The 56,546-nt window shown below is 42.0% G+C and carries 64 protein-coding genes, 4 riboswitches and 1 other annotated feature (2 of these 69 only partly in view); of the genes, 49 read left to right on the top strand and 15 right to left on the bottom strand.

Annotated elements, in window-relative coordinates; translation table 11 throughout:
- From C6347_RS07750 to C6347_RS07735, 4 genes are all read left to right on the top strand, one after another.
- On the top strand, positions 1-571 hold the 3' portion of the coding sequence (locus C6347_RS07750) for an SDR family NAD(P)-dependent oxidoreductase (protein ID WP_223250447.1). 131 nt of this gene lie to the left of the window's left edge; the window shows 571 of its 702 coding nt (coding positions 132-702); its start codon lies off the left edge, out of view; the stop codon is at positions 569-571.
- On the top strand, positions 549-1,334 hold the full coding sequence (locus C6347_RS07745) for an SDR family NAD(P)-dependent oxidoreductase (RefSeq protein ID WP_066031001.1): 786 nt from the start codon (positions 549-551) through the stop codon (positions 1,332-1,334). Before C6347_RS07750 ends, C6347_RS07745 begins: the two co-directional genes overlap by 23 nt.
- A gap of 93 nt (positions 1,335-1,427) precedes the next feature.
- The gene (locus C6347_RS07740; RefSeq protein ID WP_034663059.1) at positions 1,428-2,384 is read left to right on the top strand and encodes a sugar-binding transcriptional regulator; all 957 of its coding nucleotides are present in this window, start codon (positions 1,428-1,430) and stop codon (positions 2,382-2,384) included.
- Positions 2,385-2,447: 63 nt separating this feature from the next.
- Positions 2,448-2,777 (top strand): hypothetical protein, encoded by a 330-nt coding sequence (locus C6347_RS07735; RefSeq protein ID WP_008358910.1) that lies wholly within the window; start codon positions 2,448-2,450, stop codon positions 2,775-2,777.
- 11 nt (positions 2,778-2,788) lie between these two features.
- On the opposite strand, the gene C6347_RS07730 is transcribed toward C6347_RS07735, so the two are convergent.
- The gene (locus tag C6347_RS07730; RefSeq protein ID WP_060596076.1) at positions 2,789-4,114 is read right to left on the bottom strand and encodes an APC family permease; all 1,326 of its coding nucleotides are present in this window, start codon (positions 4,112-4,114) and stop codon (positions 2,789-2,791) included.
- A 318-nt stretch (positions 4,115-4,432) separates the two neighbouring features.
- Here C6347_RS07730 and C6347_RS07725 point away from each other — a divergent pair, with 318 nt between their 5' ends.
- Positions 4,433-5,389 carry a ring-cleaving dioxygenase gene (locus tag C6347_RS07725; protein ID WP_106071547.1) on the top strand — a complete coding sequence of 319 codons (957 nt, stop codon included), beginning with the start codon at positions 4,433-4,435 and terminating at the stop codon, positions 5,387-5,389.
- A gap of 32 nt (positions 5,390-5,421) precedes the next feature.
- On the opposite strand, the gene C6347_RS07720 is transcribed toward C6347_RS07725, so the two are convergent.
- Positions 5,422-6,738, bottom strand: a complete 1,317-nt coding sequence (locus C6347_RS07720) for a S1C family serine protease (protein ID WP_106071546.1) — start codon at positions 6,736-6,738, stop codon at positions 5,422-5,424.
- A gap of 167 nt (positions 6,739-6,905) precedes the next feature.
- Here C6347_RS07720 and proG point away from each other — a divergent pair, with 167 nt between their 5' ends.
- From proG to C6347_RS07670, 10 genes are all read left to right on the top strand, one after another.
- Positions 6,906-7,730 carry a pyrroline-5-carboxylate reductase ProG gene (gene proG, locus C6347_RS07715; protein WP_106071545.1) on the top strand — a complete coding sequence of 275 codons (825 nt, stop codon included), beginning with the start codon at positions 6,906-6,908 and terminating at the stop codon, positions 7,728-7,730.
- Positions 7,731-7,919: 189 nt separating this feature from the next.
- Positions 7,920-8,744 (top strand): M55 family metallopeptidase, encoded by an 825-nt coding sequence (locus C6347_RS07710; RefSeq protein ID WP_066030997.1) that lies wholly within the window; start codon positions 7,920-7,922, stop codon positions 8,742-8,744.
- An 18-nt stretch (positions 8,745-8,762) separates the two neighbouring features.
- A complete protein-coding gene (locus C6347_RS07705; RefSeq protein WP_034663045.1) occupies positions 8,763-9,698 on the top strand; it encodes an ABC transporter permease in 936 nt (311 codons plus the stop codon).
- Entirely contained in the window at positions 9,695-10,657 is a 963-nt protein-coding gene (locus C6347_RS07700; protein ID WP_044138912.1) for an ABC transporter permease, read from the top strand. The genes C6347_RS07705 and C6347_RS07700 overlap by 4 nt, the downstream gene beginning before the upstream one ends.
- Positions 10,658-10,664: 7 nt before the next feature.
- Positions 10,665-11,675 carry an ABC transporter ATP-binding protein gene (locus tag C6347_RS07695; RefSeq protein ID WP_034663040.1) on the top strand — a complete coding sequence of 337 codons (1,011 nt, stop codon included), beginning with the start codon at positions 10,665-10,667 and terminating at the stop codon, positions 11,673-11,675.
- Positions 11,675-13,297 (top strand): peptide ABC transporter substrate-binding protein, encoded by a 1,623-nt coding sequence (locus tag C6347_RS07690; protein ID WP_066030996.1) that lies wholly within the window; start codon positions 11,675-11,677, stop codon positions 13,295-13,297. The genes C6347_RS07695 and C6347_RS07690 overlap by 1 nt, the downstream gene beginning before the upstream one ends.
- A gap of 111 nt (positions 13,298-13,408) precedes the next feature.
- A complete protein-coding gene (locus C6347_RS07685; protein WP_060596080.1) occupies positions 13,409-14,350 on the top strand; it encodes a S66 peptidase family protein in 942 nt (313 codons plus the stop codon).
- Entirely contained in the window at positions 14,347-15,426 is a 1,080-nt protein-coding gene (locus tag C6347_RS07680) for a mandelate racemase/muconate lactonizing enzyme family protein (protein WP_034663034.1), read from the top strand. The genes C6347_RS07685 and C6347_RS07680 overlap by 4 nt, the downstream gene beginning before the upstream one ends.
- A complete protein-coding gene (locus tag C6347_RS07675; protein WP_106071544.1) occupies positions 15,426-16,343 on the top strand; it encodes a C40 family peptidase in 918 nt (305 codons plus the stop codon). The genes C6347_RS07680 and C6347_RS07675 overlap by 1 nt, the downstream gene beginning before the upstream one ends.
- Entirely contained in the window at positions 16,333-17,301 is a 969-nt protein-coding gene (locus C6347_RS07670; protein WP_060596082.1) for an ABC transporter ATP-binding protein, read from the top strand. Before C6347_RS07675 ends, C6347_RS07670 begins: the two co-directional genes overlap by 11 nt.
- Positions 17,302-17,340: 39 nt before the next feature.
- Here the strand turns inward: C6347_RS07670 and C6347_RS07665 are convergent, their stop codons facing one another.
- Positions 17,341-18,222, bottom strand: coding sequence for a dimethylarginine dimethylaminohydrolase family protein (locus tag C6347_RS07665; RefSeq protein ID WP_060596083.1), 882 nt, complete (start codon positions 18,220-18,222; stop codon positions 17,341-17,343).
- A 179-nt stretch (positions 18,223-18,401) separates the two neighbouring features.
- On the opposite strand from C6347_RS07665, the gene C6347_RS07660 reads away from it, so the two are divergent.
- The 5 genes from C6347_RS07660 to C6347_RS07640 all read left to right on the top strand — a co-directional run bounded on the left by C6347_RS07660 (position 18,402) and on the right by C6347_RS07640 (position 21,294).
- Entirely contained in the window at positions 18,402-18,923 is a 522-nt protein-coding gene (locus C6347_RS07660; protein ID WP_106071543.1) for an acyl-CoA thioesterase, read from the top strand.
- A gap of 114 nt (positions 18,924-19,037) precedes the next feature.
- Positions 19,038-19,364, top strand: a complete 327-nt coding sequence (locus C6347_RS07655; protein ID WP_106030745.1) for a PadR family transcriptional regulator — start codon at positions 19,038-19,040, stop codon at positions 19,362-19,364.
- A 4-nt stretch (positions 19,365-19,368) separates the two neighbouring features.
- Positions 19,369-20,121 (top strand): HAAS domain-containing protein, encoded by a 753-nt coding sequence (locus tag C6347_RS07650; protein WP_066030995.1) that lies wholly within the window; start codon positions 19,369-19,371, stop codon positions 20,119-20,121.
- Positions 20,122-20,241: 120 nt separating this feature from the next.
- The gene (locus C6347_RS07645) at positions 20,242-20,730 is read left to right on the top strand and encodes a small multi-drug export protein (RefSeq protein ID WP_106071542.1); all 489 of its coding nucleotides are present in this window, start codon (positions 20,242-20,244) and stop codon (positions 20,728-20,730) included.
- 18 nt (positions 20,731-20,748) lie between these two features.
- The gene (locus tag C6347_RS07640) at positions 20,749-21,294 is read left to right on the top strand and encodes a GNAT family N-acetyltransferase (RefSeq protein ID WP_060596088.1); all 546 of its coding nucleotides are present in this window, start codon (positions 20,749-20,751) and stop codon (positions 21,292-21,294) included.
- Between the two features lie 17 nt (positions 21,295-21,311).
- Here C6347_RS07640 and C6347_RS07635 read toward each other — a convergent pair whose 3' ends face one another.
- Positions 21,312-22,355, bottom strand: coding sequence for a bifunctional transcriptional activator/DNA repair enzyme AdaA (locus tag C6347_RS07635; protein ID WP_106071541.1), 1,044 nt, complete (start codon positions 22,353-22,355; stop codon positions 21,312-21,314).
- A 279-nt stretch (positions 22,356-22,634) separates the two neighbouring features.
- Positions 22,635-22,742: riboswitch (guanidine-I (ykkC/yxkD leader) on the top strand.
- A gap of 66 nt (positions 22,743-22,808) precedes the next feature.
- Here C6347_RS07635 and C6347_RS07630 point away from each other — a divergent pair.
- Positions 22,809-23,138, top strand: coding sequence for a DMT family transporter (locus C6347_RS07630; RefSeq protein ID WP_034663015.1), 330 nt, complete (start codon positions 22,809-22,811; stop codon positions 23,136-23,138).
- Positions 23,135-23,449 (top strand): DMT family transporter, encoded by a 315-nt coding sequence (locus C6347_RS07625; RefSeq protein ID WP_034663013.1) that lies wholly within the window; start codon positions 23,135-23,137, stop codon positions 23,447-23,449. Before C6347_RS07630 ends, C6347_RS07625 begins: the two co-directional genes overlap by 4 nt.
- Positions 23,450-23,481: 32 nt before the next feature.
- On the opposite strand, the gene C6347_RS07620 is transcribed toward C6347_RS07625, so the two are convergent.
- The gene (locus tag C6347_RS07620) at positions 23,482-23,667 is read right to left on the bottom strand and encodes a hypothetical protein (protein ID WP_060596091.1); all 186 of its coding nucleotides are present in this window, start codon (positions 23,665-23,667) and stop codon (positions 23,482-23,484) included.
- Between the two features lie 162 nt (positions 23,668-23,829).
- Between C6347_RS07620 and purU the strand changes: the two genes are divergently transcribed.
- The 6 genes from purU to C6347_RS07590 all read left to right on the top strand — a co-directional run bounded on the left by purU (position 23,830) and on the right by C6347_RS07590 (position 29,424).
- On the top strand, positions 23,830-24,732 hold the full coding sequence (purU, locus tag C6347_RS07615; RefSeq protein WP_034663009.1) for a formyltetrahydrofolate deformylase: 903 nt from the start codon (positions 23,830-23,832) through the stop codon (positions 24,730-24,732).
- A 43-nt stretch (positions 24,733-24,775) separates the two neighbouring features.
- Positions 24,776-24,994, top strand: a binding site (T-box leader).
- Positions 24,995-25,049: 55 nt separating this feature from the next.
- Positions 25,050-26,147, top strand: coding sequence for a glutamate 5-kinase (proB, locus tag C6347_RS07610; RefSeq protein WP_106030749.1), 1,098 nt, complete (start codon positions 25,050-25,052; stop codon positions 26,145-26,147).
- Positions 26,148-26,159: 12 nt separating this feature from the next.
- On the top strand, positions 26,160-27,407 hold the full coding sequence (locus C6347_RS07605; protein ID WP_106036731.1) for a glutamate-5-semialdehyde dehydrogenase: 1,248 nt from the start codon (positions 26,160-26,162) through the stop codon (positions 27,405-27,407).
- A gap of 129 nt (positions 27,408-27,536) precedes the next feature.
- Positions 27,537-28,673: a Rap family tetratricopeptide repeat protein gene (locus C6347_RS07600; RefSeq protein WP_060596094.1), complete on the top strand. Its 1,137-nt coding sequence runs from the start codon at positions 27,537-27,539 to the stop codon at positions 28,671-28,673.
- Complete coding sequence (locus tag C6347_RS07595; protein ID WP_034662996.1) at positions 28,663-28,797, top strand: hypothetical protein; 135 nt, start codon at positions 28,663-28,665, stop codon at positions 28,795-28,797. The genes C6347_RS07600 and C6347_RS07595 overlap by 11 nt, the downstream gene beginning before the upstream one ends.
- Positions 28,798-28,995: 198 nt before the next feature.
- Positions 28,996-29,424, top strand: coding sequence for an organic hydroperoxide resistance protein (locus C6347_RS07590; protein WP_106036732.1), 429 nt, complete (start codon positions 28,996-28,998; stop codon positions 29,422-29,424).
- A 32-nt stretch (positions 29,425-29,456) separates the two neighbouring features.
- On the opposite strand, the gene C6347_RS07585 is transcribed toward C6347_RS07590, so the two are convergent.
- Complete coding sequence (locus C6347_RS07585; RefSeq protein ID WP_034662988.1) at positions 29,457-29,903, bottom strand: MarR family winged helix-turn-helix transcriptional regulator; 447 nt, start codon at positions 29,901-29,903, stop codon at positions 29,457-29,459.
- Between the two features lie 161 nt (positions 29,904-30,064).
- On the opposite strand from C6347_RS07585, the gene ohrB reads away from it, so the two are divergent.
- Complete coding sequence (ohrB, locus tag C6347_RS07580) at positions 30,065-30,481, top strand: organic hydroperoxide resistance protein OhrB (protein WP_034662985.1); 417 nt, start codon at positions 30,065-30,067, stop codon at positions 30,479-30,481.
- 59 nt (positions 30,482-30,540) lie between these two features.
- On the opposite strand, the gene guaD is transcribed toward ohrB, so the two are convergent.
- The 3 genes from guaD to C6347_RS07565 all read right to left on the bottom strand — a co-directional run bounded on the left by guaD (position 30,541) and on the right by C6347_RS07565 (position 34,855).
- Complete coding sequence (gene guaD / locus C6347_RS07575; RefSeq protein WP_034662982.1) at positions 30,541-31,011, bottom strand: guanine deaminase; 471 nt, start codon at positions 31,009-31,011, stop codon at positions 30,541-30,543.
- A gap of 138 nt (positions 31,012-31,149) precedes the next feature.
- Complete coding sequence (gene metE / locus C6347_RS07570; RefSeq protein WP_106041686.1) at positions 31,150-33,438, bottom strand: 5-methyltetrahydropteroyltriglutamate--homocysteine S-methyltransferase; 2,289 nt, start codon at positions 33,436-33,438, stop codon at positions 31,150-31,152.
- Between the two features lie 153 nt (positions 33,439-33,591).
- A riboswitch (cobalamin riboswitch) is annotated at positions 33,592-33,783 on the bottom strand.
- 112 nt (positions 33,784-33,895) lie between these two features.
- Complete coding sequence (locus tag C6347_RS07565; protein WP_003210884.1) at positions 33,896-34,855, bottom strand: S8 family peptidase; 960 nt, start codon at positions 34,853-34,855, stop codon at positions 33,896-33,898.
- 445 nt (positions 34,856-35,300) lie between these two features.
- Here C6347_RS07565 and C6347_RS07560 point away from each other — a divergent pair, with 445 nt between their 5' ends.
- The 7 genes from C6347_RS07560 to C6347_RS07530 all read left to right on the top strand — a co-directional run bounded on the left by C6347_RS07560 (position 35,301) and on the right by C6347_RS07530 (position 41,289).
- The gene (locus C6347_RS07560) at positions 35,301-35,987 is read left to right on the top strand and encodes a response regulator transcription factor (protein ID WP_060596098.1); all 687 of its coding nucleotides are present in this window, start codon (positions 35,301-35,303) and stop codon (positions 35,985-35,987) included.
- Between the two features lie 3 nt (positions 35,988-35,990).
- The gene (locus tag C6347_RS07555; protein WP_060596099.1) at positions 35,991-37,340 is read left to right on the top strand and encodes a HAMP domain-containing sensor histidine kinase; all 1,350 of its coding nucleotides are present in this window, start codon (positions 35,991-35,993) and stop codon (positions 37,338-37,340) included.
- A gap of 67 nt (positions 37,341-37,407) precedes the next feature.
- Complete coding sequence (locus C6347_RS07550) at positions 37,408-38,097, top strand: PepSY domain-containing protein (protein WP_066030991.1); 690 nt, start codon at positions 37,408-37,410, stop codon at positions 38,095-38,097.
- A gap of 93 nt (positions 38,098-38,190) precedes the next feature.
- Positions 38,191-38,709, top strand: a complete 519-nt coding sequence (locus C6347_RS07545) for a PepSY domain-containing protein (protein ID WP_034662966.1) — start codon at positions 38,191-38,193, stop codon at positions 38,707-38,709.
- A gap of 76 nt (positions 38,710-38,785) precedes the next feature.
- Positions 38,786-38,926 carry a hypothetical protein gene (locus C6347_RS19230; protein ID WP_003212346.1) on the top strand — a complete coding sequence of 47 codons (141 nt, stop codon included), beginning with the start codon at positions 38,786-38,788 and terminating at the stop codon, positions 38,924-38,926.
- A 132-nt stretch (positions 38,927-39,058) separates the two neighbouring features.
- Positions 39,059-39,222: riboswitch (M-box (ykoK) riboswitch) on the top strand.
- Positions 39,223-39,430: 208 nt separating this feature from the next.
- Positions 39,431-40,789, top strand: a complete 1,359-nt coding sequence (gene mgtE / locus C6347_RS07535) for a magnesium transporter (RefSeq protein WP_034662959.1) — start codon at positions 39,431-39,433, stop codon at positions 40,787-40,789.
- 101 nt (positions 40,790-40,890) lie between these two features.
- Positions 40,891-41,289, top strand: a complete 399-nt coding sequence (locus tag C6347_RS07530) for a hypothetical protein (protein ID WP_060596101.1) — start codon at positions 40,891-40,893, stop codon at positions 41,287-41,289.
- Positions 41,290-41,399: 110 nt separating this feature from the next.
- On the opposite strand, the gene C6347_RS07525 is transcribed toward C6347_RS07530, so the two are convergent.
- On the bottom strand, positions 41,400-42,263 hold the full coding sequence (locus tag C6347_RS07525; protein ID WP_066030989.1) for a LysR family transcriptional regulator: 864 nt from the start codon (positions 42,261-42,263) through the stop codon (positions 41,400-41,402).
- A 188-nt stretch (positions 42,264-42,451) separates the two neighbouring features.
- Between C6347_RS07525 and C6347_RS07520 the strand changes: the two genes are divergently transcribed.
- Complete coding sequence (locus C6347_RS07520; protein ID WP_080869519.1) at positions 42,452-42,823, top strand: cupin domain-containing protein; 372 nt, start codon at positions 42,452-42,454, stop codon at positions 42,821-42,823.
- A 119-nt stretch (positions 42,824-42,942) separates the two neighbouring features.
- Here the strand turns inward: C6347_RS07520 and C6347_RS07515 are convergent, their stop codons facing one another.
- Positions 42,943-43,272: a MerR family transcriptional regulator gene (locus tag C6347_RS07515; RefSeq protein ID WP_012009715.1), complete on the bottom strand. Its 330-nt coding sequence runs from the start codon at positions 43,270-43,272 to the stop codon at positions 42,943-42,945.
- Between the two features lie 191 nt (positions 43,273-43,463).
- Here C6347_RS07515 and C6347_RS19225 point away from each other — a divergent pair, with 191 nt between their 5' ends.
- From C6347_RS19225 to C6347_RS07505, 3 genes are all read left to right on the top strand, one after another.
- A complete protein-coding gene (locus tag C6347_RS19225; RefSeq protein WP_164847173.1) occupies positions 43,464-43,619 on the top strand; it encodes a hypothetical protein in 156 nt (51 codons plus the stop codon).
- A 38-nt stretch (positions 43,620-43,657) separates the two neighbouring features.
- Positions 43,658-43,822, top strand: coding sequence for a hypothetical protein (locus tag C6347_RS07510; RefSeq protein ID WP_034662950.1), 165 nt, complete (start codon positions 43,658-43,660; stop codon positions 43,820-43,822).
- Positions 43,823-44,181: 359 nt separating this feature from the next.
- Positions 44,182-44,646 (top strand): MarR family winged helix-turn-helix transcriptional regulator, encoded by a 465-nt coding sequence (locus C6347_RS07505; RefSeq protein WP_088004396.1) that lies wholly within the window; start codon positions 44,182-44,184, stop codon positions 44,644-44,646.
- 230 nt (positions 44,647-44,876) lie between these two features.
- Here the strand turns inward: C6347_RS07505 and C6347_RS07495 are convergent, their stop codons facing one another.
- The gene (locus C6347_RS07495) at positions 44,877-47,300 is read right to left on the bottom strand and encodes a bifunctional diguanylate cyclase/phosphodiesterase (protein ID WP_106030755.1); all 2,424 of its coding nucleotides are present in this window, start codon (positions 47,298-47,300) and stop codon (positions 44,877-44,879) included.
- Between the two features lie 245 nt (positions 47,301-47,545).
- On the opposite strand from C6347_RS07495, the gene C6347_RS07490 reads away from it, so the two are divergent.
- The 4 genes from C6347_RS07490 (at position 47,546) to C6347_RS07475 (ending at position 51,372) form a co-directional block, all read left to right on the top strand.
- Entirely contained in the window at positions 47,546-48,160 is a 615-nt protein-coding gene (locus C6347_RS07490) for a DedA family protein (protein WP_106030756.1), read from the top strand.
- A gap of 68 nt (positions 48,161-48,228) precedes the next feature.
- Positions 48,229-48,400, top strand: a riboswitch (yybP-ykoY riboswitch).
- A gap of 31 nt (positions 48,401-48,431) precedes the next feature.
- Entirely contained in the window at positions 48,432-49,223 is a 792-nt protein-coding gene (locus tag C6347_RS07485; protein WP_060596105.1) for a TerC family protein, read from the top strand.
- 215 nt (positions 49,224-49,438) lie between these two features.
- Entirely contained in the window at positions 49,439-50,194 is a 756-nt protein-coding gene (sigI, locus tag C6347_RS07480; protein WP_034662939.1) for an RNA polymerase sigma factor SigI, read from the top strand.
- Entirely contained in the window at positions 50,191-51,372 is a 1,182-nt protein-coding gene (locus C6347_RS07475; RefSeq protein ID WP_106071540.1) for an anti-sigma factor domain-containing protein, read from the top strand. The genes sigI and C6347_RS07475 overlap by 4 nt, the downstream gene beginning before the upstream one ends.
- 39 nt (positions 51,373-51,411) lie before the next feature.
- On the opposite strand, the gene C6347_RS07470 is transcribed toward C6347_RS07475, so the two are convergent.
- Both C6347_RS07470 and C6347_RS07465 read right to left on the bottom strand, forming a co-directional pair.
- A complete protein-coding gene (locus C6347_RS07470; protein WP_003211343.1) occupies positions 51,412-51,606 on the bottom strand; it encodes an alpha/beta-type small acid-soluble spore protein in 195 nt (64 codons plus the stop codon).
- A 105-nt stretch (positions 51,607-51,711) separates the two neighbouring features.
- The gene (locus tag C6347_RS07465) at positions 51,712-52,440 is read right to left on the bottom strand and encodes a DUF1836 domain-containing protein (RefSeq protein WP_060596106.1); all 729 of its coding nucleotides are present in this window, start codon (positions 52,438-52,440) and stop codon (positions 51,712-51,714) included.
- 280 nt (positions 52,441-52,720) lie between these two features.
- Between C6347_RS07465 and htpX the strand changes: the two genes are divergently transcribed.
- The 5 genes from htpX (at position 52,721) to C6347_RS07445 (ending at position 56,072) form a co-directional block, all read left to right on the top strand.
- Positions 52,721-53,620, top strand: a complete 900-nt coding sequence (htpX, locus tag C6347_RS07460) for a protease HtpX (RefSeq protein ID WP_034662931.1) — start codon at positions 52,721-52,723, stop codon at positions 53,618-53,620.
- Between the two features lie 143 nt (positions 53,621-53,763).
- A complete protein-coding gene (locus tag C6347_RS07455; protein WP_081311421.1) occupies positions 53,764-55,110 on the top strand; it encodes a TrkH family potassium uptake protein in 1,347 nt (448 codons plus the stop codon).
- Between the two features lie 97 nt (positions 55,111-55,207).
- Positions 55,208-55,726 (top strand): DUF421 domain-containing protein, encoded by a 519-nt coding sequence (locus C6347_RS07450; protein WP_034662926.1) that lies wholly within the window; start codon positions 55,208-55,210, stop codon positions 55,724-55,726.
- Positions 55,727-55,732: 6 nt separating this feature from the next.
- On the top strand, positions 55,733-55,897 hold the full coding sequence (locus tag C6347_RS19220; RefSeq protein ID WP_012009727.1) for a hypothetical protein: 165 nt from the start codon (positions 55,733-55,735) through the stop codon (positions 55,895-55,897).
- Positions 55,890-56,072, top strand: a complete 183-nt coding sequence (locus tag C6347_RS07445; RefSeq protein WP_034662925.1) for a hypothetical protein — start codon at positions 55,890-55,892, stop codon at positions 56,070-56,072. Before C6347_RS19220 ends, C6347_RS07445 begins: the two co-directional genes overlap by 8 nt.
- Before the next feature lie 27 nt (positions 56,073-56,099).
- Here C6347_RS07445 and C6347_RS07440 read toward each other — a convergent pair whose 3' ends face one another.
- A protein-coding gene (locus C6347_RS07440; RefSeq protein ID WP_106036736.1) for an acyltransferase family protein crosses the window boundary here: on the bottom strand, positions 56,100-56,546 show its end. 573 nt of this gene lie beyond the right edge of the window; only the last 447 of its 1,020 coding nucleotides appear in the window; the start codon falls outside the window, past its right edge; the stop codon is at positions 56,100-56,102.

The raw sequence follows: 56,546 nt of genomic DNA, 5'->3' as shown, positions 1-56,546 counted from the left end.
ATCAAAGGCTAGATCCATTTATGAAGACATTCAAAAAATGGGCGGTCAGGCGAGTATCATCATGAACCCGCTAGAAACACCGCGTGATGCCACGCGTATGCTGAGGCAAGTGATCGATACATGCGGGAAACTAGATATTTTGGTCAATCAAGCAGCGCAAGGAGCGGAAGCGGAGCTTGATGCCGCTCACCCTGATAAATGGGTGGACGAAGTGGAATCAGCTGTGAATACTGTCTTTCTTTCCAGTCAAGCCGCCGTATGGCACATGGTGGACCAGAAGCAAGGCTGTATTATTAATATATCGTCATCAGGCAGTATTACAGGTGATGGCGGGATCTCACATGCTACATCGAATTCTATGCTGAATGCCATGACAAAAGGGCTGGCGCGAGAATTTAAAGACAAAGGTATCCGTGTGCTCGCCCTATTGCCGCCTCCTCTCCATTTGGTTTCTGACACAGAGCAAATCAAGGAGACTGTGGCCCATATGACGGTCTTTTTAAGTACATCATATGGCGCATTTACAGATGGTGCAGCGATTATGCTTGATGGGGGTGAGAGTGCTGGATAATGATCAAAAACCAGTTCTCATCGTTGGCGGTGCCCAAGGGATTGGAAAGGAAATTGCCGAGCGTTTTTTAAAAGAAGGATACAGAGTGGCTGTGTCCGATATAGATGAACAAGGACTTTCACTTTTAAAAAAACAGCACTCTGAGCTGCTGACATTTCAAGCTGACGTTTCATCGTGGGAAAGTGTTCAGCAGATGATCTCAGCAGCTGAAAGGGAGCTAGGCGGCATTGCTCATCTTGTGTATTCAGCAGGGATGACAAAATCACTTCCTTTTTTAGAAGTCGATTTTTCACTTTGGAAAAAGACACTGGCTGTGAACTTGTATGGTCTTTATTATTGCATCAAAGCGTCAGCACCTTATATATGTGAGCGGCAAGAAGGAAGCATTGTCATGATTGGATCAGGATCTGCTATAACTGGCTCAGGCGGCGGAATTCAGTATTACGCCTCAAAAGCAGGTGCTTTTGGCCTGATGCGTTCGCTTGTAAAGGAATTAGGGGCACACCAGGTGCGTATCAATGTGATTGCACCCCGTGTGATTGAATCTCAAATGCTTGATACGCTCTATCCTACTGAGGAGGAGAAAAAGCAGCTGCAATCGCTTATACCTGTTGGGAGATTAGGAAGACCTGAGGATATCGCAGGACTCACTTTATTTCTCACAAGTGACGAGGGAAGCTATTTGCACGGACAAATTATCCTGCTAGACGGCGGGAGAACGTATCAGCCAAAATATACGGAGGGAAAAAGAGCGAAGAGGTAATCGCTCTTTTTGTCATTTTCGTAACAATTGTTCCAATTAGAAACGAATGTTTGGTATACTGGGAATCATAGTATATTAAAAGGATGATGTCACATGCTGAATTGGGAAGAAAGACGACAGCTCGTCAAAGTTGCTCATCTTTATTATACAGACGGGTGGACGCAGCAGGAAATCGCAAAAAAGCTCAATGTCTCAAGACCAGTCATTTCAAAGCTCTTACAAAAAGCAAAAGATGTGGGAATCGTTGAGGTGTACATTAAGGACGAAAGTATTCATACGGTGGAGCTGGAAAAGCAGCTAGAAACAACATTTCAATTAACAGATGCTGTCGTTGTCCCAAGTGTCGGGACAATGTCTGAGATGGTGAAACGGGCAGTCGGTCAAGCAGGCGCCTATTATCTATCTAAAAACATGAAAGATGCGGAGAAAATCGGCATTTCATGGGGAACCACACTGGCTGAGCTTGTAAAGGAATACCCGTTTGAGCGAAGAAACGATGTGAAGGTCATTCCATTAGAGGGCGGAATGGGCAGGCAGGCAGTCGACATTCATGCCAATCAGCTGGCATATGAGCTGGCAAAGAAAATGAATGGCACGTGTTCCTATTTATATGCCCCGGCGATTTTAGAAACAGAAGAATTAAAAGAGCGGCTTATGGCAATGCAGGATATAGAAGCTGTGCTTGAAGAAGGTAGAAATGTAGATATTGCCCTCATCGGTATTGGCAACCCGCATAAAGGTTCAACGTTAAAAACAGTTGGTTACTTAAAGGAAGAGGATTTATCTGGTTTAAGGCAATCAGGGGCTGTTGGTGATATTGGCTTTCGTTTCTTTGACGGTCAAGGCAAACCTGTCCAAGATGAACTGAACCAAAAGGTCATTGGTTTATCACTGGAGCAGTTAAAGAGTGTCAAAACGGTCATCGCTGTTGTAGAAGGAACCCATAAAGCTGAAAGTATTTTAGGGGCTTTAAATGGCGGCTTCATACAAGTGCTGGTGACAGACGAACTAACGGCGGCAGCCATTTTAAAGGAAGCTTCCGTCCAATAAACGGCTGATAGCAATCGAATTGTATAAAAAGAGCAACATCAAACGAGAAAGGAGCTGTGTATCTTGAAGAAAACCGAAATGGAAGCAAACCTACATTGTACTCGGTGCCAAGAAGAGACCCTCCACAGCATCGTTTATGTGAATGATCAGATGAAAAGCGTTGAGTGTACAGAGTGTCATCAGAAGATCAGTGTGCAAGTCGACATCATGAAGGAATTTTACAAAGAAGTATACGAAAAAATTGCGACAAAGCCGAAGCGGATGACGCAGGAATATAAGGCGAATTTGAATGGATTTATCTCAAGACTCCCAATCCGCGTGCTTAGTAAGCCATACCGGCTCATGAGATATTTAAACGAATCATACAAAGTGATCAAGCAATATAAAAAATAGCAGAGCGCTGTTTAGCGCTCTGCTTTTTTTTGTGCTTTTTTCATATAATAATAAATAGGCAGTCCAGCAATCCCGATCAGCATGGAGATTAGACAGCTTTTCCAGTCGGTGATCATGGTGCTGATTAAAACGAATAAAGAACCGATAATCGCAACGATCGGTGTGAGCGGGTAAAGTGGTACGCTATAAGCACGCTCCATTCCGCTATTTTGTTTTCTCAGCTTAAAGACTGCGAAAAAGGCCATGACATAAAAGATGTAGATCATGAAGATCGAAACCTCTGACAGCTTTTCTGGATTACTGACGATCATAAACACAATGGCGATCAAAATTTGCACAAATACAGCAATCCAAGGTGTTTTGAAGGTAGGGTGAATACGCGAAATCGCGTTTGCGAAAGGAATTTGCTTTCGTTCAGCCATCGCGAAAATCACACGTGGGAATGAAAGAACCTTTCCGTTCAAACAGCCAAAGATACTAATGATGATTCCGATACTAATGACCTTACCGCCGATTGGTCCAAAGAGCATTGTCGCAGCAGTACTTGTCGCATTTTCACCTAGCTGGACGATTTGATCTGCTGGTAACACGTGCAAAAGAGCGACATTAATAAAGAGATAACAAGCCGTGACGATTAAAATCCCGCCTGCCATTGCACGAGGAAGCAGCTTCTCTGGGTTTTTCATTTCACCGCCAAGTGCTGCAAGCAATATCCAGCCATCATAGGCAAACAACGTAGCCAAAATCGCTGCACCGAAGTTCATTTGAGCGATACTATCGTTGACAGCCATAAAGATATTTTCGTTTCCTTTCCATAAGCCAAACACAATAATAGCGGCAATCGGGACAAGCTTTCCGATGGTGGTCAGCCCTTGTACAAAACCGCCGTATTTCGTTCCCATAATATTGATCAAACATAAAAATAAAACAGTGATAATGCCAATTGTTGTCGACCATAAAGAAGAAAGAGAAAATAAATTGGCTAATAATGAACCAAAATAAAGACCGAGCGCTCCAATGATGGCAGGTCCGTAAATGATAATCTGCACCCAGCCGCATAAGTAGCCCCAAAACTCACCGTACACTTCTTCAAGATAAGCGTACAATCCGCCAGTCCGAGGGATTTGTGTACCAATTTCAGCAACAGTTAGTCCGCCTGCAAGGGTTAAAATTCCACCTAGCAGCCAAGCAAATAAGGCGATGTCTGAGCTTCCTGAATAGGAAAGGACGTTGCCTGGCTTCATAAAGACGCCGGACCCGATAATGGTCCCGATGACAAGAGATAGGGCAAAAAATAAGCCGATGTCCTGTTTTAACGCTGGTTGTTCTTTGTTCATTACACACGACCTCCTGCATCACTTTCGTACGTTACTGTGACATGTATTTTGTTCATTGTAATACGATTTTAGGAAAACAAGAATTAAAAAAATTTTCTGATTTTCGCATTTGTATTTAAAAGTGTTCGTTTATTGGAGATATCAGGATGAACGTTGCTTTAAAAACGAACGATAAAAGATTATTTTTGATTTAATGTTAATTTTATCGTCAGAAACCGAACTTCTAGCCAAATGGTTGACTTTTCTTGAAAAATGACCTATTTTATTCATAAGGGTATTATCTTGAATTCGAGATATTTTGAAATAGGAGTGAACGTAATGAAAATCAATGGGATTCACCACGTATCTGCATTAACAGCCAATGCTCAAAAAAATGTTGATTTCTACCGCCAGATTCTTGGCTTAAAACTTGTAAAGAAAACTGTCAATCAGGATGACCCATCTATGTATCATTTGTTTTATGGAGATGAGGTTGCTTCACCGGGTACGGAGCTCACCTTCTTTGAAATTCCAATGCTTGCCCGTCGTTTGAAAGGAACAAACGCCATCACAAGCACAGGCCTTCTCGTTTCTTCTGAAGAAGCACTTTCATTTTGGGAAAAGCGGTTTGATGAGACAGGTGTGCAGCAAGAAACGGCTTCCTTGAGAGGCGGAAGACTTGCCTTGCGTTTTCAAGATCCAGAAGGGCAGCAGCTATTTTTAACAGTAGAACCGAACGCACAAGAAGCGGGCTCACCGCCAGTGCATGACGATATTCCGGCAGAGTTTGCAATTAGAGGCTTGGGTCCAGTTGAATTAACCGTTGCAGAAGCGGACAAAACGATCCGTGTTTTAACAGACATCCTTGGCTTCACTGAAAGAGCGCGTGAACAATCAAATGATGGTGAGATCGTGACCATTTTTGAGTCAGGAAATGGCGGTGCTGGAACAGAAATTCATGTGATCGAAAAAGCTGAAGGACCTTCTGAGCGTTCCGGCAGAGGAAGTGTGCATCACGTAGCTTTTCGCGTGGAAGATGCAGAGGAGCTGGAAAAATGGTATGACAAAATATCAAAAGCAGGCTTCACGAACTCTGGTGTTGTGGAACGTTTCTACTTTAAAGCCCTTTACTTTAGAGAGCCGAATGGTATCTTATTTGAAATTTCAACAGACGGCCCTGGGTTTACAGTCGATGAAGGGGTAGATGAGCTTGGTGATCAATTAGCCCTTCCGCCATTTCTAGAGCACAAACGAGCAGAAATAGAACAAAGATTAACGCCAATTCAGTCATCATAAAAAAGCAGCTCATTCATGAGCTGCTTTTTGCTTTAGGAACTTACCTGCTTAGATTCAGATTGTATTAATGTAACCTTCTTTGTTTCTTCTTTTTCGTTTCGAATGAGTGTGATGCTCACGGTGTCTCCTACTTTTGTATTCGTGTATAGCTCATGACGTAATTCACTTCCGGTTTTGATTTGTTTCCCATCGATGGCGGTAATGACATCCTCTGACTTAAAGCCAGCTTTGGCGGCAGGTGAGCCTGCGGCAATTTCTTTGACGTATACGCCTTTATCGAGCTGACTGCTTTTGAGCCCGAGTGTTTCTTTCTGATACACATCTGGGACTTGTTCGAGATCCAGCATGCTGATGCCGATATATGGACGTTCAATCTTTCCTTTTGCGAGAAGCTGATCGGCGATTGGTTTGACATCATTGATTGGAAGTGCGAATCCAATGCCTTCAACACCTGTTTCAGAGATTTTCATACTCGTGATCCCCACAACCTTTCCGTCTGTCGTAAGAAGCGGGCCGCCGCTATTACCTGGGTTAATGGCTGCATCTGTTTGAATGACATTAATGCTGCTTTCGCCAGCTGATGTATTCATAGAGACTGTTCGGTCGACACCGCTGACAATTCCTTGTGTCACCGTTCTTGATAGATCTTCACCAAGCGGGTTTCCGATCGCGATGACGGTTTCCCCAGCACGCAGCGAGGAGGAATCGCCTAATGCCGCGACCTTTGTCACATGACTGCTGCTAATTTCTACAACTGCTAGGTCAGTCAGGGGGTCAGCTCCGACCAGTTTTCCTTCAACAGTTTTGCCATCGTGCAAGGAAACCATTAGTTTATTTGCCCCTTCAATGACGTGGTTGTTTGTTAAGACATAGGCTTTACTTCCGGATTTTTTAAAAATCACCCCTGAGCCTGTACCTGTTTTTTCCTCTTGACTGTTTTTGTTTTGCTGTGATTCATCAAAAGGCGTATTGAAATCGCCAAAGCTCATGTCTGTTTGACTTTGCGCTTGGTAGTTTGTAATGCCGACAATGGCTGGTGATATATTTTCGACCATGCTTGAGATACTGCTCGATGAATGTGATGTTTGGACGGCGGTTGTTTTTGACGAATTGGCACTCGTATCATTTGTCGATACAGCTTCTGTTTTTGCTGCTGAATCGTTTGCTGTGTTGTCTGATGCGTGCTGGGCATATGGCGTAAGGACGTAGACACCTAATGCTAGCGTACCACCCACAATGCCGCTGACGAATGGCTTGAACCAGCCACTGGGCTTCTTCTTTTGTTTTTGTGGCTGTTCAATTGTTTGAAGTTCATGAGAAGGGTGTTTTTCATTTTTGTGATGTGTCATTCGAATCACTCTCTTTCTTCAATTTTTCATGTATGGTTCGAGGGATTTTACCTTATGTGGTGGATACTGACTATATCGTAAGAAAAAAGTGTGGGATAAAAATGAAAACATTGTGGGAAATTGTTAAAATAAGTAGTGAATCTAAGCAAAATAGAGGAGATTAAACTGTGGAGACAATTGGAATGATTGGATATGGAAGCATGGCTGATATGATGGTGCAAAAATGGCTGGAAAAAGAGGTACTCTATGCCCATCAAATCATGATCCATACAAGAAGTGAAACGGACCGCCTGCATCAGCTCAAAGACAAGCATCAAGAAATAAATATCTGCTCATTAGACGAACTTTCTGCCTCATGTGATGTACTTTTTGTCTGCGTGCCGCCGCTTGTTGTACTTGATGTGCTCGATCAACTGCCTTCAGCAGCCAAATCGGTACATATTGTGTCAGTAGCCGCGGCTGTGACGTTAGACAAGTTATCAAAGCATACGACTCAACCAGTTTCCAGATACATCCCAACGCTCACGTCAGCTGTTGGAACGGGCGTATCCCTCGTTGCGCATGGTGAAACCGCAGGTCAGGAAGAAAAGGCGCGTTTGCACCGTCTCCTTTCAGCTTTTAGCATCGTCCGTGAAGTAGAGGAAGACCGGTTTGATGCGGCGAGTAATTTGACGAGCTCTTCTCCTGGTTTTATCGCTGCTCTTTTTGAAGAAATGGCGAGAGCGGCTGTGAGAAATAGTGAGCTTTCCTTAGAGGAAGCGTATGAATTTTTAACGTATGCCCTCTTAGGCACAGGTCAAGTCCTTGTAGAACGCGGCCTCACCTTTGCTGAAACCGTCAATAGAGTGGCGACAAAAGGGGGCATTACAGGTGAAGGCGCTGAGGTCATTCAAAAGCAGGCACCTCAGATGTTTGATGATCTATTTACACAAACCATGAAGAAATATGAACAGCTGAAATCACAGATTAACGAAGCTGACAAACACCACTAAAGACATAGTTAGTGGTGTTTTATTTGTTAAAAAAATCCTTTGTCATACAGTCTTTTGACCTGTATTAACTGAGTCTAATTTCCTTATTTTCAGACATTGTATTGAAAAATCAATCAAGTAATCATATAATTTTTTAGAAAATTTAGAAAAATATACACAAATTTTAAGTTTAATTAAAGGGGGATGGGGATGAAACTCTATGTATCTGTTGATATGGAGGGGATTACTGGTCTAGCTGATCATACATTTGTCGATGCCCGTCAGCACAATTATGAACGGGGCAGAAAGATCATGACAGGTGAAGTGAATGCCTGTGTAGAGGCACTTCTTCAGCATGGCGCAACCGATATTTTGGTCAATGACAGTCATTCTAAAATGAATAATCTGTTGATCGAAGAGCTGCATGAAGAGGCTGCTCTTATATCTGGTGACGTCAAGCCTTATTCCATGGTGCAAGGATTAGATCAAACCTATGACGCTGCTGTTTTTTTAGGCTATCATGCGAGGGCATCTATGAAAGGCGTGATGTCTCACAGTATGATTTTTGGTGTCAGACATTTTTACATAAATGATCACCCAATTGGTGAAATGGGCTTTAATGCGTATGTTGCAGGCTACTATGGTGTGCCGGTGATTCTTGTTTGCGGAGATGACCAAGCAGCACTTGAAGCGGAAAAGCTGATGCCTGGTGTGAAAACAGTAGCAGTGAAAGAGACCATATCAAGGTCTGCTGTGAAATGTTTCACGCCTGCCAAAGTCAATCAACAAATCTCGCAGCAAGTGGAAGCCGCAATGAAACAGATTCATCACATCAAGCCGCTGACGCCTCCTGATCAGCCGCTGCTGAAGATTGAGTTTGCCAATTATGGACAAGCTGAATGGGCGAATTTAATGCCGGGTACTGCCATCATAGAAGGAACAACAACGGTGACGTATCAAGCAGAGAATATATTAGAAGCCTACCAAGCGATGCTTGTCATGACAGAGCTTGCCGCACGTACAACATTTTGTTAAGCGAGGGGGAGACGGCAGATGACCAGCTTTTTGCTCAAGCGTTTTATTGCGATGATTGCCACGATCTTAACGATTACGACTTTAACGTTTATTTTAATGAAGGTCATCCCAGGATCGCCCTTCAATGAAGAACGAAATACAAACGAAACCGTCCAGCGAAACCTCGAAAGCTACTATCACTTAGATGAACCACTGTATGTTCAATATGTCATCTATTTAAAATCCATCGTTACCTTTGATTTTGGTCCTTCCATTAAAAAGCCTTCAGAAAGTGTCAATGATCTATTGGCAAGAGGCTTCCCAGTCTCATTAGAACTTGGTCTTATCTCAATATTGATTGCTGTCATCTCCGGCATCCTGCTCGGGGTCATGGCTGCCCTCCGGCATAATGGCTTGATTGATTATATCGCCATGACCATTGCTGTTTTCGGTATATCCATTCCAAACTTTATCTTTGCTACCTTATTAATTCAGCAGCTTGCTGTGAATTTGAAACTCTTTCCTACAGCGATGTGGACAAGTCCGATGCACATGGTGCTGCCAACCATCGCTCTTGCTGTCGGTCCAATGGCCATTATTGCCCGGTTAACAAGATCGAGCATGATTGAAGTGCTGTCGCAGGACTATATTCGCACTGCCAAGGCAAAAGGACTTTCTCCCTTTAAAATTGTATTTAAACATGCGCTTCGAAATGCGCTTTTGCCCGTTGTGACCATTCTTGGGACACTTGTCGCAAGCATTTTAACAGGAAGTTTTGTCATTGAAAAAATATTTGCGATTCCTGGAATGGGAAAATACTTTGTCGAGAGTATTAACAACCGTGATTATCCTGTCATCATGGGGACCACTGTTTTTTACAGCATTATTTTAATCACACTTCTTTTCATTGTCGATGTGGCGTATCGCCTGCTTGATCCAAGGATTCAGCTGCATCAGAAAGGAGGAAAGGCATGAGTATACACCTACAGCAGGATCAACCGAATCCGCATCATGAAGTGCCAGACGAATGGTTTTCTCCGAGAGAGCAAAAGAAAACGGAGGCCCATGCCATTAAAAGACCCTCTCTTTCGTATTGGGCAGACACATGGAGACGGCTGAAGCAAAATAAGCTTGCGATGTTTAGTCTATCGGTACTGATTTTTCTTTTTATCATGGCGCTATTAGGCCCATTGCTTGCGCCTAATAGTGTGACAGAGCAACGTCTTTCGATGCAAAATCTGCCTCCATCAGCTGCTCACTGGTTCGGAACGGATGAGCTTGGACGAGATGTGTTTACGCGTACATGGTACGGGGCGCGTATTTCGTTATTCGTAGGCGTCATGGCAGCCCTTATTGATTTTGCCATCGGCGTGATTTATGGAGGAATTGCCGGTTATAAGGGCGGGAGATATGACCATGTCATGATGCGAATTGTCGAGGTGCTCTACGGTCTTCCTTATTTACTCGTTGTCATTTTATTAATGGTCCTGATGGGGCCAGGGCTTGTCACCATTATTGTAGCGCTCACTGTCACCGGATGGATTGGAATGGCAAGAATCGTAAGAGGTCAAGTTCTTCAGCTGAAAAGCCAGGAATATGTCCTTGCCTCAAAAACCTTTGGTGCAAAGAGCCTGCGTATCATTCGCCGCAACCTGCTGCCGAATACGATGGGGCCGATTATCGTTCAGATGACCTTGACTGTGCCGACCGCGATATTTGCTGAAGCGTTCTTAAGCTTTCTTGGTTTAGGCATTCAAGCACCGTTTGCAAGCTGGGGCGTGATGGCCAATGATGCGCTGCCGACAGTACTGTCAGATAACGGACATTGGTGGCGTTTATTTTTCCCTGCGTTTTTTATTTCACTCACGATGTTTTGCTTTAACAATTTAGGTGATGGCTTGCAAGATGCGCTTGATCCAAAGATGAAGAGGTGATGGCGCTTTGAAAAAAGTTCTACAAATCATCGATCTGCACGTCAGCTTTCGGACATATGGCGGCTCAGTTCGAGCGGTACGCGGAGTGAATGTGGATGTATATGAAAAAGAAACCCTTGCCATTGTGGGAGAATCAGGCTGCGGGAAAAGTGTGACTTCACAAAGCATTATGAGGCTGCTGCCAGCTTACAGCGCTCATGTCGATCAGGGAGAAATCTGGTTTGAAGACCGTAATTTGCTGTCATTATCTGAAAAAGAAATGCGCGCCATACGAGGTGTCGATATCTCGATGATCTTTCAAGATCCAATGACCGCACTGAACCCAACCTTGACAATAGGGGACCAGCTCATGGAGGCTGCAAAGGAGCATCAAAAGCTGACGAAAAAAGAAGTGAAAGAAGCCGCCATTCGGATGCTTGATTTGGTCGGCATTCCGCAGCCGAAGGAAAGGTTAAAGCAATACCCTCACCAGTTCAGCGGGGGAATGAGGCAGCGGCTCATGATTGCCATGGCACTGATTTGCGAGCCCAAAGTGCTGATTGCAGATGAACCGACGACCGCGCTGGATGTGACCATACAGGCACAAATATTAGAGCTGTTTAAAGAGATTCAGAGAAAAACAGGTGTCACCATTATTTTAATCACACATGATTTAGGGGTCGTAGCCCAAGTCGCAGACCGAGTGGCGGTCATGTACGGGGGGAAAATGGTGGAGGTCGGAACGAGGCGAGATATTTTTTACAGTCCGCAGCATCCTTATACAAAAGGACTTCTACAATCCGTTCCAAGACTTGATATGAAAGATGAACTCATTCCAATTGAAGGAAGCCCGCCTGATTTATTTGCTCCACCAAAGGGCTGTCCGTATACAGATCGCTGTCCGGCCGCCATGAAGGTGTGTGATCATATCATGCCGCATGAAACGCAGCGGTCACCTACCCATACAGTGCATTGCTGGCTCCAAGATGAGCGAGCGAATCAAACGGTTTTATCTTCAACACAAAGGGGGAGTTTTTGATGAGAAAAAAAGGGTGGATCATCAGTGTATGTTTGTTCACGATCATGCTGCTCGCAGGATGTACAGCCAATGAGCAAGCAGGGAAAGGATCATCAAGCAATAAAGGTGAAAAGAAAGTGTTAACCTTAAATAACGAAAATGAACCGACGTCGTTTGATCCGCCGATTGGTTTTAATAATGTATCGTGGCAAGGACTCAATAACTTAATGGAGGGATTAACAAGACTGAATGAAAAACACGAACCATCTCCTGCAATGGCGGAAAAATGGGAGATATCAGAGGATGGAAAAACGTACACGTTTCATTTAAGAGATGGCATCAAGTGGTCAAATGGTGATCCAGTGAAAGCGAGTGATTTTGAATATGCGTGGAAGCGGCTGCTTGATCCGAAAACAGGCTCTTCTGCATCGTTCTTAGCGTACATGATTGAAGGCGGAGAGGCATTTAACAGTGGAAAAGGCAAGAAAGAAGACGTGAAAGTCAGCGCTGTAAATGACAAAACGCTTAAGGTCACACTGGCTTATCCGCAGAAATCGTTCTTAAATATGACCGCAAACCCTGCCTTTTTCCCAGTCAATGAACAGGTAGCTAAGAAGGACCCAAATTGGGCAAAAGACGCCAAAACCTTTGTCGGAAATGGACCGTTCAAGCTGACAGAGTGGAAGCATGATGAGAGCTTCACAATGGAAAAAAGTGAGACGTATTGGGACAAAAAAACAGTCAAGCTGGATCAAGTGAAGTGGCTGATGATCAGTGATCGAAACACAGACTATCAAATGTATCAATCAGGAGATTTAGATACTGCCTTTGTTCCAGCAGAGCAAAGTGAAAATCTGCTGAAAAATAAAGATGTACAAATTGAAGACCAGGCTGGATTGTTCTTTTATCGTCTGAATGTGAACATAGAACCATTTCAAAATAAGAACATTCGCAAAGCTTTTCAAATGGCGATCAACCCGCAAGATATTGTGGATTATGTGACGAAAAATGAAGAGAAGCCAGCACGCGCTTTCGTCTCGCCAGGCATCCTAGATTCAAAGGGTGAGGATTTCAGAGAAGCTGGCGGTGATCTTGTGAAGAATGATAAGAGTGAAGCTGCGAAGCTATTAGAAAAAGGGCTGAAAGAAGAGAACTATTCGAAACTGCCAGCCGTCACATTAACATATAGTACAAAGCCTGAGAACAAGAAAAAAGCGGAAGCCATCCAGCAGCAGCTGAAAGAAGCGTTAGGTGTAGATGTGAAGCTTGCAAACATGGAAGCCAATGTATTTGCAGAAGATCAAAAGGCGCTGAAATTCCAATTCTCACAAAGTTCATTTTTAGCAGACTATGCAGATCCGATCAACTTCCTAGAGAGCTTCCAAACAGGGAATGCCATGAACCGGACAGGATGGTCTAATGATACCTATGATCAGCTGATCAAAAAAGCGAGCCAGGAAGCAGACGAACAAAAGAGAAACAGCTTCCTTCATGATGCAGAGGCACTTCTCATTGAAGAAGCACCGATCATTCCGATTCATTTTTATAACCAAGTCCATTTACAAAAAGAAGGCGTGAAGGGAATTGTCCGCCACCCCGTTGGGTATATCGATTTGAAATGGGCACAGGTAGATGGAGAGTGATATTAGGATCAAAAGACGCTTTTAGATAAAAGCGTCTGTTCCTTTATTCGTTCATGTTATGAAGCAGAAGCCCATAGATTGAAAGAAACAAAGAGAAAGAGGGGATATGGCATGAGCCAGCTGCCAGTGGCACTTCAAACAGGGGATACGGTGGGGATTATTGCACCAGCAAGCCCGCCTGATGAGCTGAAATTAGCAAAAGGGATTGCCTTTTTAGAAAGCCTCGGGCTAAAGGTGAAAAAAGGAAAGTATATCGACTGCCGGTATGGGTATTTAGCAGGCTATGATCATGAAAGAGTGGAGGATCTTCATCGCATGTTTCAAGATCCAGAAGTGAAGGCGGTTATTTGTGCTTGCGGAGGATATGGGACTGGAAGACTTGCGGAAGTCATTGACTATGACCTGATTCGCCGGAATCCAAAAATCTTTTGGGGCTATAGTGATATTACGTTTTTACATACGGCCATCCAGCAGCAGACTGGTCTTGTGACCTTTCATGGTCCAATGCTTTCCTCTGATGTGGGACTTGAGGAGGTTCATCCTTATACGAAAGATACCTTTTTACAGCTGTTTGCACCGAAAGCCTTTACGTATGCGCACCACTTGTCACCCCTTCATACTTTCTATCCGGGCACCGCTTCAGGTGAGATTGTAGGAGGAAATCTTGCCCTCATCGTGACAACACTTGGTACACCTTTTGAAATCGATACGAAGGGAAAGCTTTTGTTCATTGAAGATATTGACGAAGAGCCCTATAAAATTGATCGAATGATGCAGCACCTCACATCTGCTGGGAAATTGGATGATGCGGCTGGATTCATCATTGGAGATTTTCATCAATGTGAGCCAAAAAAGAAAGATCAGTCCCTTACATTGAATCAAGTATGGGGCACCTATATTGTCCCGCAAAAGAAACCTGCACTTGGGGGCTTCCGGATCGGTCATTCTTCGCCGAACTTTGCTATTCCAATGGGCACGCAGGCTACATTAGATGCGACAGGAAAAAAACTGCACATTTCTCCAGGCGTTGCAGCGAAAGAGGCGATCAAATGAAAATCGTCGATGTTCGTACATGCAGAATGAGTGTACCGCTAAAAAAGCCTTTCAAAACCGCTTTACGAACGGTGTATGACGCAGCATCTCTGATCGTTATCATCACATATGATCAAGGTGACGTCAGCTACGGAGAAGCAGTCCCGACAACGGTGATTACAGGTGAAACGCTGGAAAGCATCGACTATGCCATATGCGAAGTGATCAGACCGATTTTGCTTGGAGCTTCCTTGTCAGAATATGAACAAATTTTTTCTCATATGAACCGAGTGCTCGCTTGCAACACAAGCGCAAAGGCAGCGGTTGACATGGCCATTTATGATGGCTTAGCGAAGCAGGCAGGACTTCCGCTTTATCAATACCTTGGCGGATATCGCAGTCAGCTTGAAACCGATTATACGGTCAGTGTAAACCGTCCGCTTGAGATGGCGGAAGATGCGAAGCAATACGCAGCTGAAGGCTTTCAGACGTTAAAGATCAAGGTAGGAAAAGATGACATAGATACGGATATTCAGCGTATCAAGCGAATTCGAGAAAAGGTCGGGCCGGATATTCAGATCAGACTCGATGCGAACCAAGGATGGACGTGGAAGGAAGCGATCATAGCCATTCGGAAAATGGAGGCGCTGAATATCGAACTAGTAGAGCAGCCGGTTCCGAAAGAAGATATCGAAGGCCTGCGCCGTGTGACAGAAGCAACAGATACATTGATTATGGCAGACGAAAGCATTTTCAGTTTTCATGATGCGATCAAGGTGCTTGAAACGAGAAGCTGTGATCTGATCAATTTAAAATTAATGAAATCAGGCGGCATAAAAGAAGCCCTAAAAATCAATGCTCTAGCAGAAGCATATGGCGTAAAGTGCATGGTTGGCAGTATGATTGAGTCAAAACTTGGCATTACAGCAGCCGCTCATCTCGCCGCCAGCCAGCCGAATATCACCCGCTATGATTTTGATGCCCCGCTGATGCTAAAAGAGGACATGGTAGACGGAGGAATCGTGTACAAAGGAAAAGATATCTTTTTCCCGCCGCATCATGGGTTAGGCATTCAAGGGGTGAAAGGAGTCTCATGATGATATTTGAATCAAAGGTTGCAGTTGCGAACGTATGGACAGCGCCGCAGTCACCGAGAGAAATCGATCAAAAGGTACTTCAGGGCTCCTTCAAAATCAAAGAGTGGATTGACAAGCAAACATATGAAGAAAAACTGGCTTTATGTGAAGAAAATCTGATCCAATCGCAAGTACTGCTCGGCGAACGAGTCATTGGATTAGAAGAGACAGACGGCTGGATGAAAGTCGTCATTCCGCAGCAGGCCAGCCGGAAACATCCGCAAGGCTATCCTGGCTATATACCTACGAACCATCTAAAGCAAGTGACAGAAGGAAGTGCGCCAGCTATATCTCATATCGTTTGTCAGAAAAAAGCCATGCTCTATCGAAATGGGCAAGCGGACATGAAAATTAGTTTTTTAACAGAGCTCGCAGCTGTAGAAGAAACGAGTGATTGCTTTCGCGTTGTCACACCAGCAGGGACGAGAGAAATCAATAAAGTAGATGTGCAGTCAGTTTCATCCATTTCTTCTATGACCGGCAAAGATGTTGTAGAGAAGGGAAAACAATTTATTGGTCTTTCGTATTTATGGGGCGGCATGAGCAGCTTTGGCTATGACTGTTCAGGCTTTGCTTACAGCATGTATAAAGCGTGCGGATATCTTTTGCCGAGGGACGCAAGTGACCAAGCAGTGCAAGGAACACCGGTCGCATCAAGCCATTTAGAACAAGGCGACTTATTGTTTTTTGCCAATGACAACGGAAAGGGAGCTGTCCGCCATGTTGGGATCTACGCAGGTGACTGTATGATGCTTCATTCGCCTAAAACCGGCAGAGAAATTGAACTTCTTTCCCTTTCTGGCACTTCATATGAAAAAGAATGGGCAGGTGCAAGACGGTATTTGCCAAGCGAGAGGAGGAATGGTCATGGCAGTTGAACCACTTTTACAAGTAAACAATCTCAAAAAACATTTTCATCTATCGAAAGGAAGAACGCTTAAAGCGCTAGACGGTGTCTCCTTTCAGCTGAAACAAGGCGAAACGTTTGGCCTTGTTGGCGAGTCTGGCTGCGGAAAATCCACACTTGGAAAAGTGCTTATGCGTCTTTATGAACCGACAGATGGGGAAGCCTTATATGAAGGGAAAAGTCTTCATCACCTTTCTAAAAAAGAATCATTTGATTTTAATCGGCAAATTCAAATGGTGTTTCAAGATCCGTATTCCTCCTTAAATCCGCGGCTGTCTGTAAAAGATATTATGCTGGAGCCAATGGAGATTCACAACCTTTACGGGAGTCAAAAGAAAAGAGTTGCCCGGGTGAAAGAACTACTTGAAGCTGTTGGACTTAGCTATGACTTTGCGACTCGCTATCCTCATGAATTCAGCGGAGGGCAGAGGCAGAGAATCGGTATTGCAAGAGCCCTCGCCTTAGCGCCGAAATTTATTGTGGCAGATGAGCCAATTTCTGCACTAGATGTCTCCGTTCAAGCGCAGGTTGTGAATTTGCTGAAGAAACTGCAAAAGGAGGAAGGGCTGACATTTCTCTTTATTGCGCATGACTTGTCGATGGTCAAATATATCAGCGACCGAATCGGTGTCATGTATTTAGGTCATCTCGTCGAATTGACCAGCAGTGATATGTTATATCAAACACCGCTGCACCCATATACACAAGCCTTGCTGTCAGCGATCCCCATTCCAGATCCTGACGTGGAGGACAAGCGCAAAAGGTTCATTTTAAAAGGAGAAATTCCAAGTCCAGTGAACCCGCCAAGCGGCTGTGTATTTCGAACAAGGTGTCCTGCAGCGATGGATGTGTGTGCTGAAAAAAAGCCAACATTACAAGCAGTAGAAGAAGGACATGATGTCGCCTGTCATTTATACGATCGAACATAAAAATAGACAGAAAAAAAGCCAGCAAGTAGACAAGCTGTTCTACACGCTGGCTTTTTTAGTGGATGAACGCCGAATCGGCAATGTGCAGCATCTAAAAGAGCCGCCAGATTTAATGATTTCTGAAAAATCCACTTCAATGACAGTGTACCCGTGAGCGGTTAATGCAGCATTTGTTTGTTGATTGATGGGCAAACTGATCACTTTTTTCTGTCCAAGGGATAAAACGTTTGGTCCGAGTGTGAATTGCTCTTGTTCGCTTATTTCAATTAGATGATAATGCATTTGAAGCAGGTGAAGATCCTCTTTTTTGAACGCTTCAGGATAAATCAATATCTCATCATGAGAGAGAATATTCATCACACAATCGAGATGCAAAATGTGAGGAGGAAGATGAATGGGAATGATGTCATGATCAGGCAGTCCTTTTTTGAGCTCATGGATAGCGGCTGGGTTTGTTCTCTTGCTCGTTCCGACAAATACGCGTGTTTGATCCACAAGTACATCGCCGCCTTCAATCGTTCCATTTGTCAGTGTGACAGTTTTCCAGCCTTTTCCCTGTGCCCACTCTTTTAATAATTGTTCTTCTCCTTGCCGAACTGGAGCGGCCATGCTTGAAACAAAGAGTGTATGTCCAATCGTAAACCCAATATCCCGAGTAAAGACTTGCTCAGGAAAGCGGTCATTTGCAGGAAGCATAATGGGGCGTACTTGATGGTCTTTTAGTGTTTGGATCAATTGCTTATGCTGAGCAATGGCTTTCATTTGAGAAATATTTTCTCTTGCAAAATGTTTTTGGGTTTCGTTGATGATCTGTTTGATTTCCATATAGATGGGACTGCATAAAAGGACTTCTTGTAAATCGTCATATTCACTCATGCATTGCGGCATTTTGTGTATTTGTTCTGCTCTCATAGAATCCATCAAATGGCCTCCTTGTTTGTTCATAGTTCTATTATTCCTCGTTCTAGTCATAGTTGAAACATTTCCGAAAGAAAATCTCTCACAAGAGACTAAAGCAAAAAGTTTAGACAAACCTAAAAGAATAGTGTTTAATAAAAGTCGTTCCGCATTCACGAAAACAGCATGAAGGAGCTATGATGATGAGTGAAGAAAATTTCAAATACTGCAAGGAATCGAAAGTTGTCAAAACCAGCAGGGTATTCCCTCTCGATACGAATAACCACCAAACCTTATTTGGCGGGAAATTAATGAGTTATATAGATGACATTGCATCCATCTCGGCAGCAAGACACAGCCGCAGTGAAACGGTCACGGCGTCGATGGATTCTGTTGACTTTTTAGAGCCGATTGGACAAAAAGAGTCAGTATGCTTGGAATCCTATGTGACGTGGGTCGGCACGTCTTCCATGGAAGTGTTCGTCAAAGTCATGAAAGAAAACTTGATGTCTGGAGAGCGCAGACTTGCAGCGACTTCATTTCTGACTTTTGTCTCGCTAGATGAAAACGGAAAGCCAAAACGAGTTCTACAAGTCGTACCGGAAACAGAGGAAGAAATCATGCTGCATCAAACAGCGAAGCAGCGGGCAGAAGAAAGAAAAAGCCGCCGAAAGCATAGCAAGGCACTGGCTGACGCACTTGGAACAGATAAACCATGGGCGTAAAAATCACCCTTTCAGCGGTGATTTTTTTCTAGGATAGTATCTTGCATGACAAGATAGTGTGTGGTAAGATGATGCTATCTTGTGATGCAAGGTACTGGAATCGGAGGAACAAAGATGACAACATCCACACAAATGTTAAAAGGAATTTTGGAAGGCTGCCTGCTGTCGATTATTTCTGAGGGTGAGATTTATGGATATGAAATGACAAAGAAGCTCGCGCATTACGGGTTTGATCAAATTAGTGAAGGAAGTATCTACCCGATTTTGCTGCGTATGCAAAAGGAACAGCTGGTGACTACTGTCACAAAAACATCAGCGAGCGGACCGAAAAGGAAATACTATACGCTCACACAAGCTGGAGAACAAGCGCTCACAGAGTTTATGACCCGCTGGAGTGAGCTTTCAAAAAATGTAAACTGCTTATTACAAAAAGGGAAGTGAGATTATGGTATCAAAAGAAACAAGACACATCCTACTAGAGCTGAAATTATATCTCATATCAAAGGGAAAAAATGTGGACGAAATTGATGAGCTGATGGATGAATTGACGACACACGCGGTAGAGGCTGAAAAAGATGGTAAAACAGGGGAGGCTGTGTTTGGCGGAGATCCGCGGAGCTATGCTGATGAACTCGCAAAAGAGCTGTCAGGACACCATAAAGACTGGGTTCCATTCATCAGTGCCTTCTTAATCGGGTCTCTCTTCTACATGATTTTATCAGATGCGATCAGTCAAAGCTTATCCTATTCTTGGTATGCATTGATTGGCTATCCGCTCGTTTTAGTGGCCAATGTCATCATGATCATTGTGATGTTTAGAGCGTCTGCCTTTCAGACAAGCCGCCGGGCATTTCTTTACTTTTGGATCTTAGGAATCTTTCAGCTGACCGCGATGGTCACAATCAAACTATTGGATCAAAAACTCGGCACACCATTACTTGTCCTGACCTCAGGTCAAAGATGGGGCGTCATCCTGCTCATGCTGCTATGTATCATTGTCTTTAATGCGATCTTAAAGGCGAATGTCGTTTCATTGATTCCGATCATCTTTTTCGGACCGCAGCTCATATTCGAATGGATTGGCTGGACATCACCAAGCGTGCTTCTCTTGCAAAGTCTACTATCGGTTGTGATCTTAATAGGGCTTATGCTCATTGTCTTACGCCGGGCGAACAAGAAAAGTGAAAACACGATGTAAAAAACAGAGCACATCTATAATCCTATAAGATGTGCTTTTCTTTTTCTAAAAAAATGTAGAAATGGTATCATGTTTTTCATTACAATGGGAAGAGGACAAAAATGAAAAGGGGTTCTGTGCTTGGATATTTTATGGGGATATGTACTTGTGTTTGTATTGGCTGCTTTGCCTTTTTTTGAAGTGGTAGGGGTCGTTCCGTTGGCCATTTTAAGTGGCATGCATCCTGTACCGACTGCGGTCATTGGATTCATCGGCAATTTTTTTACCGTTTTACTTCTCATTGTTTTCGTAGACCGCTTCAAAGCATGGCGGTTGAAGAGAAAAGAGGACAAAAGTGATGAAAAAGGAGAGAAAAAGCAGCTGCGGGCCAGAAGAATTTGGGAACGATATGGTCTCCCGGGATTAGCGCTCGTCGGTCCTTTTATCATCGGCAGTCATTTAGCGGCGTTTATGTGCATGAGCTTCGGAACGAAAAGAAAGCAAGTCGCAGTGTGGATGACAGTCAGTTTAATGATGTGGACAGCGCTGGCAGCTAGTTTAACCGGTGCGGGAATCCATTACTTTGCCCCAGATTCAAATGGATTGTTCGGAGATATTTTTAGTAAGTAAGTGAGGGGAGGATCATAAATGAAACTTCAAACACGGACAGTGCTTGAAACAGAGCGGCTCAGGCTAAGAACGATGAATGAACATGATGCGCCATTTTTATATGATATGTTGTTCCAAGATGAAGAAGTGATGAAGTATTATCCTTCTTTGAAGGATGAGCAGCAGACGAAAGAGTGGATTGCATGGAATCAAAAGAATGACCGTATGTATCATACTTCCCTCTGGATCATTGAAGACAAAGAAACGAATGAACCACTTGGACAAAGCGGGATTGTTCTGCAAAACATTGAAGGACAAACCGAACTTGAAATCGGCTACATGCTAAAGAAAGAAGCGTGGGGAAATGGCTATGCTGCTGAAGCCGCAAAAGGCTGTCTCACCTATGGCTTTGATGAAATGAAAGTCAGACGAATGGTGAGCTTAATCCGCCCAGACAATGAAGCATCGGTAAAGGTCGCTTTAAAAATGGGCATGAAAAAAGAAAAAACCATTTCGAAATGGGACCAAATCATTGATGTCTACAGCATCACCCGCAACGAAGAAAACGGCTCGCTTACAAAATAAGCAGAGCCGTTTTTATTTTATATCCGCTGTTCTAGCTGAAGTAAATATTTCTTCCGTTCTATCCCGCCGCCGTAGCCGCCGAGCTCACCACTTGTTTGAATGACGCGGTGGCATGGAATGATGATCGCCAATTGATTGGCACCATTTGCATTCCCTACCGCCCGGACCAAATGCGGATCGCCCAGCATCACAGCAAGCTCGCGGTAAGAACTTGTTTTGCCTGATGGAATGCGTGTGAGCAGGTCCCACACCTTCATTTGAAAAGGGGTGCCATGTAAGGAAAGTGGTACCGAGAACTGCGTGAGTTTTTTCTCAAAATATAAGGTCAATTCCTTTGCTAATTGCTGATGGACGTTTGTTTCCCCGACTAAAATACGGGCTTGATGCTTTTTTCTCATGTTTTCAATTTCCTTTTCGAGTCCCCGCCTGTCCACAAATTCCAGTAAATACACATGCGTCGCATCTGTCACGCTGATCATCCGCCCGATCGGTGTAGAAATAAAATTAGCGTGGAGAATCTTGGTTTGCGTCTTTTTAGGGGGATTTCCCATAATTTTCGTAAATGCATCATTGAAGGCACTCGAAGATTCATAGCCCAAGGCGACCTGCTGATCAATCACTTTTTTTCCATTCAGAATTTCTTTAAAGGCAAGTCCCATTCGGCGTGATCTCGCATATTGAACAAAGGTCATACCATAGATTTCTTTGAATTTCCGCCGTGCCGTTGCAGAGTGAATCCCTAATTGATGAAAGTCTTCTTCTTTCCAGCGTTTTTCAGGATGTGTTTCAACTGCAGAAACGAGTGTTTTGACTTCTTCCGGAATGCTGTTAGGGTATGTTAATGGTGTGCAGCGCTTGCACGGACGATATCCTGCTAGCAGTGCTTCTTCTGCTGTAAAGAAAAACTCACAGTTCTCATATTTTGGTTTTCTAGCGGTACATGTGGCATGGCAGAAGATACCAGTGGTCTTAATGCCGGCAAAGAATGTGCCGTCATATTGCGGGTTCTTGTCAACCAGTGCTTGATAAAATTCATGTTTCTGTTCGTCGGTTATCATCATACGATCCACCTCTTGGTTTCCTATAAAATGTGATTCAGCGTACTTTGGGCTGGTAAACAAAGCGTCATCTTGGATCGTTCATCACATCAATCTTATTTCATTATATCAGCGATGTGATCATTTCTCTGTCTATCATTTAGTATACGCCGGTCTCATATCATTTCTTTCGAAAAATGAACAAGTATATTTGAAGAGGGAGAGCAAACTGGTAGACCGGCATATCGGGGTGTGATAAGATTTTTAATACAGAATCTGCTCTAAGTCAGGTCTGTATATCATGAATTGGTTTTCTAGGGTTCCGTGCGCTGGTGCAGTCTGGTCCGAGAGAAAACACATAGGGTCTTAGAAGAGGCCATATGGACACGGAGGGATAAAAGCCCGGGAGATTTGATCAAACGATCGATTTCCAGGCTTTTTTTGTTGGTTGGAATCGTTCAGAAAGGAGAAGATCAGATGAAATGGGGAAATGTCTTTATTGCGGCCATCTTTGAGGTCGGCTGGGTGATGGGGCTGAAATATGCCCACTCGCTCATAGAATGGGGCGCAACCATCGTTTGTATTATCGTGAGCTTTTATTTACTCATGAAAGCAACAAGTGTACTGCCAGTTGGCACACTTTATGCCGTTTTTACCGGGCTTGGGACAGCAGGTACCGTCCTCATAGGCATGGTGCTTGGTGAGCCGGTTCAGCTTGTCAAACTGCTTTTGATTGTCATGCTTTTGTGCGGTGTATTAGGACTGAAGCTGACAACAGGTGAAAAGAAGGGAGAGGCTGAATCATGAGCTGGCTTTTACTCATTGGAGCAGGCATCTTAGAAATGCTTTGTGTGACCATGATGAATCAATTCCAAAAAGACCGGCATGTCAAATGGATTTTATTCATTGCAGCTGGCTTTTCGATGTCCTTTCTGATGCTGTCTCTTGCGATGAATACGATTCCGATGGGAACGGCGTACGCTATTTGGACTGGAATCGGAGCTGCTGGAGGCGCCATGGTCGGTATGCTGTTTTACGGAGAGTCGAAAGACGCAAAACGTATTTTCTTCATCGCCCTGATTTTATCTGCGGCAGTAGGATTGAAAATCATTGAATAAGAAAAGGCTGGCAGATAGATGCCAGCCTTTTGTTACATTGAATGATGATTGGAATCGTTTTCATTTTTGCGGTAAAGCTGGCTCGCAAGCAGAAAACACACACCAAATGTGAGAAAAGGAATGAGTCTTTCACCGGCTATAAAAAGGGAAATACCTGTGATCAGACAAACGATGCCGAGCCAAAAGCTCACTTTACCAAACAAGGTCATACTTTTCATCTCCATCACTCCTTTTATGATAAAAGGTCTATTCACATTATATCATGCCAGGTGCAGAATTGAATGAATATTCAATAAAAAACAGGACTCTACATTGCTTTTTCTCTTTCCAGTCCAGTATAATATTTCATTAGAATGAAAACGTAAATGAGGTCATGATACATGAGAACTTTGATAACAGAGAAACTTGAATTACACAGACAAAAGCATGAGCAAAAAGGAAGGTTGCTTGTCAGCTGTCCGGATCAGCCTGGAATTGTATCAGCTGTTTCTTCCTTTTTATTTGAGCACGGAGCGAATATCATTGAATCCAGCCAATACACAACAGATCATGAAAGCGGCCGGTTCTTTTTAAGAATTGAATTTGATTGGAAAGACATCTCGGCAAATATGGATCAGCTGAAGCATCAGTTTGAGCCAATTGCAGCATCATTTCAAATGACGTGGAGCATGTCGCGTGCAAGTGAGCTTAAAAAGCTGGCGATCTTTGTGTCAAAAGAGCTTCATTGTTTACATGAGCTGCTATGGGAATGGCAAAGTGGAAATGTCATGGCTGAAATTGCGGTCGTGATCAGCAATCATGAAACGGCAAAAGATACAGTAGAATCGCTTGGAATCCCGTTCCATTTTGTGAAGGCGAACAAAGACATTCGCAAAGAAGCGGAAAAACAGCAGCTCGCATTATTAGAAGAGTATGATATTGATGCCATTGTGCTTGCTAGATACATGCAAATTTTAACGCCTGAATTTATTGAACAGCACCCGAACAAAATCATTAATATTCATCATTCTTTTCTGCCAGCGTTTATTGGTGCAAATCCATATAAGCGGGCATATGAACGGGGAGTCAAATTAATTGGCGCGACTTCTCATTATGTGACCAATGATTTAGACGAAGGACCGATCATTGAACAGGATATTGAGCGTGTAGATCACCGGGATGATGCAGAAGCATTAAAAAATATTGGCCGAACAATTGAGCGGAGTGTGCTAGCACGTGCCGTCAAATGGCATCTAGAAGATCGAATAATTGTGCATGAGAATAAAACGATTGTATTTAATTGACGGCTTGACTTTTCCTGAGCAATTGGTGATAATATAAAAAAATTAACGAGCGTTGAAAAGGAATAGTAAGCAGGAACTGATGCGTAAAGAGAGCAAATGACATGCTGAAACATTTGCCGCAGACAGCTGCTGAACCTGCCCTTTGAGCCTTAGAGGAAAAATCTAAGCGCGTGCCTGGCGTTACAGGAGTTGAGTGGAATAAGCTAGATGTATGCTTATTCAATGAAGGTGGTACCACGGAAAATCCCTTTTCGTCCTTTAAACAAGGAGAAAAAGGGATTTTTTTGTGCCTAAAGGTATAGCGGAGGGAATCAATAATGAAAAAGCAAAGGATCGTCATCAAAATTGGCAGCAGTTCATTAACAGAGCAAAAAGGAGCCATTGATGAACAAAAAATGCAGGATCATGTGAAAGCGATAGCAAAACTGAAAGAGGCTGGGCATGAAATCATTTTAATTTCATCAGGAGCCGTTGCAGCAGGGTTTGGCAGCTTAGGGTATCCATCAAGACCTGTGACCTTAAAGGGGAAACAGGCAGCAGCTGCCGTTGGTCAAGGCTTGTTAATGCAGAAATATACAGAGCTATTTTCACAGTTTCACATGACACCTGCACAAATGCTTTTAACCCGTAATGACTTTTCAGATCGAACAAGATATCGAAATGCTTACGCAACGATGATGGAGCTGCTGGAAAGAAAAATTTTACCAATTATCAATGAAAACGATTCAGTTTCGATCGAGGAGCTTACCTTTGGGGATAATGACATGCTGTCAGCTCTTGTCAGTGGATTAATTCATGCAGACCAATTGATCATCTTAACAGACATAAATGGAATTTATAATGCAAATCCAAATGAGCATCCTGAGGCGAAGCGTTTTGATGTACTAACACACATTTCAGAAGAATTGTTTTCATATGCGAAGAGCACAGGCTCAAAGGTGGGAACAGGCGGGATGAAATCAAAGCTGTCTGCTGCACAAACGGCACTTTCACTAGGCGTGAAAGTCTTCATTGGCACAGGTACTGGTGAAGATAAGCTGCTTCATATTCTAGCGGGTCAAGGAGACGGAACGTATATCGGAGAACAGGACTTATCAGCGATCAACAACCGCCGTCAATGGATTCAATTCCATTCACCCGTTTCTGGCAAAATCATGATAGATGCAGGAGCAGAAGCGGCGATTTTGCATCATGGCAGAAGTCTTCTTCCAGCTGGCGTCATTGATGTCGCTGGTGACTTTTCTAAAGGAGAGGTCGTTGAAGTCGTCGGTCCGAACGGACTAGTAGGTAAAGGACAAACCTTGTACGCATCCGATGAGCTTCTCGGCATTAAAGGGATGCGAAGTGATGAGCTTTCAAATGAGAAGCCTGAGGTTATACACAGAGATCACTGGGTACAGCATGTACAAAACTGAGGAGGGAATACGATGAATGAAGTTCTTGAAAAAGCAAAAAAAGCAAGTACAGCCAAAGATCAGCTGCTGCTAAAAACGACGGAGCAAAAAAATGCAGCTTTACATGCCATCGCAACTGCACTTAAAGCATCTTCCGCTTATTTATTGGGGGAGAATAAAAAGGATGTTCAGGCTGCTGAGGAAAATCAGTTCACGCCTTCTGTTATTGACCGGATTACACTCACAGAAGAGAGAATTGACGCCATTGCAGACGCTACTCTTCAGCTGATTCACTTAAAAGACCCAATTGGTGAAACATTAGAAACCATTCAAAAAGAAAACGGTCTGTTCATCGAAAAGGTGCGTGTGCCTCTCGGAACGGTTGGAATGATTTATGAAGCAAGGCCAAACGTGACAGTAGATGCTGCCACCCTTTGCCTCAAAACTGGGAATGCTGTTATTCTTCGCGGGAGCTCCTCTGCCATTCATAGTAATAAAGCGATTGTCAAGGTGATCCATGAAGCGCTTCAGACAACGGATATTCCAGTAGACAGTGTGCAATTGATTGAAGATACAGGCCGTGAAACGGCGAAAACGCTGTTCACTTTAAATGAATATCTGGATGTCCTTATTCCGCGCGGCGGGAAAAATTTAATTGATCTTGTCGTGAGAGAGTCTACCGTGCCAGTGCTTGAGACAGGTGCAGGGAACTGTCATATCTATATTGATGAAACAGCGAAAAACGAAATGGCTGAGCAGATTGTGCTGAATGCTAAAACCCAAAGGCCATCTGTTTGCAATGCGATTGAGAGCATTGTCATTCATGAAACATGGGCAAAAACATATGGCGCTTCGTTATTTGAAGCCCTGCATGCAAATGGGGTAGAGATACGGGGCGATGAAGCCGTATGTGCCCTTGCGCCTAGTGCTTCATTAGCGACAAAAGAGGACTATGAAACAGAGTTTTTAGCGCCGATTGTCAGTATTAAAATCGTAGAGAGCATAGAAGAAGCGATTCAGCATATTCAAACGTATAGCTCCAAGCACTCTGAAGCGATCATTACGGAAAATGATCAGCATGCTTCACTTTTCTTAACAGCTGTCGACGCTGCCGCTGTCTATCATAATGCTTCTACTCGGTTCACAGATGGCTTTGAATTTGGCTACGGAGCAGAAATAGGGATTAGCACACAAAAACTGCATGCAAGAGGGCCGATGGGTCTGCCGGCTTTAACCTCTGAAAAATTTGTCATTCGTGGTCAAGGACAAATAAGAGAATAACGAATTCAAAAGAGAGTCTTGTGACAGCAGGCTCTCTTTTTCCTTTCATTTCATTTTTGTATTTCTTCGGTCAAGTATGATAAAATATGGTAATGTTTTATATTTTGAGAAGATTGGAGAAGGCAACGTATGGCGAAAATCATTCCCTCTTCGGATATTGGAGTGAAAATCAACAAGTGGTATGAATTAATCCGCAGATTTGATTCAGAACAAGCAGAACAATTAAAGCAGGAAATTCGCACCTCTCTTGATTCAATGGAAGAAGATCAGAATTTGCTTCTCTATTTTTCTTTAATGGAATTCAGGCATGAGGTCATGCTCGATTACTTAAAGCCATTAAAGGAAGGAAAGCTTCGCGCCAACTTTTCCGAGCTTTCGAAAGAAATAGATGAGCATCAAACACATGTCACAGGCATGCTTGAATACTACTATCATTTTTTCAGAGGCATGTATGAATTTGGCCGTAGGCAGTATATTGCTGCCATCTCGTCTTATCAAAAGGCAGAGCACAAGCTTTCTTTTGTGTCAGATGATATTGAACGTGCGGAATTTCATTTTAAAATGTCAGAAATATATTATCACATGAAACAAACACATATCTCGATGCACCATGCCAAACTGGCGCTGGATGTCTATATTCAACATGAGCTATATGCGCTTCGCACGATCCAATGCGAATTTATTGTGGCCGGTAACTATGATGATATGAGAAGGCATGAAAAGGCATTACCACATCTCGAGAGAGCGCTTGCGAGATCAAGAGACTTTCAGAATGTGCGTTTTATTGCTTCCTCTTTGTTTAATATGGGCAACAGTTATTACCGAATGGGAGATCTTGACCGCGCACTCGAACTAATGAAAGAATCCATCTCGTTATTTGACCAAAATCAATCCGATCACCTTCGTCGATCTATAGACCCTCTTTATACCGCCGCTCAGATATTATACAAACAAGGTAAACACGAAGAAGCCTTACACTACAGAGAAGAATGTATGAAGCGAGCAGAAGCACTTCAGGATGATATTCATATTCAGAAGACGATATTTTTAGAAGCATTGTATTTAAAGCAAGATGCGGAGCATATTAAACGAATTTTTCATTTTTTAGAGTCTGCCTATGCATATCCAGATATAGAGGAGCTGGCATTAGACACCGCAAAGTATTATAATGAAATGGGAGATTATGAAAAATCTTCCATGTTCTACGGAGAAGCGGAACATGCTCGAATCTATATTCAGAGAGGGGATTGTTTATATGAATTTTAAAAAATGGGCAGTCGTCTGTACAAGCATCACCATCCTGGCGTTATGGCTGGCAGCAGCAAATGCCGACCCGGATAACAGAAACCATACGCTAGAACAACCAAATGCGCAGCATGACATCATCTAAAAGCTTTTGTCAACAATCTGAAAGCCCTTATTCAAGGGCTTTTTTTTACTGTCTAAAAATGAATCTGCGTGACATGCTCATAAAATAGAAGTGAGAAGGAAATCTTAGAAAAAGAGTGTTTATTCATTGACTCTTGAATTTAAATTGTGTACAATTCAATTGTAGAAAATATTATTAGAGAGAAAGAGGGTTATATTCATGTCAGATATTTTATTTACTGCAACGGTATCAGCTGTCGGAGGAAGAGAAGGAAAGGTTGTTTCAACCGATGGTGTGCTTGAGCATGATGTAGCAATGCCTGGAACACCAAGAGCGAAAAAACTTGAAAAAGCAACAAATCCAGAGCAATTATTCGCAGCAGGCTACTCTGCATGTTTTGATTCAGCCCTTCAAATGGTCGCGAGACAAGAGCGTATCCGTTTTGAAAGTGAAGTAACAGCACATGTGAGCTTAGTGAAAGATAGTTCAGATGGCGGCTTCAAACTAGGCGTTAAGCTAGAAGTAAAAGGAACTGGAATCGAGCAATCAGCATTAGATGAGCTTGTTCATAAAGCACATGGCGTATGCCCATATTCAAAAGCAACTCAAGGAAATATCGAAGTAGAACTAGTAGCTGTCGCACAATAATTGACATCATAAAAGGCTGAGGGAATGTTCCCTCAGCCTTTTGGTTGTGTTAATTTTTGCAAAAGCTCATGCAAAGAGGCGCGCAGCGTTTTTAACTCTTCTTCCGATCTGCCTGTCCCAGACAGCATATGAAATGGAATCGCAGTAGCCTTCTCTTTTAGTTGTTCGCCATATTCCGTTAAACGAATTTGCACAGAACGTTCATCCTCTTTCGAGCGCTCGCGGATGATGAGTCCGTTTTGTTCCATCCGTTTCAGCATAGGTGTGAGTGTACCGGAGTCTAAATATAAAAGCTCTCCCATCGTTTTCACATTTAATGTCCCATGCTCCCACAATAAAAGCAGTGCCAAATATTGCGGATACGTAATGTCTAACTCTTCTAATAACGGTTTATATTGCTTCGTCATCTCTCTTGAACTTGCATATAACAAGAAACAAAGCTGATTTTCCAGCTTCATATGCTCGAATTCATTTGTCATGTCAGTCACCAACTATTTTTTGTCATACTTATTATTGTATAAGATTTTCTTCCTTTTTAAAATAAATACAGCCCAAAAATGAAAAATTCTTTAATGTGCGATAAATGTTTGAGAAATGGATAGAACGTGAAAAGAATAAATAGATAAAGGAGGAGATGAAGATGAAACCATTATTCACAGCAAAAGTAAAGGCGCAGCATGGAAGAGCTGGACATGTTCGTTCAGAAGATGGTGTACTCGATCATAACATTGTCATGCCTAATGCAAAGAAAGACGGAGAAACTGGTACGAATCCAGAGCAATTATTTGCAGCCGGCTATGCAGCTTGTTTCGGAGGGGCGCTTGAACAAGTAGCGAAGAAGCAAGGGATAGACATTGAATCGGAAGTAGAAGGACATGTCAGTCTTTTAAAAGATGAAAGTGATGGCGGCTTTAAGCTTGGTGTCAAGCTGATTGTGTCTGCAAAAGGCCTTGACCATGACAAAGCGAGAGAGCTTGTCGAGGCTGCGCATGAATTCTGTCCATATTCAAAAGCAACAAGAGGGAACATCGAAGTAGAGCTTGAAGTGGCTGAATAAAAAAGGTTTTCTATCACGCTGAAAAAAAGAAACACCTGCTGGTAAGCAGGTGTCTTTTTTTAATATTCTTTCTTTTGTTCGTATGTTTCCCAAGCTTCAAACGGTGCAAGGGTTTTTTGAAGTGTCAGCTGGTAAAATGGAATATTTCTTGATTCGTAATCCTTGTTGATTTCTTCATAAATAAACGAGTCATCAAAACCAGAAGTCGCTGCATCCTGATGTCCAGCAGCAAAATACACGGCTTTTGGTCTAGCCCAGTAAATAGCGCCAAGGCACATCGGGCAAGGCTCACAGCTTGTATATAAAATACAATCTTCTAATTGGTATGTATGTAGCGTCTGGCACGCCTTTCGAATAGCTGTGACTTCTGCATGTGCGGTTGGATCATTTGTTGTTGTCACATTGTTGCTTCCTTCTGCAATAATCTGTCCATCCTTGACAATGACTGCTCCAAAAGGGCCGCCAGTACCACTATTGACTCCTTCTACTGCAAGATCAATTGCGCGTTGTAAAAAATCTTCGTGATTCATTGTCTTCCTCCCTTTGTTCGACTGACTTCTCTAGTATAAACGAATCATGCTTGAAAAGGAAACATCCTAGTAGATGGTCAAACAGGACAATCTGCGCATAAAAACCCCCGCCATGTTCGGCAGGGGAGAGGGAATCAATTATGCATGCTGCGCCAGCTTTTTACGAGCGACTTCAGCAGCCGTCACCATGTTTTTCAAAGCAGCAATGGTTTCAGGCTCTTGTCTCGTTTTTAGACCACAGTCAGGATTCACCCAGAAGCGATCTGTCGGACATACGTTCAGCGCATCATCAATGATTTGACTCATTTCTTCGACAGATGGAACGCGCGGGCTATGAATGTCATATACACCAAGTCCAAGTCCTTTCAAATACGGATGCTTTTCTAAGTAATCGAGGAATCCGCCATGACTGCGTGAATGTTCAATCGTAATTACGTCGGCATCAAGGTCTTCGATCGTATCGACAATATCCTCGAAGTTACTGTAGCACATATGTGTATGAATTTGCGTTTCATTTTGAACAGATGATGTTGATAGTCGGAACGACTCTGCTGCCCAGTTTAAATATTCTGCCCAATCACTTTCTTTGAGTGGAAGACCTTCTCTTAGCGCAGGTTCATCCACTTGAATAACTTGAATCCCTGCTTCTTCTAACGCTTCTACCTCTTTACGTAATGCGAAAGCGATTTGGAAGGCAATGTCTTTCCGGGAAATATCTGTTCTTGGGAAAGACCAGTTTAAAATGGTGACAGGTCCTGTCAGCATTCCTTTGACCTTTTTCTCCGTTAAGCTTTGTGCGTAAACCGTCTCTTTCACGGTCATTGGCGCTGTAAACTCGACATCTCCATAAATGATTGGCGGCTTCACGCAGCGTGATCCGTAGGATTGTACCCAAGCAAATTTCGTAAAGGCAAATCCGGCTAGCTTCTCACCGAAGTATTCAACCATGTCTGTACGTTCGAATTCTCCATGTACGAGAACGTCCAGACCGATTTCCTCCTGAATATCAATCCATCTTTTTGTTTCTTTCTTAATAAATTCATCATATTCTGCATCTGTCCACTCATTTTTACGCCATTTTTGACGAGCACTGCGCACTTCAGCAGACTGCGGGAAGCTGCCAATGGTTGTTGTTGGCAAAAGCGGCAGTTCAAGAGATTCGTTTTGGATACGAAGGCGCTCTTCAAAGGCAGCTGGACGTTTAAAGTCTTTCGATGAAAGATTGTTGCGTTCTGCTGTGAAATCCGCATTGGTTCCTTTTGCAAATTCTTTTAAAGTAAGAAGTGCTTGCGTGGCTTCATTGATGGCGGCTTCAATCGCTGCGGCTCCTTTTGTTAAGCCTTCTTTTAATGTTGTTAATTCATCCAGCTTTTCAGTGGCATAAGACAGTCCGTTTAATAGTTTCTCTTCAAGCTGTTCGCTTGGGTGTTTTGCAACTGGTACATGCAGCAAACTGCTTGATGGCTGCAGCCATACTTCCTTCGGCTGAGCGTCAGCAATGACCTCAGAAATGAATGACAATCTTTCTCCAAGATCTGATCTCCAAATATTTCTTCCATCAATGACGCCTGCTGCTAAAATTTTATCTTTCGGGAAGCCATGCTTTTTCACTTGATCAAGATTGCGCCCTTGATCATGGACAAAATCAAGACCGATGGCTTCAACAGGATATGTGACAAGCTCTTCATAGGCATCTACTGAATCAAAGTATGTTTGAAGAAGAATGTTTAAGGCAGGTACGGCTTCTTTAATCGTTTGATAGATTTCTTTTACGGCTTTCACGTCTTCATATGAAGCGGTGACAAGTGCTGGCTCATCAATTTGAACCCATTTGACGCCAGCTTCTTCAAGTTCTTTTAAAACCTGAGTATAAAGCGGCACGAGACGCTGCTGAATCTCTTTTACTTCATTTGGTTCATAGCCTTTAGAAAGTGAGACAAATGTATAAAGACCAAGTACAACAGGTTTTGTTTCAACACCAAACGCCGTTTTCACCTTTTCGTAAGCTTCAAGCGGTTTGTTATGTGTGAGTTTGAATTCGGTGCTTTTTTCGTATTCTGGAACGATGTAGTGATAGTTTGTATTAAACCATTTTGTCATTTCACTTGAGACAGCATCTTTTGTTCCTCTTGCCATCGCAAAGTATGTATCTAGCGGGTCTTTTAAGCTGCGGAAGCGCTCTGGAATCCAATTGAACATGACAGCAGTATCGAGCACGTGATCGTAGAAGGTAAAATCTCCAGAAGGAACAACATCAATTTGTTGATCAATTTGCGTTTTAATGGCCGTTAAAAATTGTTCATCCAGTGTGCTTAAGAGGGTTTCGCGGTCTGTTTGACCCTTCCAATAAGACTCAAGTGCTTTTTTCCATTCTCTGTTTAAACCAATTCGCGGAAAACCTAGATTACTTGTTTTAACAATTGTCAATTCCAATTCCTCCTCTAAATATAAAAAGACATTTACACTCATGGCGAAGATTGATGAGGGCAAATGTCTGGTTTAAAAAGACAAAATGTGTGTGCGAAATAAGGCGTGAGCATAACTGACGCTTTTTCCGACATCTCCTATCAACCGTAGGGGGTTTGATGTGATAGAGCGGCTGGTATCCTGGCTGGTGAATCTGCAAGCTTTTCATCCTTCCCATCCTTATGACAGTGGATTCATGAGAAAAGCTCTCCTCACTCACAGTGGCGGGACCGCGCCGGATTTTCACCGGTCTTCCCAATTAAAATTCGACGTGTGATCGAATTACCGACTCTCAAACTATGAATTTATTGTGTTCGATTATATAACGTCCACTTCATTTCGTCAAAGTAAATTTTGAATAATTTTAATTAAAAAAATCCTGAGAAAATTCAATCTATTCTCAGGACCTTTATTCAAGCTATAGAGATAAAAGATCTGCTTCCAATGTTTTTTCTAAAAGGACATCAGGCGCAGTTAAATATAAAAATCCATTACCGACGAGGGCTTTCGACTGCTTCAGTGGAAGGGTTCTTCTGACAAGCTGAGCATAGACCTCAGGCTCTGTCAGCTTGCGCTGGAACGCTTCTTCCTCGGCATTTTTAATAATGGCTAGTGCACCGCTTACGTGAGGGGCGGCCATTGAGGTGCCTGTGAGTCTGCCGTATTTATGGTTAGGGAGAGTGGATAAAATGTCTTCTCCTGGAGCGACGAGGTCGATTTCTTTATTGGCATTGGAGAATTCAGAGGATTCTCTTGCAAGGGAGACAGAGCCGACGGCAATGACTTCATTGTATGCTGCTGGGTAGGAGAACTCTTCTGTACGCTCGTCCCCGTCCCCTTCATTTCCTGCTGCGCACACAACAAGTACACCGCTTTTCACCGCGTTTTGAATGGCTTCCTGCAAGGCGGGCTCATTGCTTGGACCACCGAGAGACATGGAGATAATATCCACCTTCTGCTCAGCGGCATAGTTGATGCCATTAATGATCCATTCGTATTTCCCGCTGCCATTTTCACCGCCAAGAACTTTCACGATCAGCAGCTTGGCTTCAGGGGCAACCCCTAGAATTCCGCCATTTTGATCTGTTGCTGCAATCGTCCCTGCTACATGGGTGCCATGTCCGTTGTAGTCTTTCACATTTTCAGCATCTCCGTTGTCATCATCGGTAAAGTTCTTGCCTCCGATAATCTGATCTTTTAAGTCGGGATGCTCCGTGTCGCAACCTGTATCGAGGACAGCAATGGTTATGCCTTTTCCTTTGAAGCCACTTGACCAAAGTTCGGGTGCTTTAATCTCCTGAATACTTTCCGGCGTCTCTTTCGCTTCCATCACATTGGCTTTTACTTCATACGGAATTAAGCGAATTTCACCTTTCATAAGAAAGCCCTCCTTATTTTGTTTTCAAAGTAGATTCAGGCTGCGTAATGTTATTGTATAAAAGAAACTTTTGATCGGAAAGGGTCAATTGTAATAATTTTTCAAATAATCAATCTATTATCAAAAGTGCAGTTCTCCTCACTTCTTGACGAAAGAACTCAACTTTTGAGGAAAACTCTTGATATCATATGAAAAAGGAGGATATGCTGCATAGTGAGTTTGCACATGTACAGATGAAAATGGGTTAAAAGGACTAAAAGAGGCAAACTAAAAAACAAGGAAATCAAGCAATAAATGCGATATAAAAAGTATGTATAATGTTTTTGTTCAAAAATAAATGTTTCTTTCATAAAAAATAGACATGAAGATTGTGACTGTTCCAAATGCGAAAGGCAACATATAATAATGAAAAGACAAGCTTGCCTTTCAGATAGGAGAGATAGAGATGAATAAAGGGAAGATACTCGTAGTCGAAGATGAAAAGAAAATTGCAAGGGTGCTGTCACTAGAGCTTGAATATGAAGGATATGAGGTGACAGTCAAAGAGACTGGAATGGATGGACTTCAGGCTCTTGAAGAAGAAAGCTTCGATTTGGTGCTGCTTGACGTCATGCTTCCAGAATTAAGCGGTCTTGAAGTGCTGAGAAGGGTTCGAAAGACAAATACAGCGACACCTATTATGTTGATTACAGCAAGAGGAAGTGTTCCTGATAAGGTAAGCGGGCTCGATCTTGGGGCGAATGATTATATTACAAAGCCCTTTGACATAGAAGAATTATTAGCACGAATTCGCGCGCAGCTAAGGTTGAATATTCATGCGCAAGAAGAGATGGAGACAGAGCTGAGCATAGCAGATTTGACTGTCAACGAGAAAACAAGAGACATACAAAGGGCAGGCCAAATGCTTGAACTCACACCGAGAGAATATGATCTGCTTGTCCACTTGCTGAAGCATCAGCAGCAAGTGCTCACAAGAGATCAACTTTTAACAGCCGTTTGGGGTTTTGATTATTTTGGTGATACGAACGTGGTGGATGTCTATATCCGTTATTTAAGAAAAAAAGTCGATTACCCATTCGAAAAACAGCTGATTCACACAGTGAGAGGTGTGGGTTATGTGATGAAAGGATAAAGAATGAGATTAAAAAATAAGATCCAGCTTTATACGTCGTTGTCTTTGTTTTTAATGGTGCTCTTATTTCATACAGCCATTTATTTTATTTTTTCGATAACCTTGACGCAAAAAGATATGTCCCGGCTGTCTGAGGTGGCTGAAAATATCGCCATTGCTTTAAAAAAATCAGAAGAAGAAGGTCTTCCATCTTCGGAGCTTCTGAAAGCGTACTTGCCCCAAAATGGCATGATCCGTGTCGTGACAGAAACGGGTGAATCAAAGCTGACTGTCACAAAGGAGTCAACGTTTAGTTCACTGCCTTTCACATATGAATCTGGGCAGACAGCAGAAATCAAAGAATACAACAAGCATATGACTGCGTTCGCTGCGATCCCGGTTATTTGGACAAATGGAGAGATTGTGTCGCTCCAAGTATATGAAGAAATCGAAAATACGGAAGAGAATTTGGCGTTATTAAGAATGATTTTAATCGCTGCTGGCGTTTTAATTATAGTGCTTTCCTATTTTGCTGGCCACATTTTAACAAAACAAATCGTACGCCCTATTAGTAGAATGACGAGCACCATGAAGGCAAGTATGAAGGAGAAGGCGTTTAAACGAATCAAACTAGCAGGCGATTCAAAGGATGAATTGTATCAAATGGGACAAACCTTTAATGAAATGTCAGAAATCCTCGAGAAGCATTATGAGAAAGAGCAGCAATTCTTGCATGATGCCTCTCATGAATTGAAGACACCGATTACCGTCATTATGAGCTACAGTAATTTACTGAAGCGCTGGGGGCAAACACGTCCAGAGGTTGTTGAAGAATCCTCCCAAGCGATTCATGATGAAGCGAAAAAAATGAAAAGGCTGACAGATCAATTGCTGACACTGGCAAAAAATGGTCAGCCTCTATATGTGGATATGAAGCCAGTCGATCTTGGTCATTTGTGCAAGCAGATATGCCATACACTTGAAGTGGCCACCAATCGAACCATTCAAACTCATGTGCAAACAGATCAGCCGCTTATTGTGGAAGGAGACGAAGAGAAAATCAAACAGCTTTTGACCATCTTGATTGATAATGCGGTCAAATATAGTACAGAGCCAGTTGATGTGACATGCGGATGGGCGGGAGAGAAGCCGTTTATTTCAGTCGTTGACCATGGGATTGGCATAAAAGAAGAGGATTTGCCGAAAATCTTTGACCGCTTTTTCCGTGTGGATGAAGCAAGAAACAGTGAGACGGGCGGAACGGGTCTTGGTCTTTCAATTGCGAAGCAAATTGCAGAAGAGCATAGAGCTGAGCTGAAGGTAGACAGCCGAATCGGCGAAGGGACAACCATGACCATTCTTTTCCGGAAATAAAATAGGTCTTTTCTCATCAATTTCTCATTTCCTCCTTATAAAATAGGAAATAGGAAGGAGGCGCTGCATGTCTAGAAAAACGAAAATGGTGCTTGCGCTCGCAGGATGTCTCGTCGTTCTTGCTGCCTTTGCAATGCTCATGATTCAAACCATTGATCAAAAAATATTAAGTGAAGCAGAAATCAAAAAAATCATCGCAAAAGACTACAATGGAAACATTACAAATATTGATTTAATCAATCATAAACAGGACTATACATTGACGCTGGAAAATGCAAATGGCATCTATCAAATCATTGCATCTTCTGCAAGCGGTCAAATGAAAGAAATCAGACAGACCAAAAGCTATCAAAAGCCAAATGAAAAAAATGCTGAGCTCCAGGCAGAGGAAGCGGCTGTTAAAAAAGTAAGCGGTACTGTCATCCAAAAGAAAGAAAAGTCAGATCGTTTTATCTTTACGATCCAATCAAAAAAAGAATTATATCAAGTCGATGTCGACAAGCAAACGTTTAAGGTGCTTGAAGCAGAAAAGAAAAAACCAACCTCTAAAGAAAAGAAACTGACGAAAATCACGGTTGAAGAAGCCATCCGAATTGCGGTAAAAGAAGTCGGAGGGACAGTGGATGATGCAGATCTTGAAACATTTAGCGGTATGCTCGTCTTTGAGGTGGAGCTGGATTTGCCTGACGGGCGTGAGGCAGAGGTGCTTGTGAACGCATATACAGGAGACATTGAAGGTATTACGTACGAAAACTAATCCTTTTCTCATGATTTTCTCATGTTTCTTTCCTTTCTTTATCATCTTGTTTCTTTAAGATAAAGGAGAAATCAAATAGAGGAGGACATGAACATGATGAAAAAAGTACTAGTAGCTACAGCATTAACAGGAACTCTTGTCGCAGGTGGTTTCACACTTCAAGCGCAAAATACAAATCAAACAGCACACGCCGAGCAGGTGGTGCAAAAGAAATCATCGTTTGTCTCAAAGAAACAAGCTGAAAAAGCAGCCCTAAAAGTCGTGAAAGGGTATGTGGACGATGTGGATCTTGAGCGTAAAAAAGGAAAATGGGTGTATGAGGTCGAGATTAAAAAAGGCGGCTTTGAATATAAAGTATATGTCGATGCGAAAACAGGAAAAGCGCTGAACGATCCAGTCAAAGAAAAGAAACAGAATGTGAAAATCACTAAAAAGCAGGCTGAAAAAATTGCCCTTGCAAAAGTAAAAGGAACAGTCACAGATTCTGATTTAGATAAAGAAAATGGTGTGTACTTGTATGAAGTCGAAATCACCACACCAAACGGCGAGGAAGTTGATTTTGAGATTTCCGCTAAAACAGGCAAAATCCTGAAGCAAGAATGGGATGATTAAGCCATCACCAAACCTTACACTTTCATGTGTAAGGTTTTTTCATTGGGACAAACTACGGGAAAGGAGGCGAGAGAATATGAAGAAAAAAGAAGAAGAGCAGACAATGGACCATGCGGAATATGTTCCGCATCCTGATGGAGAAGGATATGCTTTGTTTTTGCATGATTCCTTTCATCTCCTCTCCCAAGAGGATATGAATCAGCCAGAAGAGGAATAAAAGACATGAAAGGGCGATGGTCAACTTTGTCTATCGCTCTTTTTTTCAAAAGTAAGCGAATACATGAGGAAACTTGGCATCTTGCTTATTGACATCACTGCGCTTTTTCTGTAATCTCAGTGTGTCAACAATATGAGACTTCGTTAGGTGAGGCTCCTGTATGGAGATACGCTGCTGCCCAAAAATGTCCAAAGACGCCAATGGGTCAACAGAAATCATCGACATAAGGTGATTTTTAATGCAGCTGGATTTTTCCTATGCCATACAGTGCTAAAGCTCTACGATTGAAGGAGCAAGTGTTTATTTTGTTATGCTTACAAAGCGCCTTCATTCGGTTGAAGGTGCTTTTTTATGGGAAAAGGAGGTGTGGGGATGGATCATCCCGATTCGAGACACATAGAGAATATGTCAAAATATCAGATTGAGACATCAGATAGAGGAGATCCTGACCCCCGCACATTCTAAGGGATTCGGGTATCTCCTGACTTTGGGGAGGTAACAGCGATGATACAAAATATTACGTACGATGAACTCATTTTACGCATCATTATTTTACTAAGAGATGGAAAACGAAAAGAATTTAAAAACATCATGGAAGAACTTCAGCCATATGATATGGCCTACTTATTTAAAGAGCTTCCAGAAAAACACCGCGGCCGCTTCCTCAGCTTTTTACCAGTCGATGACGTGACAGAAATGATGGGTGAGCTGGAGCGGGAATACCAAGAAATCGTTCTTGAAAAAGTAGGGAAAGACAAAGCTACCTTCGTCACAAACAAAATGGATAACGATGATCTAGCCAACTTGTTTGATGAGATGGAGGATGAGCTAAAGGATCAGCTTTTATCTAACATGGAAGCAGAGGAATCAAAGGCCGTCCAGCTTCTTATGAATTACCCTGCTGAGACAGCGGGACGGATCATGACCAACCGGTACGTTTGGATTCCTCAGCATTATACGGTGCAGGATGCCGTTGTGAAGCTGAAAAGCTTTGCAGAAATTGCGGAATCAATCAACTATTTATATGTGATTAATGATCAAAAACAGCTTGTAGGCGTTCTCTCATACCGTGATCTCATTTTAGGTGAACCGGATGAAAAGGTGCAGGATCTCATGTTTACAAGAGTCATTGCCGTTGGAGCCTTTCAAGATCAGGAGGAAATCGCAAAGCTGATTGAACGGTATGATTTTCTTGCCATTCCTGTTGTGGAAGAGAACAATGTCCTAGTCGGAATCGTTACAGTCGATGATATCATTGATGTTGTCATTCAAGAGGCAGGCGAAGACTATGAGAAGTTTGCTGCCTCTGGTAAAGATATTACGTTCGACACGCCGGCATTTGTGGCGGCATACCGCCGTCTTCCATGGCTCATTCTGCTCTTGTTCATTGGGCTGATTTCAGGCAGTATTTTAAATTATTTTGAAGATACCCTTCAGCAAGTCGTTGCTTTAGCGTTCTTCATGCCGATGATTGCCGGGATGACAGGGAATACAGGGACACAGTCTCTTGCCGTCGTGATTAGAGGGCTTTCAAAAGAAGAATTAACGAAAAAAACCATTATGCGTCTTATTTTTAGAGAGCTGAGAACAAGTATTTACATTGGGATCGTCTGTTCCATTATTATTACAGTCGTCGCAATGGTGTGGCAGGGCAATATGATTTTAGGTTTTGTTGTCGGCTCCTCACTGCTTGCAACACTGATTATTGGGACAATGGCAGGTACGGTCGTGCCGATTATTTTACACAGATTAAACGTGGACCCAGCCATTGCATCTGGCCCGCTGATCACAACATTGAATGATATTCTATCCTTACTGATCTATTTTGGAATTGCAACAGCATTCCTTCATACACTGATGTAGCAAGAAGACTGTAAAACGTTACGTTTTACAGTCTTTTTTGAATAAAGATTGCATATAGCGCTTCCATCCTTTACATTTTAAGGAGAAGGTGGGAGAGAAAAATGAAGAAGTTTTTATTCATTTTAATGTGCATGGTATTGCTAGGTGCATGTTCAAGGGAAGACGAGGGGAAAGACAGAAGACTTGTGGCAGCAGAGCATATGATTGAAGCGATTACCGAAGGAGATAAACGAAAAATAGAAAACATCTATGTTGAAGGTGCTGTCCCAAGCCCAAATGACATTCTAAAGCTGAAAAAGGAATGGGGCATAGAGACGCTTTCTTATGAAGATTTTCAATTGGAAGAAGCCAGCATTCACGTCTTTCATGCGAATTACGAAGATGAAAAAACAGGGGAGAAAAAGGCACTTGCCATGCGGGTAATAGAAGATCCTGAAAAAGGCGGTGTACGGATTGACTTTGTAGGGGTCGTTGAAGGAACTGACGCTTCCTCTCAATGAAAAATTTTATTAGAAGACAAGGTATAATCTAAAATGATTTTATTTAAAAGGATAGAAGAGCTGAAAGAACTTCGCTCTATCTATCCTCTTTTTTACCACAAATGACCTGATCACATATGAGTTATGCCCATTAACTCCATAAATCGTGAGAGGGCACTGGTCATGTACGAATCGCGGCGCCTTATAAACACAGTGGGCACGATTCTATGTGGTTCCGGTAATGGATGACAGGTAAATCTGCCTTGCATCCGAGATTCAACCATAGATTTTGGTAATACGGTGACTCCAAGCCCGTTTTCAACGCATTTAAGCACGCCCTCTAAAGTGCCATATTCCATTACCTTCATAGGAGGGTAGCCATTGCTCTCTAACCATCGCTGCCAACGCCCCAAATAGATGCAATGCGCAAATGACGAAAGCAATGGTTCATGTAAGATTGATTCTACCTGGAATTCCTCCCGGGAGTAGCTTGTAATCAGAACAAGTGATTCTTCCAATACAGGGTACTCAATAATGTCCGGATGAAGAATTGGCCCATCAACCAATGCACCGTCTACCTTGTAGTTAAGAATAGCACTAACCTGATCTACAGTAGGTGCCATATACATGCTCAATTCTACTTGTGGAAATGTCTTATGATATTCTGTAAAAATGATTGGCAATCTTGTAGAAGCGGTTGATTCTATAGATCCAATGTGTAAAGTTCCCCGCGGAGTAGAGGAAAGCTTTACTGCCTCTATTGCTTCTTCAAAATCGTAGAGTAATTTGTTTACATATGGCAACAGTTCACGTCCTGCAGGCGTTAAGGATATCTTCTTGTGATATCGATAGAGAAGAGGAACACCTAATTCTTGTTCAAGACGTTGGATTCGTGCAGTGACATTCGACTGCACATAATTTAATTTCTCGGCAGCTTTTGTAATGCTTTGTTCAATAGCTACTGCTTTAAATATTTCCAAAGATTTAATATCCAAAATAACGCTCCTTTTTGCATCGCAAATTGTGATGAACTATACACTATTTTTTGATTTTACGTGATCCAATAGAATAAGTAAACTTAATGATATAAGAGATTTATCATGAGGAGGAGAATTGAAAGGTAGAGAGTTTTAACTAGGAAAAGATAAAACAGACGTTTCCAATTAAATGAGGAGGGAATTAATTGATTTCAAAGATTAATATCCAAGAGAAATTTTTGCAAATAAATGATTATTGGAATCCTAGAATAAGTGGAGAGTTGAACGACTCATACATTAAAATGGTAAAAATTAAGGGTGAATTCATTTGGCATCACCATGATGACGAGGATGAAATGTTCTTTGTATGTAAAGGGAATCTAGTCATCCGTTTTAGGGATAGAGAAATAGCTCTTAATGAAGGGGAGTTTCTTGTGATTCCTAAAGGAATTGAACATCAGCCAATTGCTGAAGAAGAAGTTCATTTGCTCTTAATTGAGCCCAAAACGACGCTAAACACGGGGAATGTGGTCAATGAACGAACTGTTTCGATTCCTGAACGAATGGATGAACACTAGATCGTTGCACTTAACAGGTGCTTTAGTTGAAAAAGAGGCAGCAATCGCTGTCTCTTTTTACTACGTTATCATACATTCACTTGTCGTTAATTTTAAAGAGTAAGCGAATCTTTATTTGTTTATCGATTTTTGTACCGGAAGTGTGCGTTAATCTGGCCTTCCAGCATTTTTTTCTTATATTGTCCGCTTTTTAATGCCTGTTCTTTTTTCTTCATGTCTTTCAAAATCTCGGCTGTTTGCACACCGTCTTCTCGTTTGTTGGCGATGTCCATTAAACGTTCTACATCAGAAAAAGAATATTTACGCGTGCCTCTTGTTGAGCGCTGGGGGTAGATGAGTCTGCGTTCCTCATAATATCGGATTTGCCTGACGGATAGCCCTGTTAATTCACTGACAATCCCGATTGAAATGACTTTTTTATCTTTATAAGATACATCTTCCTGCGTCATATACTCACCCCTGCAAGTCTTTTCTTCATATTATACAGAATGAGAAGGAAAAAAACCTATTATTTGTCAGAAAATATAACACAAAAACGAAAAAACGAAAAAATCATGGAAGGAAAGATAACAACAAATGTGAAATGAGTGTTGTGCGTGCATATAATGATGATGAGTTGAAATAGGAGGAGGAGCAAATGATGGAGCAAACACAGATCATCTGTATGGCAAAAGAAATCATCGCATTAGATATGAAGAGGGATGAATTACTGGAGCGATTCATGCAGGCGGCAGGTCAGAATGCACATGCTCTTCTAAGAGCCGTACAAAATGATTTGTATAAAAGATCTTCATAAGCACCTGGTCCAGATCACTTGATAGGAGGGGATAATCGGTGCGGCGTATCTTAACAGAAGCTTTAGCAAAGGAAAGACATTATTATACGAAGCAGCTCTGTTCATTAGGAGTTTACAGCCCTGATGCGGCCAAGAACATGACAATTAGTGACTTAAAAAAAGAGTATCACTTCTTTTTCAACAAAACAGAGCGTAATTTGTGAAAATCCCTTGAAATGTGCGTATGTCACATAAAGGGTTCTTTTTTTGCGTGCTTAATATTATAGCAATATTGAATTTTGTAGAAATTTGACGAATACAGTGTAAGGAAACGCAGTTCCTTTACAGATTATGTTAAACTATGTCGCATCTTGATGGTTTGCTAAAAAAGCTTTTTTTCGAGATGATTGTGAAAAATAAGAAGGATTTTAAAAGTTTATATCGAAATCTTATACATAACACGAATGGAGTCACTTATGTGGTTGAAAGGGTTTTCAAAAACGTACTTCTATTTTTTACGAAAGGCTCCAACTGCACCGCAAGAAAGCCTTGAAGTTAAAAAAATATTATAAGAGGTAGATATGTGATGAGACTATCGTTTAATGAAGAAGAAGTAGAACGTTCAATGACACTTTACAAGGTATTTGCAAGAGCATTTAAAAGCGTTTCAGAACACAGCATTAGAGACAGCAAAGAGCATGGATTTAATCCAACTGAATTTGCCGTTCTTGAATTGCTGTACACAAGAGGTGCTCAAAAACTTCAGCAAATCGGCTCAAGACTCCTGCTTGTCAGCGGGAATGTGACGTACGTAATTGACAAATTAGAACGAAATGGTTTCATTGAAAGAGAGCAGGACCCAAAGGATAAACGGTCGGTTTATGCCCATTTAACGGATAAAGGGCGCAGTTATCTTGATAAGATTTACCCGATTCATTCTCTCCGGATTGCGCGTGCGTTCTCTGGCCTCTCGCGTGAAGAACAAGAACAATTGATTAGTCTATTGAAAAAAGCAGGCATTCACAGTCAACATTTATTATTTAGATAGAACGAAAAGGTGCCATGATTGGCACCTCTCAGATTGTTGACAAAGGGCTAAAATGATCTTTATTTTAGCCCTTTGTCTTCTTTTCAGCGTGACCTGAAAACCTTTGAAGTCTAGGAAGGACGAGCACCGAAGCAGAGCGAATTTGACATTCGTGAGCATCGGAGCGCAGAACTGACAACGAATGCGAGGGTTTGTCTACACGCTGAAAGGTGCCATGATTGGCACCTTTTTTATGTGTCCAGCTGATGCGCCGGATAGGCAATGAATTTTTCGATATCGGTTGCTGGAAGGGGCTTTGCATAATAAAAACCTTGCAGGTCGTCACATCCTTGCGCAGATAAAAGCTGCGCCTGCGCAAAGGTTTCCACACCTTCTGCTATGACTTCGAGAGATAATTGATGTCCCATCGCGATAATGGCACCTGTAATCTGTTCAGACTTCGAATCATTTAAAATATCTTCAATGAAGGATTTGTCGATTTTCAGTCGATGAATGGGCAAATCCTTTAAATAGCTTAAGGAGCTATGACCTGTACCAAAGTCATCAATACTAATGCGAACGCCCAGATGTTTCAGCGACGTCAGCACCTGTTTTGATTGCTTGATATTGTCCATTGTCATACTTTCTGTCACTTCAAGCTCGAGCAGTGACGATGTCAGGTTGTATTTTTTCAGTGTCAACTTAATCAAATCAATTAAGTCTTCAGAATTGAATTGTTTCGCAGATAAATTGACAGCCACAGGAATTTTCAGCCCGTTGTCATACCACGTTTTAGCCTGCCTGCATGCGGTATCAATGACCCATCTGCCAATATCAATGATCAGCCCTGATTCCTCTGCCAGCTCAATAAAAGCCTCAGGTGATTTTAAGGAACCATCTGGTGCCTTCATTCTTAGAAGAGCTTCTACGCCAGTCATCTTTCTTGTTTTCGCACTGACTTGCGGCTGGTAATGAAGCACAAACTGTTCTCTCTGAATGGCATCCCGCAACTCAAGCTCTCGATTTAACCTGTCTTCACTTGATCTTTCCATTGATTCGGTAAAGAACTCATACCGGCTTTGCTTATGTTTTTTGGATAAATACATCGCCATATCGGCTTTCCTCATCAATTCCATCCCATCTTTGCCATTTTGAGGTGAGATGGCGATCCCAATGCTGATAGATGTAATGAGCTGATGATTCTGGATGAAAAAAGGACGTTCAAATTGACGAATGATATTTTGAGAAAGCTGCTCAATTTTTTGTGTGTCATGTCCCATGTGAGGGAAGATCATTAAAAATTCATCCCCGCCTAGTCTTGCAATAAAGCCATTGTCCGGTAAACATTGCGTCAGTCTGTTTGCAGCTGCTTTAAGTAGTAAGTCTCCTATGTTATGACCAAGTGCATCATTAATAATTTTAAAACGATTCAAGTCAAGAAACAGAACAGCCGTTGATGTTCCTGTCTCTTCTTGAGCGGAGAGAACATCATTTAAATGGTTGATGGCGTGGCGCCGATTAGGAAGCTCAGTTAACGCATCATAATGTGCCATGACATGAATTTCTTTTTCTGCAATCCGCTGCTGCGTTAAATCTTTTAAGACAAGATAAATACTGTCAAGTGTATTGTTGACATGAACAGGTATGTAAGTGACATGATAATAATAAAAACGATCTGCTGCTTTCAGTTCTGCTTCACGTGTGATGGCTTTTTTTGACCGGGAAATAAATTCTTCCCACATCTCAGTCGGCATCACGTATTGACTGACATCATCACCAATCCAAGAATTGCACATTTTTAAGATTTGTTTACCTGAGTCGTTCGCAGAAAGCACCTTTCGATCGACAGATAACACGATAATGCCATCGATATTATGTTTAATGAGCGATTGAAACCGCTGTTCATTTTCCTTTAACTGATCTGACTGCTTCATGATTCGGTGATCTATATAGGCACCAAAGATCATCAGTGTTTGGACAATCAGTGTCATCAAGCCGATGAAAATCGACAGACTGAATGGCGACATTTCAAGAGAGCCGCCTGCAGCGGACTGTCCATCTGAATGAAAAAACATAGTAGAAGCAGCCATACCAGTATAATGCATGCCAGAAATAGCCCCACCCATCACGAGTGCACCAGCTATTTTTAACAGATGATCCTCCTTTTTTTTCTCGGATCGATGGAGCCGAAAAAAGAGATGCAGTGAAAAGAAAGATGCCAGCGCAGCAATGAAAAACGAAAGAAAAAAGAGGACTGGATCATAGCTGATTGAGACATTGGCCATTGATTCCATTCCAAGATAATGCATGCTGCAAATAGCTGAGCCCATGGTGATTGAACTAATGAGCAGCCGTCTTATGGAGAGCTGCTCTTGAATGCATATCGAGAATGCGATCAAAGAACCGACAAAAGACGCCAAAATCGATAAAATCAGTAAGGGAGTTTCATATGTGATGCCGGTTTGCATGTGAAATGCCATCATGCCAATAAAATGCATCGACCATATGCCCATCCCCATGATCATTGCACCAATGACCAGCCATACCTTTTTCTTTGCACCGCTTGACTGTATCACTCGGCTGGCTAACTGAAGAGCTGAGTAGGAGGCCACAGCGGCGACAGCGACTGACAGAAAGACAAGCCATCCGTTGTAGCTTCCTGTTAATTGGGTCATGTGAGAAAACCTCCAGTATCTTAAAACAGACATATACTTAATATATCGGATCGAATGGCTTCTGTGTTCACTTTTCCTTCACTTAAATACCACAATCAACGTTTTTTTCACGTGTCTTTTATAGTAAAATCAAATTTAATGTAAAAAAACGACGAAAAGTGAATCGTTTCTTCGGTTTTATTCGTTTAATATATGGTGTGATTCTAAAAGAGATAGAATCGTCAAACGATTATGTGTGAAAGGGATTGATAAACATCGAAGATTTTATTATTTCTTTAGCTGATGCTTTTAAGAACTTGTCGTACTTTGGCATCTTCCTCGCATTATGCATTGAATTTGTTCCTGCTGAAGTGGTTCTGCCTCTTGCGGGTTACTGGGTCTCAGAAGGGGACATGGCCTTCATCGGTGTTGTGGCTGCCGGCTCCATTGGCGGCGTGGCTGGCCCTTTGACCTTGTACTGGTTAGGACGTTATGGCGGCAGACCCTTTTTAAATAAATATGGGAAGTACTTTTTTGTCAAACCTGAGTCGCTTGATAAATCGGATGCTTTCTTTGAAAAGCATGGTGGTTTCGTCGCCTTTAGCGGCCGGTTTATTCCAGGGGTCAGAACGCTTATTTCCATCCCGTGCGGTATTGCCAAGATGAATGTCTGGGTCTTTTGCTTGTATACGTTTTTGGCGATTACGCCCATTACATTTGTGTATGTGTATCTTGGGTTTGTGCTCGGGGAGAACTGGAAAGAGGTTGGCGCTATGTTAGATCCATATCTTTTACCGATTGGGATCGGGGTTGTGTTGTTGTTCGTGATGTATATATGGCTGAAACGTAGAAAAAGAAAAACAGAAACACCAACGGCCTAATCACTGAAAGTCACCTGTTGACAATACAGTGTGTATTGATTATGATATAAGTAATCTAAATATTCTTAAATCCCACCAAAGGGGAGTAGCGTCCGGTTTTTACCGGAAACAAAGTCGTCATTACATGGACTTAAGTTCCATCGGCTTTGTTGGCATGATTCTACATATCACATGTCTAGCAAGACCTTTGCCATTACAGGCAAAGGTCTTTTTTGTATTCATAAGCCTTTGTCTGTTGTGGGACAATAGATAAAAACAAGGAGGAATGATGATGGATGCAGCAATTATTTTAGAGTACGGGTGGGTTCTTCTCGTACTGATTGGATTAGAAGGGATTTTAGCAGCTGATAACGCGCTGGTCATGGCTGTGATGGTTAAACACCTTCCTGAAAAGCAAAGAAAAAAGGCATTGTTTTACGGACTTGCGGGTGCGTTTGTCATGCGATTTGGTTCCCTGTTTCTTATTTCGTTTTTAGTGGATGTGTGGCAAGTTCAAGCCATTGGTGCAATTTATCTTCTTTATATTTCCATTCACCATATTTTAAAATCGCACGTATTTAAGAAAAAGGAATCAGACACAAACATGAAGCAAAGCGGCTTCTGGGCAACAGTCGTAAAAGTCGAGCTTGCCGACATCGCTTTTGCTGTAGATTCCATCTTAGCGGCCGTCGCATTAGCCGTGACATTGCCGAAAACGAGTCTTCCGCAAATCGGCGGACTCGATGGCGGTCAATTTATTGTCATTCTTTTAGGTGGTATCATCGGTCTTATCATCATGCGATTTGCAGCTACTGTCTTTGTGAAACTGCTCAAAACAAGACCGAGCCTAGAAACAGCAGCCTTTGTCATTGTCGGATGGGTTGGTGTGAAGCTCACGCTTTATACACTGTCACATCCAGCTATTGGCGTCGTATCGTCTCATTTTATTCATTCAACATTATGGAAAGTCATTTTCTGGACAGTGCTTCTCGCAATTGCAGCATTTGGCTGGTTTTTATCAAGCCCATCAAGAAAAGGCGGGCAACAAAACAAGGAAAAACAAGAGGGACGCCTAGAAGAGTAGGTTTTTTGAAAGAAATATCATTTCATTTTCATAACACGTATATTACAAATAAGGGGGAGATACCCCCTTATTTCTTTGCTTTTAGACGAAACATTGTAAAGTAGATGATGATATACATGTCATAATTGAGTAACAGGAAATGAATTCCTCATTTCTTCCTTTGCGCTTCCCTCATAAATTAGCTATCATAAATGAGTAATATAGGGAGAACTGAGGTGAAACCATTGCTTAGCCTTTTGTTTAAAAAAGGAAAGAAAAAGCAAACATTAGAGCAGTCGGCTATCAGTATTCAACAAGGTGATATCGAGCTGCAAAATGCATTAATAGAGCAATACAAACCATTTGTCGCTAAGACGGTTTCATCCGTTTGTAAACGATATATAGATGAAAAAGATGATGAATTCAGCATAGGCTTAATTGCCTTTAATGAAGCGATAGAAAAGTACTCTGCCGAAAAAGGAAACTCACTCCTTGCTTTCGCAGAATTAATTATTAAAAGAAAAGTGATCGACTATATTCGAAAAGAAGCGAGAAATGCGCCAACGGTTCAAATGGACCTGCAAGAAAGTGAAAATGGCGAGTACTCTCAAAGCATGATTGAAGCAGAGCTGTCTACAAATGAATATAGACGTTTAATTGAACAAGAACATAGAAGAGAAGAAATAGAACATTTTAAAGAACGATTAAAAGTATACGGTCTCACGTTTCAAGAGCTGCTTGAACATTCACCAAAGCATGCAGATGCCAGGCAAAATGCTATTAAAGTAGCTCACACACTCGTTGAACACGATGAGCTCAGAACCATTTTATTTCAGAAAAAACAATTGCCGGTCAAACAGCTTGAAAAGCTAGTGGAAGTCAGCCGCAAAACGATTGAGAGAAATAGAAAATACATCATTGCGATGGCGATCATTATGACGGGTGATTATGTGTATTTGAAAGATTACCTTAAAGGGGTGCTTAATTCATGAGAAGAGGCATTATAGTAGAGAAAAACAAAAAATATGTCACGCTGCTGACCCCTGATGGACAATTTCTGCGGACAAAATATGAACAGCAAGACTATGAAATCGGTCAAGAAGTGACATTTCCGAATGAATCACGTCTCGAAAGAAAAAGAGCCGGTTTTTTTGACCTGCTTCGTTTACGTCCGTTAAATGCAGGAATCCTATCAATCGCAGCGATTATTGTCGTGATTTTTACTATGATGCCATCTTTCTCAAGTCAAAAAGCATATGCATATATGACAATTGACATTAACCCAAGCTTTGAACTGAAGCTTGATCACGATTATCAAGTGATCGGTGTCACACCACTGAATAAAGATGCGAAACAAGTACTGGCCAGTATGAAGGATTTAGAAAAAAACGACATGACCAAAGTCGTGCAGGAAATCATAGATGACTGTGACAAAAAAGGTTACGTGAACCACTCTAAGAGCATTTATATTTCAACGGTTTATGAAAACAAGCAGGACCATACATATAAAACCAACGTCAAAAGTAAAATTAACACCATCTCTGGTGAATATCAAAAGCGCGATTACAAGCTAGAAACTGTAGAAAGTGACCTGGAAACAAGAGAAAAAGCTCAAAAGGCAGGCATTTCAACAGGCACATATATCAGAAATCAAGAAATGCAAGACAAAGATCAAGAAGACATTCAAAAGGATGAAGACGCAGCAGAGAGTGATGCTGTCAAAGAAGAAGAGCCTAACAAAGATGATGAAGATCAAACAGACAAAGACAAACAAGAAGACGTCAAGACAGACGATAGCGAAGAGATGAAGCCAGATCAAGAGGCTCCTGAAGCTGAAGACAAAGAGCAGAAGGATCAAGAGAGGGAAGAGCAAGGATCTGTTCAAAAGCCTCACCAAACAAAACCTGATGATGAAAGCAAAGACAATCAAATAAAGGAAGAAAAGGATCGCTCTTTCGATAAAGAACAAAAAAAAAATCACTCAACGGAACCTGATGACAAAAGAAATCCAAACGGCACATCACGTGATGGCGCTGAAAAGCACACAAAAAAAAACGACAGGGATCAGAAATGGCCGTCCGCTGAACGAAAAAGAGAACATATGAAGCAAGGAAAAGGTGTACCGTCCCCTTATCGTGAGAACCGGGGCGAGCACACATATGAACAATAAAAAAACGCCAGAATAGCTCCGGCGTATTTCACCATGTTTTTATTTAGATTGATTGCCCATTTGTGATTGAGCCTGTTGAACGAGTCTTTTTGTAATTTCACCGCCAACAGAACCGTTTGCACGTGCGACTGTATCTGAACCGAGAGTCACGCCAAATTCTTGAGCGATCTCGTATTTAAATTGATCTAATGCTTGTTCTACTCCAGGAACAAGAAGTTGATTTCGGTTTGCCATGTCCATATTCCTCCTTTCACCTCATGTTTGTTGCGCCTTCTTATTTTGAAGAAAACAGCGTACAATTATGCTGGCAATTGCTGCACAAAAAACCGAGGTGATGATTCACCTCGGTTCTTCTTTATCCTGATGCTGCAGTGTATGAAACATCATTTCTTGTGCCGTACTTTGCAAGTGTGAAGTAAAGACAGAAAAAACGGTTGAACTGATAATGCCTTTGATCAAATGCCATTGGTGCTGTGTCAATTCAGAAAATTCTTCACGGAGCTTATCTGTCTGTTCCTCTGTGATTTCCCGTAAGTTTGTTTCTTTTAACGGAAAATGAGTATGATGATAAATAAAATCAAGGACATGCGCATATGCTTCATAAAAGCGCAGTGGACTAATAATATCATCAGTTCGATCCGTAATTGTGTTAAATAAGGCAGATAAGATGGTACGGATGGCATCAAAGTCAAAAACTGATTTTAAATCTCTAACAATTAATAAAATAACGACCTGATCAATTGAGTACTTCTTTCCAAGCTCAGGGTGGCCAATCATATCTTTAATATCACGTTTGATCCAGTTTTGAATCGCTGTCGATTTAAGAGAAGTCAGTTCGCATAGGTTTCCTAATTCTACAATTTCATTTGTGGAGAGTCCATGCTCTGATTTGTGTTTCCGACGTTCAAGCCTCTCAAAAAAAGAAGGGATTTTTAGCTCGTCATGTTCGTGATGTTTGTCTTTTTTTACAGATAAATTTAATAGCTGAAGCGGAGTCAGATCTCCCTCTCCTTTTAGAGAATAGAGAAGACTTGTCATGTCAATTCTCGTTAATTTAAAAGCACCCATTATTCCACCTCGTTTGTACGTCAAAAACGTCATAATTGATCTAATTCAACATCATAATCTCTTTTTGATGAAAATGCAAAATAAACTAAAATCCAGAAAGCGGCGTCACAATTTGTTCACTTTTCAGCTGTAGCAAATGTCGTAAATATTGAAGTGACGGGGCTTAAGCCGTTATGATAAACATAAGTAATGATTCCTTTTTCCTTGCAATTTGAGACGTTTATTTTTATAATTTTATTAATAAGTTCAAATGAACTTAATATGACAGCGGAGGTTATGTATGGGTAAAAGAATATTTCTGTTTATATTAACGAACATTCTTGTTATCACTACGATTGGTATTGTACTATCGGTTATTAGTGCAGCAACTGGTGTTGGTTCTTATATAGGAGCAGATGGTGGAATTAATTTTGTGGCATTGCTAGTATTCAGTGCAGTTGTTGGTTTTGTTGGCTCGTTCATGTCACTTGCAATGTCTCGCTGGATGGCAAAAATGATGATGGGTGTGCGCGTGTTAAACCCTGAAAAGGATTCATTAACATATGATGAGCAGCAGCTTGTTGACCGCGTGCACAGATTATCAAGAGCAGCAGGCCTTTCTAAAATGCCTGAGGTTGGTATTTATCAATCATCTGAAGTAAATGCTTTTGCGACAGGTCCTTCTAAGAGAAGATCACTTGTTGCGGTTTCCACTGGATTGCTTCATGAAATGGATGATGCAGCAGTTGAAGGTGTAATCGCTCACGAAGTTGCTCACGTTGCGAACGGTGATATGGTGACAATGACGCTGCTTCAAGGGATCGTCAACACGTTCGTTGTCTTCCTTTCAAGAATTGCGGCATGGATCGCAAGCCGCTTTGTTCCGCGTGAAGAGCTTGTGCCGATTGTTCATTTTATCGCAGTGATTGTTTTCCAAATCATTTTCTCTATCTTAGGAAGCCTTGTCGTGTTTGCATATTCTAGACACCGTGAATTCCATGCAGACCGCGGCGGAGCTGACCTTGCCGGTAAAGATAAAATGATTCATGCGCTTCGCTCACTTGAGGCGTATACGTCAAGAATCAAAGATGATGATCAAACAGCAGTTGCTACGCTTAAAATCAGTGGTAAACGAAAAGCTTCTCTTTTCTCAACACACCCTGATTTAAACGAAAGAATCAGAAGACTAGAAGCAAAATAAGAGAGACGAAAAGACATTCTGTTACAGGATGTCTTTTCTTTTTTGATGAAAAAGTAAATAAAGCATAAAATACCTTTAAAATCATGTCTCTTTTCATTAAAATGATAAGTATTGAAAAATGAAAGTTAAAAGAAGGAATGACAATGAACCCAATTAAAAAGCTAATTGACCGGCTATCGGCTTTCCAGCTGATTGCCCTTTATTATTTTCTCGCTGTGACCGTCTCATTTATTCTTCTAAGTTTGCCAGTCGCTCATCAAGATGGGGTGAAGTGGACATTTATCGATGCATTATTTACGGCAGTGAGTGCGGTAAGTGTCACAGGACTCACCGTTGTTGATACCTCCCAAACATTTAGTGTGGCAGGTATGTGGATCCTTGCGTTTGTCCTGCAAATCGGAGGTATCGGCATTATGACGCTCGGTACCTTTGTGTGGATTGTCATGCGAAAAAGGATCGGGATTAAAGAAAGAAAGCTCATCATGGCAGATCAAAACCAGAGCAATTTATCAGGAATTGTGAAATTAATGAAGCAGGTCTTATATTTAATTTTGCTCATTGAGTTTGTAGGCGGTCTGATTTTAAGCATGTATTTTCTCAAATATTACGATGTGCAGGCAGCATTCTTACATGGCTTCTTCTCAAGTATTAGTGCGACCACCAATGGGGGCTTCGATATTACAGGGAACTCGCTCATCCCTTACAAAGATGATTATTTTGTCCAATTTATTACGATGCTGCTGATCATCTTTGGAGCCATTGGCTTTCCTGTCCTCGTAGAAGTAAAGGATTACTTATTTAATCAGGACCGAAAGCACGCATCGTTCTCATTGTTTACAAAAATCACAACGATTACGTTTGGCAGCTTAGTCATTGTTGGCGCTATTGGGATTTATGCCCTTGAAGCCCGGTTTACGTTTTTAGGGAAGAGCTGGCACGAAGTTTTGTTTTATTCATTGTTCCAATCGACCGCCACAAGAAGTGGTGGACTTTCTACATTAGATATTACTCAATTGACAGAACCGACGCTGTTATTTTTATGTCTGCTCATGTTTATCGGGGCATCTCCAAGCTCGGTTGGGGGCGGAATTCGGACAACCACCTTTGCCCTTAATTTACTCGCACTGTTTCATTTTGCTCGGGGAAATAAGTCCATTAAAATCTTCAAAAGAGAGCTGCATCAAGCGGATATAAACAAATCTCTAATGGTGACGATGATGGCCTTTATATTGGTGTTTGGCGCTACATTCTTATTAACCTTATCCGAGCAAAATACGCTTCTTCAAAATTTATTTGAAGTCTGTTCTGCATTCGGAACAACAGGGCTATCACTAGGGATTACCTCTGAGCTCTCTGTTTTCGGTAAGTGTATCATTATGATGGTCATGTTTATTGGACGGATCGGCATTCCAAGCTTCTTGTACTTAATTGGCCGAAGAGAAAGCGAAGCGAATTACCATTATCCGAAAGAGCGTGTCATCATCGGCTAAACAGCATTCCGAGCGAATGCTGTTTTTTTATTTCCATTATCTAACTGGCTAAATCACGCGAGATGTTCGCAATCTATAGGTAAGAGGTGAACGAGACGTGCTGGATGTAATATGGAAAGCAATTGTCATGCTGCTAGTTGGTACCTTGCTGCTGAGAATAGCAGGGCCTAAATCCATTAGTCAATTAACTGTTCAACAAACAGTGATCATGATTTCAATCGGATCGATTATTATCCAACCCTTTATTGAGCACAATTTACTTGAAACGATTTATGCCGCTGCTACATTTATCATTGCACTCGTCATCATGGAAAAATTGTCTATCCAATCTGATTTCTTTGAAAAATTGGTTTCAGGGAAATCTGTGGTCATTTTGCAGGATGGAGAAATGCTTGATCACAAGCTGAAGAAAACGAGGCTCACAAGGGATGAATTCAAAATGCGCTTAAAGCAGCAAGGCATCACAGACATCAGCTGTCTCAAAAAAGCCACCCTAGAAGCCAATGGACAAATTGGCTATGAGTTAAAGCCAGAAGAAAAGCCCGTGACGGTCAAACAAATGAAGGAACTCCTAGACCAATTAAGAGAAGAACTAAATATGTTAAAAAAGGACTGATTTCAGATGAAAAGAAAAGCAGCGAAAAATGAAGCACTGACAAATAATATGACACCGACAGAAAGCATGGCACATGATCAAGGACAAACCCAATTTGATGAACAATCAAGAGATCGTCAGGCAAACCGAAATTCTCACAAAGGGAAACAAGGGGGAGGATCTCGTGACTAAAAAGCATGTGAAGAGCAAGGACATGAAAGACCATAAGAGGCCAATGGACCCAGATATCTTAGAAGAGGAATTTGGCAGTGAGCTTGGAGATATCAACAGCAGCAAATGGATTGATACTCTTGTAAAACCTAAGAAAGATGCTGAATGTCACAATGGACACATGGATGAAAAATAGAAAAAACGATCCTCGCGGGATCGTTTTTTATTTGATATAACTGCCTTGCCTGCCGGTGATTGTACGCAAAAGATTGTTCATTTTGAGCTCAATCACTGGCTGTGCAACGTTTTTAACAAAGGTGCTAGACAGGGTAAAGGTTAACAGAATGGTCAGCAGCAATAACATCAGTACACTTGCTGCATTCAGGGCCCAGTCGTCAAACCAAGTCGTTCTAAGCAGCTTGATCACAAAGCCATGTAGTAAATACACATATAACGTTCTTGTGCCCCATTTTGTAAAGAAGAAACGGCGTGTTGGCACTAATGCAAAGAAGCTGAATGTAGCGCCAAATGCAAGCATGTACCATGCCATTCGTTTCATTGCCGCAATCAATCCCTCATCTCCAAGAGAAGCATATGACTGTGATCCAAATAAGAAGGAATAATCAAATTCATAGAAATAGCAAAATAAAAATACAGCCATTAATACAAG

Source organism: Bacillus sp. NMTD17 (genome assembly GCF_002998735.1).
Taxonomy (GTDB): Bacteria; Bacillota; Bacilli; order Bacillales; family Bacillaceae; genus Bacillus.
Note: the sequence above shows the minus strand (reverse complement) of the source record. Positions and strands in the feature narration are given on the sequence as shown.

Bases quoted from the DNA above. Each gene is read 5' to 3' on its own strand.
- C6347_RS07475 (WP_106071540.1), top strand. From the start codon at position 50,191: ATGAGAAGAGGCATTATAGTAGAGAAAAACAAAAAATATGTCACGCTG.
- C6347_RS07530 (WP_060596101.1), top strand. From the start codon at position 40,891: ATGAAGAAGTTTTTATTCATTTTAATGTGCATGGTATTGCTAGGTGCA.
- C6347_RS07555 (WP_060596099.1), top strand. From the start codon at position 35,991: ATGAGATTAAAAAATAAGATCCAGCTTTATACGTCGTTGTCTTTGTTT.
- C6347_RS07670 (WP_060596082.1), top strand. From the start codon at position 16,333: ATGGCAGTTGAACCACTTTTACAAGTAAACAATCTCAAAAAACATTTT.
- ohrB (WP_034662985.1), top strand. From the start codon at position 30,065: ATGAAACCATTATTCACAGCAAAAGTAAAGGCGCAGCATGGAAGAGCT.
- C6347_RS07745 (WP_066031001.1), top strand. From the start codon at position 549: ATGGGGGTGAGAGTGCTGGATAATGATCAAAAACCAGTTCTCATCGTT.
- C6347_RS07545 (WP_034662966.1), top strand. From the start codon at position 38,191: ATGATGAAAAAAGTACTAGTAGCTACAGCATTAACAGGAACTCTTGTC.
- C6347_RS07595 (WP_034662996.1), top strand. From the start codon at position 28,663: ATGAATTTTAAAAAATGGGCAGTCGTCTGTACAAGCATCACCATCCTG.
- C6347_RS07730 (WP_060596076.1), bottom strand. From the start codon at position 4,114: ATGAACAAAGAACAACCAGCGTTAAAACAGGACATCGGCTTATTTTTT.
- htpX (WP_034662931.1), top strand. From the start codon at position 52,721: ATGGGTAAAAGAATATTTCTGTTTATATTAACGAACATTCTTGTTATC.
- C6347_RS07605 (WP_106036731.1), top strand. From the start codon at position 26,160: ATGAATGAAGTTCTTGAAAAAGCAAAAAAAGCAAGTACAGCCAAAGAT.
- proB (WP_106030749.1), top strand. From the start codon at position 25,050: ATGAAAAAGCAAAGGATCGTCATCAAAATTGGCAGCAGTTCATTAACA.
- C6347_RS07705 (WP_034663045.1), top strand. From the start codon at position 8,763: ATGACCAGCTTTTTGCTCAAGCGTTTTATTGCGATGATTGCCACGATC.
- C6347_RS07720 (WP_106071546.1), bottom strand. From the start codon at position 6,738: ATGACACATCACAAAAATGAAAAACACCCTTCTCATGAACTTCAAACA.
- mgtE (WP_034662959.1), top strand. From the start codon at position 39,431: ATGATACAAAATATTACGTACGATGAACTCATTTTACGCATCATTATT.
- C6347_RS07710 (WP_066030997.1), top strand. From the start codon at position 7,920: ATGAAACTCTATGTATCTGTTGATATGGAGGGGATTACTGGTCTAGCT.
- C6347_RS07655 (WP_106030745.1), top strand. From the start codon at position 19,038: ATGACAACATCCACACAAATGTTAAAAGGAATTTTGGAAGGCTGCCTG.
- C6347_RS07495 (WP_106030755.1), bottom strand. From the start codon at position 47,300: ATGACCCAATTAACAGGAAGCTACAACGGATGGCTTGTCTTTCTGTCA.
- C6347_RS07585 (WP_034662988.1), bottom strand. From the start codon at position 29,903: ATGACAAATGAATTCGAGCATATGAAGCTGGAAAATCAGCTTTGTTTC.
- C6347_RS07675 (WP_106071544.1), top strand. From the start codon at position 15,426: ATGATATTTGAATCAAAGGTTGCAGTTGCGAACGTATGGACAGCGCCG.
- C6347_RS07470 (WP_003211343.1), bottom strand. From the start codon at position 51,606: ATGGCAAACCGAAATCAACTTCTTGTTCCTGGAGTAGAACAAGCATTA.
- C6347_RS19225 (WP_164847173.1), top strand. From the start codon at position 43,464: ATGGAGCAAACACAGATCATCTGTATGGCAAAAGAAATCATCGCATTA.
- C6347_RS07625 (WP_034663013.1), top strand. From the start codon at position 23,135: ATGAGCTGGCTTTTACTCATTGGAGCAGGCATCTTAGAAATGCTTTGT.
- C6347_RS07740 (WP_034663059.1), top strand. From the start codon at position 1,428: ATGCTGAATTGGGAAGAAAGACGACAGCTCGTCAAAGTTGCTCATCTT.
- C6347_RS07515 (WP_012009715.1), bottom strand. From the start codon at position 43,272: ATGACGCAGGAAGATGTATCTTATAAAGATAAAAAAGTCATTTCAATC.
- C6347_RS07565 (WP_003210884.1), bottom strand. From the start codon at position 34,855: ATGAAAGGTGAAATTCGCTTAATTCCGTATGAAGTAAAAGCCAATGTG.
- guaD (WP_034662982.1), bottom strand. From the start codon at position 31,011: ATGAATCACGAAGATTTTTTACAACGCGCAATTGATCTTGCAGTAGAA.
- C6347_RS07590 (WP_106036732.1), top strand. From the start codon at position 28,996: ATGTCAGATATTTTATTTACTGCAACGGTATCAGCTGTCGGAGGAAGA.
- C6347_RS07560 (WP_060596098.1), top strand. From the start codon at position 35,301: ATGAATAAAGGGAAGATACTCGTAGTCGAAGATGAAAAGAAAATTGCA.
- C6347_RS07665 (WP_060596083.1), bottom strand. From the start codon at position 18,222: ATGGATTCTATGAGAGCAGAACAAATACACAAAATGCCGCAATGCATG.
- C6347_RS07640 (WP_060596088.1), top strand. From the start codon at position 20,749: ATGAAACTTCAAACACGGACAGTGCTTGAAACAGAGCGGCTCAGGCTA.
- C6347_RS07635 (WP_106071541.1), bottom strand. From the start codon at position 22,355: ATGATGATAACCGACGAACAGAAACATGAATTTTATCAAGCACTGGTT.
- C6347_RS07690 (WP_066030996.1), top strand. From the start codon at position 11,675: ATGAGAAAAAAAGGGTGGATCATCAGTGTATGTTTGTTCACGATCATG.
- C6347_RS07600 (WP_060596094.1), top strand. From the start codon at position 27,537: ATGGCGAAAATCATTCCCTCTTCGGATATTGGAGTGAAAATCAACAAG.
- C6347_RS07685 (WP_060596080.1), top strand. From the start codon at position 13,409: ATGAGCCAGCTGCCAGTGGCACTTCAAACAGGGGATACGGTGGGGATT.
- C6347_RS19230 (WP_003212346.1), top strand. From the start codon at position 38,786: ATGAAGAAAAAAGAAGAAGAGCAGACAATGGACCATGCGGAATATGTT.
- C6347_RS07465 (WP_060596106.1), bottom strand. From the start codon at position 52,440: ATGGGTGCTTTTAAATTAACGAGAATTGACATGACAAGTCTTCTCTAT.
- C6347_RS07660 (WP_106071543.1), top strand. From the start codon at position 18,402: ATGAGTGAAGAAAATTTCAAATACTGCAAGGAATCGAAAGTTGTCAAA.
- C6347_RS19220 (WP_012009727.1), top strand. From the start codon at position 55,733: ATGAAAAGAAAAGCAGCGAAAAATGAAGCACTGACAAATAATATGACA.
- C6347_RS07485 (WP_060596105.1), top strand. From the start codon at position 48,432: ATGGATGCAGCAATTATTTTAGAGTACGGGTGGGTTCTTCTCGTACTG.
- C6347_RS07650 (WP_066030995.1), top strand. From the start codon at position 19,369: ATGGTATCAAAAGAAACAAGACACATCCTACTAGAGCTGAAATTATAT.
- C6347_RS07680 (WP_034663034.1), top strand. From the start codon at position 14,347: ATGAAAATCGTCGATGTTCGTACATGCAGAATGAGTGTACCGCTAAAA.
- C6347_RS07550 (WP_066030991.1), top strand. From the start codon at position 37,408: ATGTCTAGAAAAACGAAAATGGTGCTTGCGCTCGCAGGATGTCTCGTC.
- C6347_RS07725 (WP_106071547.1), top strand. From the start codon at position 4,433: ATGAAAATCAATGGGATTCACCACGTATCTGCATTAACAGCCAATGCT.
- C6347_RS07620 (WP_060596091.1), bottom strand. From the start codon at position 23,667: ATGAAAAGTATGACCTTGTTTGGTAAAGTGAGCTTTTGGCTCGGCATC.
- C6347_RS07455 (WP_081311421.1), top strand. From the start codon at position 53,764: ATGAACCCAATTAAAAAGCTAATTGACCGGCTATCGGCTTTCCAGCTG.
- C6347_RS07630 (WP_034663015.1), top strand. From the start codon at position 22,809: ATGAAATGGGGAAATGTCTTTATTGCGGCCATCTTTGAGGTCGGCTGG.
- C6347_RS07700 (WP_044138912.1), top strand. From the start codon at position 9,695: ATGAGTATACACCTACAGCAGGATCAACCGAATCCGCATCATGAAGTG.
- purU (WP_034663009.1), top strand. From the start codon at position 23,830: ATGAGAACTTTGATAACAGAGAAACTTGAATTACACAGACAAAAGCAT.